This window comes from Streptomyces sp. NPDC090108 (genome assembly GCF_044747185.1).
Lineage (GTDB): Bacteria > Actinomycetota > Actinomycetes > Streptomycetales > Streptomycetaceae > Streptomyces.
Window position 1 is genome coordinate 169199 of the sequence record NZ_JBIVDQ010000008.1, and the last position, 57671, is coordinate 226869.

Annotated in this window: 46 protein-coding genes and 1 tRNA gene (2 of these 47 running past the window's edge); 24 read left to right on the plus strand and 23 right to left on the minus strand. The window is 72.3% G+C overall.

Annotated features, from left to right (window positions below):
* A protein-coding gene (locus ACIPRD_RS27130; RefSeq protein ID WP_401566738.1) for a LacI family DNA-binding transcriptional regulator crosses the window boundary here: on the plus strand, positions 1-12 show its 3' end. The gene continues 1035 nt to the left of window position 1, outside the view; the window shows 12 of its 1047 coding nt (coding positions 1036-1047); its start codon lies off the left edge, out of view; the stop codon is at positions 10-12.
* 123 nt (positions 13-135) lie between these two features.
* On the plus strand, positions 136-1362 hold the full coding sequence (locus tag ACIPRD_RS27135; protein ID WP_356397040.1) for an MFS transporter: 1227 nt from the start codon (positions 136-138) through the stop codon (positions 1360-1362).
* On the opposite strand, the gene ACIPRD_RS27140 is transcribed toward ACIPRD_RS27135, so the two are convergent.
* The 7 genes from ACIPRD_RS27140 to ACIPRD_RS27170 form a co-directional block, all read right to left on the minus strand.
* The gene (locus ACIPRD_RS27140; RefSeq protein WP_401566741.1) at positions 1359-2015 is read right to left on the minus strand and encodes a hypothetical protein; all 657 of its coding nucleotides are present in this window, start codon (positions 2013-2015) and stop codon (positions 1359-1361) included. The two genes, ACIPRD_RS27135 and ACIPRD_RS27140, sit on opposite strands and share 4 nt — an antisense overlap.
* Before the next feature lie 114 nt (positions 2016-2129).
* Positions 2130-3986: a glycoside hydrolase family 3 protein gene (locus ACIPRD_RS27145; RefSeq protein ID WP_401566743.1), complete on the minus strand. Its 1857-nt coding sequence runs from the start codon at positions 3984-3986 to the stop codon at positions 2130-2132.
* Positions 3987-4328: 342 nt separating this feature from the next.
* On the minus strand, positions 4329-5780 hold the full coding sequence (locus tag ACIPRD_RS27150) for a S28 family serine protease (RefSeq protein WP_401566746.1): 1452 nt from the start codon (positions 5778-5780) through the stop codon (positions 4329-4331).
* A gap of 102 nt (positions 5781-5882) precedes the next feature.
* Positions 5883-6314: a hypothetical protein gene (locus ACIPRD_RS27155; RefSeq protein ID WP_356397028.1), complete on the minus strand. Its 432-nt coding sequence runs from the start codon at positions 6312-6314 to the stop codon at positions 5883-5885.
* Between the two features lie 112 nt (positions 6315-6426).
* Positions 6427-10164: an ABC transporter ATP-binding protein gene (locus tag ACIPRD_RS27160; protein WP_356397025.1), complete on the minus strand. Its 3738-nt coding sequence runs from the start codon at positions 10162-10164 to the stop codon at positions 6427-6429.
* Between the two features lie 144 nt (positions 10165-10308).
* Positions 10309-11232 (minus strand): serine hydrolase, encoded by a 924-nt coding sequence (locus ACIPRD_RS27165; RefSeq protein ID WP_356397022.1) that lies wholly within the window; start codon positions 11230-11232, stop codon positions 10309-10311.
* A 150-nt stretch (positions 11233-11382) separates the two neighbouring features.
* Positions 11383-11784 (minus strand): hypothetical protein, encoded by a 402-nt coding sequence (locus ACIPRD_RS27170; protein ID WP_401566750.1) that lies wholly within the window; start codon positions 11782-11784, stop codon positions 11383-11385.
* Between the two features lie 102 nt (positions 11785-11886).
* Between ACIPRD_RS27170 and sigJ the strand changes: the two genes are divergently transcribed.
* On the plus strand, positions 11887-12804 hold the full coding sequence (gene sigJ / locus ACIPRD_RS27175) for an RNA polymerase sigma factor SigJ (RefSeq protein ID WP_401566753.1): 918 nt from the start codon (positions 11887-11889) through the stop codon (positions 12802-12804).
* A 131-nt stretch (positions 12805-12935) separates the two neighbouring features.
* Here the strand turns inward: sigJ and ACIPRD_RS27180 are convergent, their stop codons facing one another.
* From ACIPRD_RS27180 to ACIPRD_RS27190, 3 genes are all read right to left on the minus strand, one after another.
* Entirely contained in the window at positions 12936-14621 is a 1686-nt protein-coding gene (locus tag ACIPRD_RS27180; protein WP_356397013.1) for a thiamine pyrophosphate-binding protein, read from the minus strand.
* Between the two features lie 5 nt (positions 14622-14626).
* Positions 14627-15598, minus strand: coding sequence for an agmatinase (gene speB, locus ACIPRD_RS27185; protein WP_356397010.1), 972 nt, complete (start codon positions 15596-15598; stop codon positions 14627-14629).
* Positions 15599-15674: 76 nt separating this feature from the next.
* Positions 15675-17138, minus strand: coding sequence for a sodium:solute symporter (locus ACIPRD_RS27190; protein WP_356397007.1), 1464 nt, complete (start codon positions 17136-17138; stop codon positions 15675-15677).
* Positions 17139-17328: 190 nt separating this feature from the next.
* Here ACIPRD_RS27190 and ACIPRD_RS27195 point away from each other — a divergent pair, with 190 nt between their 5' ends.
* Positions 17329-18969: a helix-turn-helix domain-containing protein gene (locus tag ACIPRD_RS27195; RefSeq protein ID WP_401566757.1), complete on the plus strand. Its 1641-nt coding sequence runs from the start codon at positions 17329-17331 to the stop codon at positions 18967-18969.
* A 138-nt stretch (positions 18970-19107) separates the two neighbouring features.
* Positions 19108-19896, plus strand: a complete 789-nt coding sequence (locus ACIPRD_RS27200; protein ID WP_401566760.1) for a phosphatase — start codon at positions 19108-19110, stop codon at positions 19894-19896.
* Between the two features lie 76 nt (positions 19897-19972).
* Here the strand turns inward: ACIPRD_RS27200 and ACIPRD_RS27205 are convergent, their stop codons facing one another.
* From ACIPRD_RS27205 to ACIPRD_RS27220, 4 genes are all read right to left on the minus strand, one after another.
* On the minus strand, positions 19973-20353 hold the full coding sequence (locus tag ACIPRD_RS27205) for a hypothetical protein (protein ID WP_356396998.1): 381 nt from the start codon (positions 20351-20353) through the stop codon (positions 19973-19975).
* Between the two features lie 376 nt (positions 20354-20729).
* On the minus strand, positions 20730-21599 hold the full coding sequence (locus tag ACIPRD_RS27210; RefSeq protein WP_401566762.1) for an acyl-CoA thioesterase: 870 nt from the start codon (positions 21597-21599) through the stop codon (positions 20730-20732).
* Between the two features lie 35 nt (positions 21600-21634).
* Entirely contained in the window at positions 21635-22792 is a 1158-nt protein-coding gene (locus ACIPRD_RS27215; protein ID WP_356396992.1) for an acyl-CoA dehydrogenase family protein, read from the minus strand.
* A gap of 181 nt (positions 22793-22973) precedes the next feature.
* Positions 22974-23597: a TetR/AcrR family transcriptional regulator gene (locus tag ACIPRD_RS27220; protein ID WP_401566767.1), complete on the minus strand. Its 624-nt coding sequence runs from the start codon at positions 23595-23597 to the stop codon at positions 22974-22976.
* Positions 23598-23693: 96 nt separating this feature from the next.
* Here ACIPRD_RS27220 and ACIPRD_RS27225 point away from each other — a divergent pair, with 96 nt between their 5' ends.
* The 9 genes from ACIPRD_RS27225 to ACIPRD_RS27265 all read left to right on the plus strand — a co-directional run bounded on the left by ACIPRD_RS27225 (position 23694) and on the right by ACIPRD_RS27265 (position 35900).
* Entirely contained in the window at positions 23694-25310 is a 1617-nt protein-coding gene (locus tag ACIPRD_RS27225) for a carboxyl transferase domain-containing protein (protein WP_356396986.1), read from the plus strand.
* Between the two features lie 11 nt (positions 25311-25321).
* On the plus strand, positions 25322-27259 hold the full coding sequence (locus ACIPRD_RS27230) for a biotin carboxylase N-terminal domain-containing protein (protein ID WP_401566770.1): 1938 nt from the start codon (positions 25322-25324) through the stop codon (positions 27257-27259).
* 17 nt (positions 27260-27276) lie between these two features.
* The gene (locus tag ACIPRD_RS27235; protein WP_401567043.1) at positions 27277-28212 is read left to right on the plus strand and encodes a hydroxymethylglutaryl-CoA lyase; all 936 of its coding nucleotides are present in this window, start codon (positions 27277-27279) and stop codon (positions 28210-28212) included.
* A gap of 5 nt (positions 28213-28217) precedes the next feature.
* Positions 28218-29378: an acyl-CoA dehydrogenase family protein gene (locus tag ACIPRD_RS27240; protein WP_356396977.1), complete on the plus strand. Its 1161-nt coding sequence runs from the start codon at positions 28218-28220 to the stop codon at positions 29376-29378.
* A 144-nt stretch (positions 29379-29522) separates the two neighbouring features.
* A complete protein-coding gene (locus ACIPRD_RS27245; protein ID WP_401566773.1) occupies positions 29523-30578 on the plus strand; it encodes an ABC transporter substrate-binding protein in 1056 nt (351 codons plus the stop codon).
* Between the two features lie 310 nt (positions 30579-30888).
* Entirely contained in the window at positions 30889-32331 is a 1443-nt protein-coding gene (desA, locus tag ACIPRD_RS27250; RefSeq protein WP_356396971.1) for a lysine decarboxylase DesA, read from the plus strand.
* Complete coding sequence (locus ACIPRD_RS27255; protein ID WP_401566775.1) at positions 32315-33589, plus strand: lysine N(6)-hydroxylase/L-ornithine N(5)-oxygenase family protein; 1275 nt, start codon at positions 32315-32317, stop codon at positions 33587-33589. Before desA ends, ACIPRD_RS27255 begins: the two co-directional genes overlap by 17 nt.
* Positions 33586-34134: a GNAT family N-acetyltransferase gene (locus ACIPRD_RS27260; protein ID WP_401566777.1), complete on the plus strand. Its 549-nt coding sequence runs from the start codon at positions 33586-33588 to the stop codon at positions 34132-34134. The genes ACIPRD_RS27255 and ACIPRD_RS27260 overlap by 4 nt, the downstream gene beginning before the upstream one ends.
* Positions 34131-35900 (plus strand): IucA/IucC family protein, encoded by a 1770-nt coding sequence (locus tag ACIPRD_RS27265; protein ID WP_401566780.1) that lies wholly within the window; start codon positions 34131-34133, stop codon positions 35898-35900. The genes ACIPRD_RS27260 and ACIPRD_RS27265 overlap by 4 nt, the downstream gene beginning before the upstream one ends.
* 155 nt (positions 35901-36055) lie before the next feature.
* Here ACIPRD_RS27265 and ACIPRD_RS27270 read toward each other — a convergent pair whose 3' ends face one another.
* Together ACIPRD_RS27270 and ACIPRD_RS27275 are read right to left on the minus strand one after the other, a co-directional pair.
* Entirely contained in the window at positions 36056-37651 is a 1596-nt protein-coding gene (locus tag ACIPRD_RS27270) for a beta-N-acetylhexosaminidase (RefSeq protein ID WP_401566782.1), read from the minus strand.
* Between the two features lie 141 nt (positions 37652-37792).
* The gene (locus ACIPRD_RS27275) at positions 37793-39358 is read right to left on the minus strand and encodes a purple acid phosphatase family protein (protein WP_401566785.1); all 1566 of its coding nucleotides are present in this window, start codon (positions 39356-39358) and stop codon (positions 37793-37795) included.
* A gap of 165 nt (positions 39359-39523) precedes the next feature.
* On the opposite strand from ACIPRD_RS27275, the gene ACIPRD_RS27280 reads away from it, so the two are divergent.
* Together ACIPRD_RS27280 and glmS are read left to right on the plus strand one after the other, a co-directional pair.
* Positions 39524-39781: a hypothetical protein gene (locus ACIPRD_RS27280; protein WP_356396953.1), complete on the plus strand. Its 258-nt coding sequence runs from the start codon at positions 39524-39526 to the stop codon at positions 39779-39781.
* A 26-nt stretch (positions 39782-39807) separates the two neighbouring features.
* Positions 39808-41625: a glutamine--fructose-6-phosphate transaminase (isomerizing) gene (glmS, locus tag ACIPRD_RS27285; RefSeq protein WP_356396950.1), complete on the plus strand. Its 1818-nt coding sequence runs from the start codon at positions 39808-39810 to the stop codon at positions 41623-41625.
* Positions 41626-41757: 132 nt separating this feature from the next.
* On the opposite strand, the gene ACIPRD_RS27290 is transcribed toward glmS, so the two are convergent.
* Both ACIPRD_RS27290 and ACIPRD_RS27295 read right to left on the minus strand, forming a co-directional pair.
* Positions 41758-42318: a hypothetical protein gene (locus ACIPRD_RS27290; protein ID WP_356396947.1), complete on the minus strand. Its 561-nt coding sequence runs from the start codon at positions 42316-42318 to the stop codon at positions 41758-41760.
* Between the two features lie 182 nt (positions 42319-42500).
* Positions 42501-43028, minus strand: coding sequence for a universal stress protein (locus ACIPRD_RS27295; RefSeq protein ID WP_356396944.1), 528 nt, complete (start codon positions 43026-43028; stop codon positions 42501-42503).
* A 1052-nt stretch (positions 43029-44080) separates the two neighbouring features.
* Here ACIPRD_RS27295 and ACIPRD_RS27300 point away from each other — a divergent pair.
* The 3 genes from ACIPRD_RS27300 to ACIPRD_RS27310 all read left to right on the plus strand — a co-directional run bounded on the left by ACIPRD_RS27300 (position 44081) and on the right by ACIPRD_RS27310 (position 46259).
* The gene (locus ACIPRD_RS27300; protein ID WP_401566788.1) at positions 44081-45295 is read left to right on the plus strand and encodes a helix-turn-helix domain-containing protein; all 1215 of its coding nucleotides are present in this window, start codon (positions 44081-44083) and stop codon (positions 45293-45295) included.
* A 144-nt stretch (positions 45296-45439) separates the two neighbouring features.
* Positions 45440-46042, plus strand: coding sequence for an oligoribonuclease (orn, locus tag ACIPRD_RS27305; RefSeq protein WP_356396938.1), 603 nt, complete (start codon positions 45440-45442; stop codon positions 46040-46042).
* A 141-nt stretch (positions 46043-46183) separates the two neighbouring features.
* Positions 46184-46259: transfer RNA gene (locus ACIPRD_RS27310), tRNA-His, on the plus strand.
* A gap of 186 nt (positions 46260-46445) precedes the next feature.
* Here ACIPRD_RS27310 and ACIPRD_RS27315 read toward each other — a convergent pair.
* Positions 46446-47486, minus strand: a complete 1041-nt coding sequence (locus ACIPRD_RS27315) for a LacI family DNA-binding transcriptional regulator (protein ID WP_356396935.1) — start codon at positions 47484-47486, stop codon at positions 46446-46448.
* 318 nt (positions 47487-47804) lie between these two features.
* Here ACIPRD_RS27315 and ACIPRD_RS27320 point away from each other — a divergent pair, with 318 nt between their 5' ends.
* The 4 genes from ACIPRD_RS27320 to ACIPRD_RS27335 all read left to right on the plus strand — a co-directional run bounded on the left by ACIPRD_RS27320 (position 47805) and on the right by ACIPRD_RS27335 (position 52699).
* Positions 47805-49130, plus strand: a complete 1326-nt coding sequence (locus ACIPRD_RS27320; RefSeq protein ID WP_356396932.1) for an ABC transporter substrate-binding protein — start codon at positions 47805-47807, stop codon at positions 49128-49130.
* Positions 49127-50152 carry a sugar ABC transporter permease gene (locus ACIPRD_RS27325; RefSeq protein ID WP_356396929.1) on the plus strand — a complete coding sequence of 342 codons (1026 nt, stop codon included), beginning with the start codon at positions 49127-49129 and terminating at the stop codon, positions 50150-50152. The genes ACIPRD_RS27320 and ACIPRD_RS27325 overlap by 4 nt, the downstream gene beginning before the upstream one ends.
* Positions 50153-50163: 11 nt before the next feature.
* Complete coding sequence (locus ACIPRD_RS27330) at positions 50164-51042, plus strand: carbohydrate ABC transporter permease (RefSeq protein WP_401567046.1); 879 nt, start codon at positions 50164-50166, stop codon at positions 51040-51042.
* A gap of 157 nt (positions 51043-51199) precedes the next feature.
* Positions 51200-52699, plus strand: a complete 1500-nt coding sequence (locus ACIPRD_RS27335; RefSeq protein ID WP_401566792.1) for a GH1 family beta-glucosidase — start codon at positions 51200-51202, stop codon at positions 52697-52699.
* Positions 52700-52889: 190 nt separating this feature from the next.
* Here ACIPRD_RS27335 and ACIPRD_RS27340 read toward each other — a convergent pair whose 3' ends face one another.
* The 3 genes from ACIPRD_RS27340 to ACIPRD_RS27350 form a co-directional block, all read right to left on the minus strand.
* On the minus strand, positions 52890-54329 hold the full coding sequence (locus ACIPRD_RS27340; protein ID WP_401566794.1) for a cellulose binding domain-containing protein: 1440 nt from the start codon (positions 54327-54329) through the stop codon (positions 52890-52892).
* Between the two features lie 173 nt (positions 54330-54502).
* Positions 54503-56011, minus strand: a complete 1509-nt coding sequence (locus ACIPRD_RS27345) for a sensor histidine kinase (RefSeq protein ID WP_401566795.1) — start codon at positions 56009-56011, stop codon at positions 54503-54505.
* Entirely contained in the window at positions 56008-56715 is a 708-nt protein-coding gene (locus ACIPRD_RS27350; RefSeq protein ID WP_356396915.1) for a response regulator transcription factor, read from the minus strand. Before ACIPRD_RS27350 ends, ACIPRD_RS27345 begins: the two co-directional genes overlap by 4 nt.
* Before the next feature lie 112 nt (positions 56716-56827).
* Between ACIPRD_RS27350 and ACIPRD_RS27355 the strand changes: the two genes are divergently transcribed.
* Positions 56828-57382: a hypothetical protein gene (locus tag ACIPRD_RS27355; protein WP_401566798.1), complete on the plus strand. Its 555-nt coding sequence runs from the start codon at positions 56828-56830 to the stop codon at positions 57380-57382.
* Positions 57383-57412: 30 nt separating this feature from the next.
* Here ACIPRD_RS27355 and ACIPRD_RS27360 read toward each other — a convergent pair whose 3' ends face one another.
* A protein-coding gene (locus ACIPRD_RS27360; protein ID WP_401566801.1) for a SecDF P1 head subdomain-containing protein crosses the window boundary here: on the minus strand, positions 57413-57671 show its 3' end. The gene runs 449 nt beyond the window's last position; 259 of the gene's 708 nt are visible here — the last part of the coding sequence; its start codon lies beyond the right edge, outside the window; its stop codon occupies positions 57413-57415.

The following is a 57671-nucleotide window of genomic DNA, read 5'->3' on the forward strand; positions in this document are numbered from 1 at the left end:
CCCCGGGCGTGAGGGCGCGGGCGGCGGACCGGTGCCGTCCGTTATTCGGTGGCGGGGGTCCGCCTCGCCCGGCTAGCCTCCGCCGGTGATCGCGCAGCCCGCGCCGCAGTGCGCCGCCCTTCCCCGTTCCCTCTCATGAGCCTCACCGGCTCACTGATCGACGTCCGGCCGCTGCGCACCTCGCCCGTCTTCCGGCGTCTGCTGATCGGGCGGACCGTGTCCGTGCTCGGCGGGTTCATGACCATGGTGACGGTCATGTACCAGGTGTGGGACACCACCCGCAGTACCGCCTGGACCGGCGCGGTCGGCCTCGCGCAGGCACTGCCGCTGGTGCTGTTCGGCCTGTTCGCGGGCGCGTGGGTGGACCGGGCCGACCGGCGCCGGACGTATCTGACGGCCACCGTGGGCCAGGCGGCCTGCTCCCTGCTGCTCGCCGCGCAGGGCTTCGCCGGGCAGGTGCCGGTGACGGCCGTCCTGGCGCTGGTGTCCGCGCAGTCCGCGTTCGGCGCGCTCGGCGCCCCGGCCGCCGGGGTGTTCGTCCCGCGGCTGCTGCCCAAGGACCAGGTGGCGGCCGGGCTGGCCCTGAATCAGATCACCGGCCAGGCCATGATGCTTCTCGGTCCCGCGCTGGCCGGTGTGCTGCTGGGCCGGCTGGGCATCGGCACCTGCTATCTCCTGGACGCCCTCAGCTTCGGGCTCTCGTTCTACGGCGCCTTCGGTCTGCCCCCGCTGCCCCCGGAGGGCGAGCCGTCGCGGGCCGGGCTGCACGGGGTGCTGGACGGGCTGCGGTTCCTGGCCGGGCACCGGGTGGTGCGGGGCGCGCTCCTCACCGACCTCGCCGCCACCGTGCTGTCCTTCCCGGTCAGTCTGTTCCCGCTGGTCAACACGGAACGGTTCGGCGGCGACCCGCGCACCCTGGGCCTGTTCCTGTCGGCGCTGGCGGTGGGCGGGATCACGGCGGCGGCGCTGTCCGGGTCGCTGACCCGGCTCGGCCGGCCCGGTCCGGTGATGCTGTGCAGCTCCGCCGCCTGGGGCGTGGCGCTGCTGCTGTTCGGTCTGACCACGCAGGCCTGGACCGGTCTCGCGCTGCTGGTCGTGGCCGGGGCCGCGGACGCCGTCTCGGTCGTCTCCCGCTCGACGATCGTGCAGACCCGCACCCCGGACGCCCTGCTGGGCCGGGTCACCGCGGCCGAGCAGATCGTGGGCCAGGCGGGCCCCAGCCTCGGCAATGTGCGCGGGGGTCTGGTCGCCGGCTGGAGTTCCGGGGTGACGGCCCTGGTCACCGGGGGTCTGCTGTGCGCGCTGGCGGTGGCCGGGGTCGCCGCCGCCACCCCCGAACTGCGCTCCGACACCGCCCCTTAGGGGCGTCCGCCCGAGGGTCCGGCCGGTCGGATCCGGCGCGCGCAGCCCACCGGTTCGGCGCCGCCGAGAGCGACGTAGAGAGCCGTGGAGGCCGGGCATCCGGTCCGCTTCCGTACCGCCTTCAGCAGCCGGTACCGGGGCTCGTGCGGGCCGGAGCCGTCGCAGGGGGTCTCGCGGACACGGCCGGGCGCGAGGTCGTAGAGGCAGTCGCCGGGAATGGTGCGGGGGCCGCCTCCGGCGCCCGGGTCACCCGGGTGCGGGGGCTCCAGGCCGCGCATGCACGCGTACCCCTCGGGGATCGCGGCCGGGGACCCGGGCAGGCCGACGCGCAGGACGAAGTCGGTGGTCGGCGGGCACCGCGGGCCCCGGCCGGGGCTGCCGTCGTAGCGGGCGACGACACGGGCGGCGGCCCGTTCTCCCGCGCACGGCACCTCCGTGAAGCGGGTGGTGCCGAAGGAACTGCACTCACCGGCCGCGAGGAACACCGCGCCGTGGCCGGTGGCCGCGGCGGCGGGGCGGGCGCCGCGCGCCGGGGCGGCCGCGTGGTCCCGGCCGCCACCGAGCACGGTCAGGGCCACGACGGCCACCACCAGGAGCACGACGGACGACAGCACCGTCCGCCAGACCCGGCCCACGGCACCGCTTCCACGCATCGCACCCCCCAGGACACCCCGCGCCCGGCGTGGCCGGCCGTCGCGGGGCCACGCCGGACATGAGGGATGCTTTCCACCCCTCGGTGCGGATGTGCCCCGGGAGGGGGCGTACGTCTAGTACGTCAGCCCGTGACCGATGGGGTACAGCACCTGGGCCGGATCGTCCGCCCGCTGCACCGGCACGGGAAGCCTGCCGTGCGGGCGCACCCGGCCGGCGATCACCTTCGCGGCGGCACGCAGTTCGACGTCGGTCCAGGAGTAGGTCGCCAGGCAGGCCTTCACCCCGGCCAGCTGGGCGACGTCGTAGGGGTTGCGGACGGCGACGGCGACCACGGGCCGCCCCGTGGCGAGCAGTTGCCGCACCAGGGTGAGCTGGGAGCTCGTGGCCGTCAGGTTGTACGTCGCCACCACCACCGCGTCGGCGTCCTGGGCGGCGGTCACCGCCTTGGCGATCGTCGCCGCCGAGGGCGCGGTGCCGGTGGACAGGGCGGTGGCGGTGAAGCCGAGCCCGGTGAGGGCGGCGGCCAGGACGCCGGTCGGCGGACCCGTGGTGCCGGACGGGGAGGCCGGGTCGGCGCCGACGACCAGGATCCTGGGGGTGCGCCTGCGGTCGAGCGGCAGTGTGCGGCCCTCGTTGACCAGCAGGGTCGTGGTCCGCTCGGCGATCCGGTCGGCGGCGGCCAGATGGGCCGGGGTGCCCACCACCCGGTCGACCCGGTCCTGGTCGGCGTACACGTCCCGGCCGAGGAGGCCGAGCCGGTCCTTCATCCGCAGGATGCGCAGGATCGATTCGTCCAGCCGGGCCTCGGTCAGCTCGCCGCCGCGCACGGCACCCAGCACCGCGTTCCAGGCGACGTCCAGATTCGGCGGGTTGAGCAGCTGGTCCACGCCGGCCTTCAGCGCGAGCACCGGCACCCGGTCGTCGCCGTACTTGGTGCGGACGCCCTCCATGCCGAGGGAGTCGGTGATCACCACGCCGTCGTAGCCGAGTTCGCCGCGCAGGATGCCGGAGAGGATCGGGGCGGAGAGGGTGGCCGGGTCGCCGGAGTCGTCCAGGGCCGGGAACTGGATGTGCGCGGTCATGACCGAGTCGATGCCCGCCGCGATCGCGGCCCGGAAGGGCACCGCGTCCAGCTTCTCCCACAGCTCCCGGCTGTGGGTGATGACGGGGAAGCCGAAGTGGCTGTCGACGGCGGTGTCGCCGTGGCCCGGGAAGTGCTTGGCGGTCGCGGCGACCCGCGAGGCCTGATACCCCTTCACCTCGGCCGCCACCAGCGCCCCGACGGCCGCCGGGTCGGCCCCGAAGGACCGTACGCCGATGACGGGGTTGGCCGGGTTGACGTTGACGTCCGCGTCCGGCGAGTAGTCCTGGTTGATGCCCATCGCGCGCAGTTCGGCGCCGGAGAGGCGGCCGAGGGTGCGGGCGTCGGAGCGGCGGCCGCCCGCGCCCATCGCCATGGCACCGGGGAACAGCGTGGCCGGCCTGCCCACCCTGCACACTATGCCGTGCTCCTGGTCGGTGGCGATGAGCACCGGCAGCCCGCGCGGCTGCTCCAGGGAGGCCTTCTGGATGCCGTTGGACAGGTCGGCGATCTGGTGCGGATCGCGGGTGTTGTGCGCCCAGGTGAAGTAGATGATGCCGCCGACGCGGTACTTGGCGATCAGATCGGCGGCGGTGCGGACCCCGATCTCGCTCAGGTTGGCGTCGACGTCCGCCTGGTCCGGGGCGGTGGCGGAGTGGCCGTAGACCCGCATCACGAAGAGCTGGCCGACCTTCTCCTCCAGCGTCATCCGGGAGATGAGGGAGCGCAGGCGGCGGTCGGCGGCGGCGGTGGTGCCGCGGGCGGGGCCGGCGGCGTGGGCGGTGGTGGACGCGGTCAGCGCGGCGGCGACGCCGGCGGTCGCGGTGAGCACGGCCCGTCTGGACGGCCGTGCGGTGTTTCCCGTGCTTCCCGTGCTGCTGTCGTGCACGTGCGCCCCTTCCAGAGGAGAACCGCTGAAGGAAACTTCCGAGGAATCAGCAATATCCGGGAAGTTTCTTTCCGTCAAGGCAACGCACAGGAAGCGGGCATGGGGCCGCCACCGGCGCAAGGGAGGGGGGCGCACCGGTGGCGGCGGGCCGCGCGCACGGGGTGCGGCGGAGAGGGTGCGTCGGCGTTCGCGGCCTGCGGCGAGACCGACACCGCACCACGGGACTCGTCGGCGGCCTGCCCCTTGGACGGGCGAGGGCCTCGACAGGTTCCCGTCCCCGGACCGGACACGGCGGGGCGACGGCGGTGCCGGCCCGCGGGAGGGCGGGCCGGCACCGGGAGGTCACGGGCGCAGACCGGGTCCGCGCCGCACGCCCTCGGTGCCCTTCGCGTCCGTCACGTCGAGCTTGGCGTCGTGACGGGCCAGCGGCTTCGCCGCCGACGGGTCCGCCTGCACGGCGGGGGACGCCACCCCGGCCCACTGGAGGATCCGGGCGGTCGCCAGGGACTTCTGGTCCGGGACCAGGCCGGCCACGTTCGCGCCGTGGTTCATGCCGGGCGCGGTGAACACGTACGCGTCACGGGTGCCGGCGCCGACCCGGAAGCGCTCCGCGCCCCAGGGGTCGTTCTGGCCGTAGACGAACAGCGTGTGGCGGGCGTGGCGGCGCACCCAGGAGTCCACGTCCCGCATCACGTCCGGCTGGAAGCGCATCGGGATCGAGCGGGGCACGAAGTTGCGCGGCGGCTGGTAGCCGTAGCGGATCAGCCGGTCCTCGATGTACGGGAAGCGGATGGTCGGGGCGCCCAGCTGGGTGCCCGCCTGGTAGTAGTACGGCGTGTACTGCTCCAGGCCCTGGTCGGTGTAGGCGGAGAAGCCGGAGACGGTGTCGACCGAGTCCCAGATCGCGTCGTCGGTCGCGGTGGCCGCGCCCGCCGGGATGGTGTCGCAGTCGGGCAGCCCGCTGTACTGCCAGAAGCCCCAGGCGTAGTCGAGGACGACGGCCTCGTAGGCCCGGTCGAGGGAGCCGATGGTGGTGAAGGTGTAGCCGTTGTCGGCGGCGTACCGGGCGTACTTCTCCTCCAGCGGCGCGCGGCGCACCAGTGCCTCGCGCTGGACCGCGTTCACCCGGTCGCGGCACTCCTTGGTGCCGACGGCGGTGAAGAAGCGGTCGTAGGCCGAGTCCTCCTTGTTCACGACGTCGTTCGGGGCGACGTACGCGACGGTGCCGTCCATGTCGTGCGGGTAGAAGCGCTCGTAGTAGGTGGCGGTCATGCCGCCCTTGGAACCGCCGGTGGCCAGCCAGTTGGCGGAGTAGACCGGCTTCAGCGCCTCGTAGACGCGGTGCTGGTCACTGGCCGCCTGCCAGATGTCCAGCTTGGACCAGTCGGCCGGCGCGGGCCGGGACGGGGTGAAGAACCGGTACTCCAGCGAGACCTGGTTGCCGTCCGTGATCTGGGTGGGCTCGCGGCGGGACGGGGTGGTGGAGACGTTGTAGCCGCTGGTGTAGAAGACCGTCGGGCGGCTGGTGTCCTTGTGCAGCACGGTGATCCGCTGCTGGAAGGTGCCCCGGCCGGGGTGCCGGTGGTCGACCGGCTGGGTGTAGTTCAGGACGAAGAACCGGTAGCCGGTGTACGGCTTCTCCTCGACCAGGCTCATGCCGGGTATCGCGAGGAGCCGGTCCTTGATGTCGGCGGCCTGTGGCCGGGCGGACTGTGCGGCGGTGGCCGCGCCCGCTGTGCTCAGCGTGCCTATGAGCACCGCGAGCGCCAGCAGCCATCTGAGCGCCTTGCGCATGCGCACTCTCCCCTGTGAGACAGATGTCCGCCGGAAGCTATCCGAGCAACAGCTGTGACACCAGAGGGATTTGAGCGAGGCGTGTGGCCGGAGTCGGCCCGTTCAGCACAGGAACCAGCCGGAGGCGACGGCTCCGCGGCCGACCGTGCCCGTCACCCGCACACAGCGGTGTCCGGCGTGCACGGTCACCGGACCCGCGTGGTACCGGTAGGTCCCCCGGTCGACGACCGGCCGGCTGCCGCGCGCCTGGACCCCGACCGACATGACGCGGGCCGCGCCGGGGGCCTTGGTGACGGTGAGGGCGCAGACGTAGGCGCCGCGCTTGTAGACGTGGACGGCGCCGGTGCTGAAGGGCACGGTGCGCACCTCGCGCCCGGTGCAGGTGGGGTCCGTGGCGGCGTGGGCGGCCGGCGCCAGGAGGGTCAGCACCCCGGACACGGCGAGCAGGGCCACGCAGAGCGCGGGTCGCCGACGGATCGCACCTCTGGCCCCACCGACCACTGTCACCCTCCCCTGCCCCGCGTCCGGCCTCATCCGTACGTACTGATGTACGGACGCACGACGTATGTCGGATGGTTGCACGACCGTCACCACGACAGGTCGCGGGGCACCGCTCCCCCGCGTGCGCGGGCGGACCCGGCGGGCCTCAGCGGGAGACGCCCACCGGCTCCTCCGGCTCGGCCTCGTCCTCACCGGTGAAGGTCCGCCACAGCGCGGCGTACCTGCCGTCGAGGGCGAGGAGTTCGTCGTGCGTGCCGTCCTCGGCGACCCGGCCGTGCTCCATGACGACCACCCGGTCCGCGCGCGCGGCCGTGGTCAGCCGGTGGGCGACCACCAGCGTCGTACGGCGGCCCGCCAGCCGGTCGGTGGCGTGGTTGACCTGGGCCTCGGTGGCCAGGTCGAGGGCGGCCGTGGCCTCGTCGAGCAGCAGGACGTCGGGGTCGACGAGCTCGGCGCGGGCCAGCGCGATCAGCTGGCGCTGGCCGGCCGAGAGGTTGCGGCCGCGTTCGGCGACCTCGTGCAGGTAGCCGCCCTCCAGCGTGGCGATCATCTCGTGCGCGCCGACCGCCCGTGCCGCGGCCTCCACCTCGGCGTCACCGGCCTCGGGCCGGCCGTAGGCGATGGCGTCGCGCACGGTGCCGGGGAAGAGGTAGGACTCCTGCGGGACGACCCCGAGGCGGTGCCGGTAGGAGGTCAGGTCCAGGGCGCGCAGGTCCGTGCCGTCGGCCGTGACCCGGCCGCCTGTCGGGTCGTAGAAGCGGGCCACCAGCTTGACCAGCGTCGACTTGCCGGCGCCCGTCTCGCCGACGAAGGCGACGGTCTGCCCGGCCGGGATCCTCAAGGAGATGCCGGTCAGGGCGCTCTCGCCGTCACCGTCGGAGCCGTAGGCGAAGCTCACGTCCTCGAAGGCGATCTCGCCGCGCAGCGACAGGACGTCGAGGGGGGCGCCGGCGGACCCCGTCGAGGCCGGCTCGCGCAGCAGTTCCTGGATGCGGCCCAGCGAGACCGTGGCCTGCTGGTAGCCGTCGAACACCTGGGAGAGCTGCTGGACCGGGGCGAAGAACAGGTCGATGTACAGGAGGTAGGCGACCAGGGCGCCCGTGGTCAGCGTGGCGGCCTCCACCCGGCCGGAGCCCGCGACGAGGACGGCGGCCGCGGCGGCCGAGGACAGCAGCTGGACGAAGGGGAAGTAGACGGAGATCAGCCACTGGCCGCGCATGCGGGCGCGCCGGTAGCTGTCGCTGCGCTCGGCGAACCGCCGCCCGCCGTCCCGCTCGCGCCGGAACGCCTGCACGATCCGCAGCCCGGCCACCGACTCCTGGAGGTCGGCGTTGACCACCGACACCCGCTCACGGGCCAGCTCGTACGCCTTCACGCTCGCCCGGCGGAAGAAGAAGGTGGCGAGGACCAGCGGGGGCAGGGTGGCGAAGACGACCAGCGCCAGCTGCACGTCGATGACCAGCAGGACGACCATGATGCCGAAGAACGTGACGACCGAGACGAACGCGGTGACCAGGCCGGTCTGCAGGAACGTGGACAGCGCGTCGACGTCCGTCGTCATCCGGGTCATGATCCGGCCGGTCAGCTCGCGCTCGTAGTAGTCGAGACCGAGCCGCTGGAGCTGGGAGAAGATCTTCAGCCGCAGCGAGTACAGCACGCGCTCGCCGGTACGGCCGGTCTTGCGGGTCTCGCCGATCTGCGCGGCCCACTGCACGAGCACGGTGGCGAGGCCGAGCAGGGACGCGGCCCACACCGCGCCGAGGGCGGTCCGCGTGACGCCCTGGTCGATGCCGTGCCGGATCAGCACCGGCAGCAGCAGGCCCGCGCCCGCGTCCACGGCGACCAGCAGCAGGCTGACCAGCAGGGGCGCGCCGAAGCCCTGGAGGAGGCGGCGCAGGCCGTAGGACTCCTCGGGGCGGACCGCGCGGGCCTCGTCGATGCCGGGGGTGTCGGTCGCCGGCGGCAGCGCCTCGACCAGCGCGAGGAGCTCGGGGGTGGCCGGGGTGCCGGACAGCGCCGCGCTCCTCGGCACGCGGTCGCCGGTCCACAGCCGCGGGGTGATGCCCCGCTCGGCGTCGAACTCGGCGTCCAGCTCGTCGCGGACGGTGGTGTCCTCGCGGGGTCCGGCCGGCAGGGCGTGGCCCGGGGAGACCCCGCCCAGCTCGTCCGGGTCGGTGAGCAGGCGGCGGTAGAGGGCCGAGCGCTCCTGGAGCTCCTCGTCCGTGCCGATGTCGGCGAGCCGGCCGCCGTCCAGGACGGCGATGCGGTCGGCGAGGTTCAGGGTGGAGCGGCGGTGGGCGATGAGGAGGGTGGTGCGGCCCTCCATGACCTGCTTCAGCGCCTCGTGGATCTCGTGCTCCACCCGGGCGTCCACGGCGGAGGTGGCGTCGTCCAGGACGAGCAGGCGGGGGTCGGTGAGCAGGGCGCGGGCGAGCGCGATGCGCTGGCGCTGGCCGCCGGAGAGGGTCAGGCCGTGCTCGCCGACCTCGGTGTCGTAGCCGCGGGGCAGCTCCGAGACGAAGCGGTCCGCCTGGGCCGCGCGGGCGGCGGCCCGGATCTCCTCCAGGGAGGCGTCGGGGCGGCCGTAGGCGATGTTGGCGCGGATGGTGTCGGAGAAGAGGAACGAGTCCTCCGGGACCAGGCCGATCGCGGCCCTGAGCGAGTCCAGGGTCAGCTCGCGCACGTCGTGGCCGCCGATCAGCACGGCGCCGTGGGCGACGTCGTAGAAGCGCGGCAGGAGCAGGGAGAGGGTGGACTTGCCGGAGCCCGAGGAGCCGACGACGGCCAGGGTCTCGCCGGGCCGGATCTCGAAGCTGACGCCGTCCAGCACGCGGCCGGTGCCGCCCTCGTAGCCGAAGGACACGTCGTCGAACTCGACGCTCGCGGGCGCGTCGGCGGGGAGGGTCTTCGTGCCCTCCTTCAGCGTCGGCTCGGTGTCGATCAGCTCCAGGACGCGTTCGGTGCCGGCGCGGGCCTGCTGGCCGACGGTGAGGACCATGGCGAGCATCCGGACCGGGCCGACGAGCTGGGCGAGGTAGGTGGAGAAGGCGACGAAGGTGCCGAGCGTGATGTGCCCGCGCACCGCCAGCCAGCCGCCGAGCGCCAGCATGGCGACCTGCCCGAGGGCGGGCACGGCCTGGAGCGCGGGGGTGTACTTGCTGTTCAGGCGTATGGTGCGCAGCCGGCCCGCGAACAGGCGGCGGCCGACCTCCCGGAGCTTGCCGGTCTCCTGCTCCTCCTGCCCGAAGCCCTTGACCACGCGCACGCCGCTCACGGCGCCGTCGACCACGCCGGCCACGGCGGCGGCCTGGGCCTGGGCGTACCAGGTGGCGGGGTGCAGCTTGGTGCGGCTGCGCCGGGCTATCCAGCCGAGGGCCGGGGCGACCGCGAGGGCGACGAGGGTCAGCGGCAGCGACAGCCACGCCATGATCGCGAGCGACATCAGGAAGAGCAGGACGTTCCCGATGGTCATCGGGAGCATGAAGAGCAGGCCCTGGATCAGCTGGAGGTCGCTGGTGGCCCGGCCGACGACCTGGCCGGTGGACAGCTCGTCCTGGCGGCGGCCGTCCAGCCGGGTGAGGGTGCCGTACATCTCGGTGCGCAGGTCGTGCTGGACGTCGAGGGCGACCCGGCCGCCGTAGTAGCGGCGGCAGTACGTGAACGCGTAGACGAGGACCGCGGCGCCGATCAGTGCTCCGGCCCAGGGGCCCATGGAGCGGGTGCGGCCGCCGATGACGTCGTCGATGATCACCTTGGTGATCAGCGGGACGACCGCCATGACCGCCATGCCGGCCAGGGAGGAGCCGAGCGCGAGTACGACGTCCTTCGGATACCGCCAGGCGTAGCCCGCCAGCCGTCGTGCCCATCCCCGTTGCGGTGCCACTCGGGTGCCTTCCTGTCGACCTGGTCTGCCGGAAGACACAAACGCCGGGAGGGGCGGATTTCATCCCCCCGCAACAGAACGTCCCCCGCGCGGGCGGCGCGGGGGACGTGCGGCGACGGGTGGCGGGCGGGTGCCCGGCCGGGGTCAGCCCTGCGGGGGCACCGCGACGGCGGCCTCGCTGGGCCTGCTGGTCGGGGTGAAGACCGCGGTGCCGGCGGTGGTCGGCACCAGGTCCTTGTGGATGGCCTTGGCGACGTTCTGGATGGTGGTGACGCCGTAGTCCATGGTGCTGTTGTCCTGCGTCAGCACGGAGATCATGTAGTCGTGGCCGCGGCCGGTGAAGGTGCCGAGGCTGTGCACGCGCCAGCCGTGCGTGGAGCGCTGGAGCCAGCCGTTCTTCACGTGCACGGAGACGCCGGAGGGCGCACCGGCGGGGGTGCCCCAGCGCTGCGAGGAGACGACCTGGCCCATGAGCTTGGAGATGTAGGCCCGCGAGTTGTCGCTCAGCACGCTGTTCTTCGCGGTGACGAGCTTGAGCAGCTTCTGCTCGTCGCCCGCGTTCTCCTGGGTGAGGCCCCAGTAGCCGTCCGCGCCCGGCTTGGTCGCCGTCATCTTCGCGGCGGACAGGAAGCCCTTGATCTTCGTCATGCCCAGCTGCTTCCACAGCGTGGTCGTGGCGTTGTTGTCCGACTTGGTGATCATGGCCGTGGCGAGCGAGGTCTCACGGTCGGTGAGCAGCCGGTCGTGCTTCTTCGCGTCCCACAGCAGCGTGGCGAGCACGGTGACCTTGACGGTGCTGGCCGAGTCGTAGGCGCTGGTGGCCCGCAGGGTGCAGGTGGTGTTGGTGGAACGGTCGTACAGGCCGACGGCGACCGTGCTCCTGCGGGCGGCGACGGCGGCGGTGATGTCCTTCTGGAGCTTGCTCGCCAGGCCCGCCTGCGCGGAGGTGCAGCTGACGGTGGGCGTCGCCGCGCCGGCGGGCACGGCGGCGGTGACGGCCGGTATGAGCACGGCCGCGCCGACGGCGGCCGCGAGCACCGCGGCACGTCTCGGATTCCGCTGAGTCATGGACTCCCCCTCGAAAGTCGTTCAGGCGTTCGCTGAACGCCGGAAGTAGTGACTCGCAGAGGTGGGCGAAAGTTGTACGGCTGTTCGTACGCGGGGAGTCCGGAGGGATCCAGGAGGCCGGAGGGGCGCGGGGGCCGCGCGGCCGGCGGGTCAGCGGCGGGCCAGGGCCAGCACGCTCAGGCCGAACATCGCCACGCCCAGGGGGAGATGGACCGACGGGACGTGGGCGATGCCGAGCACGACCTGGACCGAGGCGAGCACCAGGAAGCCCGTCGCCTGCCAGACCGGCCGGACCGGTCCGCCGCCCGGCTTCCACGCCAGCACCGCCGCGAGGACGTACAGCATCGAGGCCGCGTACATCACGCGGGCGCCTATGCCGTGCAGCGTCTCCCCGTAGTGCGCGGTGAGCAGCAGTCCTGCGGAGACCGCCTGGAGAAAGATGGTCAGGGTCTGCAGGGCGATCGCGAACCGCAGGAACGAGGAGGTGCGCCGTGCGGTCGTCGTCGTGTCCGGCTTCTCGGTCGTCGTCGCCGTCGTCACCTGGGTGTCCATGTCACGGTCCTCTTTTCCCGCCCTCGCGGCGGCAGGTCGATTAGGGTCTCACCGGTCCGACGACACGGGCCCGCGAAAGGTAAGGCGAGGGGGGCCGACACCATGGGGACTGCCACGACCGGCACGGACGGCACAGCCGGCGAGCGACGCCGGCTGATCAACGTGGCCTACCGGCTGCTCGGTTCGGTGACCGAGGCCGAGGACGCCGTGCAGGACGCCTACGCGCGCTGGTACGCGCTGTCCCCCGGCCGGCGGGAGGAGATCGTCTCCCCCGGCGCCTGGCTCACGACGGTGACCGGACGCATCTGCCTGGACCTGCTCGGCTCGGCGCGGGCCCGCCGCGAGCGCTATGTCGGCGCGTGGCTGCCCGAGCCGCTGCCCGACCGCACCGAGTGGGGGCACCTCGGCGGCGACGGCTCCGCCGGACCCGCGGACCCGGCCGACCAGATCGTCCTGGACGAGTCGGTGTCCATGGCGTTCCTCGTCGTCCTGGACGCGATGACGCCCGCCGAGCGGGTGGCGTTCGTGCTGCACGACGTCTTCCGGTACCCGTTCGCCGACATCGCCGGGGTGCTCGGCCGGAGTTCCGCCGCCTGCAAGCAACTGGCGTCCTCGGCCCGGCGGCGGGCCGGCATCGCGCGCACGCCGGTGCCGGCGGCGGACCGGGGGGACGTGGTGCGGCACGTCAAGGAGGCCTGGGAGAGCAAGGACATCGCGGCCCTCGTCGGTCTCCTGGACCCGGCCGCGGTGATGACCGCCGACGGCGGCGGCATGGCCGGTGCCGCGCTGCGCCCGGTCGAGGGCGGTGCGAGCGTCGCCCGGTACATGGTCGCCATCGCCGACCGGGCCCCGGGGCTCGAACTCCTGGAGCGGTCGGTCAACGGGATGCCCGGCCTGGTGGCCCGGCGCGCCGGGGTCGTCGTGACCGTGGCCGCGTTCGGTGTCCGGGACGGCCGGGTCGACCGGATCTGGGTGATCCGCAACCCGGAGAAGCTGCGGCCCTGGAGCCTGGAGGCCTGACCGCGCCCGACAGGGCCGACGGGGCCGAACGGGCTGAACGGGCCGAACGGGCCGGCTGTACCCGGGGCGGCTGTACCCGGGGCGGCGCGCCGAACGGAGCGCGCGGTGGGCCGCGCGCTCCGCCGGGACGGTCAGCTCAGGTGGGTCGGGGCGAACATGCGCAGCAGGGCCGGGAGGACGACCACCGAGGGGCCCGGGGTGGCCAGGGCCTTGGCGAGGTCGGCCTCCAGGGTCTCCGGGGTCGTGCGGGTGCCGGGGACACCGAAGGACTCGGCGAGGGCCACGTAGTCGGGGCGGGTGAGTTCGGTGGCCGTGGCCTGGCCGAAGGCGTCCGTCATGTACTCGCGCAGGATGCCGTAGCCGCCGTCGTCGATGATCAGCCAGGTGACGTTCAGGTCGTACTGCCGCGCCGTCGCCAGCTCGGCGATCGAGTACAGCGCGCCGCCGTCGCCGGAGACCGCGAGGACCGGGCGGGTGGAGTCGGCGACCGCCGCGCCGAGGGCCGCCGGGAAGCCGTAGCCGAGGCCGCCCGCGCCCTGGGCGGAGTGCATGGTGTTCCTGCCCCGGGGGTCGAAGGCCGACCAGGCCCAGTAGGCGAGGATCGTCATGTCCCAGAAGGACGGCGAGGTGGGCGGGAGCGCGCGCCGGACCGAGGCCAGGACGTCCTGCTCCAGGGTGAGTTCCTGGGAGTCGATGCGCGCCGACACCTTCGCCAGGAGCTCGCGCACCCGCTCCGGGGCCGTGGCGTCCTCACGCTCCTCCACGGTCTCCAGGAGGGCCTGGAGGGCGAGGCGGGCGTCCGCGTGGATGCCCAGCGCCGGGTGGTTGGACTCCAGCTTGCCGGCGTCCGCCTCGATCTGGATCACCCGGCCGCGGGGCTTGAACGTGTGGTAGTTCGAGGAGAGTTCACCGAGACCGGAGCCGACCACCAGCAGGACGTCCGCGTCCTCCAGCAGGTCGGTGGTGTGACGGTCCTCCAGCCAGGACTGGAGCGACAGGGGGTGCTCCCAGGGGAACGCGCCCTTGCCGCCGAAGGTGGTGACCACGGGGGCGTCCAGCTTCTCGGCCAGCGCCAGCAGCTTGCCCGCGGCGTCCGCGCGGACGACGCCGCCGCCCGCGATGACGGCCGGGCGCTCGGCACGGGACAGCAGGTCGGCCGCCACCGCCGTGAGTTCGGGGCGCGGGACCAGGTCCTCCGGCGTCGCGTCCATCGCCGTCACCACCGGCAGCGTGGTCTCGGCCAGCAGCACGTCCTGCGGGATCTCCACCCACACCGGGCCGTGCGGAGCGGTCAGCGCCGACTTCCAGGCCTCGGCGATGGCGGAGGGGATCTGGGACGGGGTGCGGACCGTGTGGACCGACTTCACCACGCCCCGGAACGAGGCGGACTGGTCCGGGAGTTCGTGCAGATAGCCGTGGCGGCCGCCGCCCAGGCCGGCCGTCGGGATCTGGCTGCTGATCGCGAGGACGGGCGCGGAGGCGGAGGCCGCCTCCTGGAGCGCGGCCAGCGAGGTCAGCGCGCCGGGGCCGGTGGAGAGCAGCAGCGGGGCCGCCTCACCGGTGATCCGGCCGTACGCGTCCGCCGCGAAGCCCGCGTTGTTCTCCACCCGCAGGCCGACGTAGTGCAGCGAGGAGCGGCGCAGGGCGTCGAACATGCCGAGCGCGTGCTGGCCGGGCAGGCCGAAGACGGTCGTCGCGCCCAGACCGGCCAGCGTCTCCACGACCAGGTCTCCGCCGTTGCGGCCGGACGGAGGATTCAGGGCCGCCGTGATCTGCGCCTCGGTCGGGCGGAGTACCAGGTCGTGGTCGTGCGTCACGTCGCTTACGCGTCCTTCCGGGCCGCCGCGATCTGGCGGCTCATGATGGTGGTCAGTTCATAGGCCGTGTGGGAGGCGGCCACGGAGGTGATCTCCGCGTGGTCGTAGGCCGGGGCGACCTCCACCACGTCCGCCGACACCAGGTTGCAGGAGGCGAGACCGCGCAGGATCTCCAGCAGCTCGCGCGAGGTCATGCCGCCCGCCTCGGGGGTGCCGGTGCCGGGGGCGTGGGCCGGGTCGAGGCAGTCGATGTCGATGGAGATGTAGAGGGGGCGGTCGCCGATGCGCTGGCGCAGCTGGTCGGCGACCTCGTCGGCGCCGCGGCGGTAGACGTCGGCGGAGGTGACGATGCCGAAGCCCAGCTTCTCGTCGTCGGTGAGGTCCTGCTTGCCGTACAGCGGGCCGCGGGTGCCCACGTGGGACAGCGCGGAGGTGTCGAGGATGCCCTCCTCGACCGCGCGGCGGAACGGCGTGCCGTGGGTGTACTCGGCGCCGAAGTAGGTGTCCCAGGTGTCCAGGTGGGCGTCGAAGTGCAGCAGGGCGACGGGGCCGTGCTTCTTCGCGACCGAGCGCAGCAGCGGCAGGGCGATGGTGTGGTCGCCGCCCAGGGTCATCAGGCGGGCGCCGGTGCCGAGGAGGTCGTCGGCGGCGGCCTCGATGGTCTCGACGGCCTCGTTGATGTTGAACGGGTTCACCGCGATGTCGCCGCCGTCGGCGACCTGCGCGAGGGCGAACGGGGAGGCGTCCTGCGCGGGGTTGTAGGGGCGCAGCAGCCGGGACGCCTCGCGGATGGCGTTGCCGCCGAAGCGGGCGCCCGGCCGGTACGAGACGCCCGAGTCGAACGGCACGCCCACGACGGCGACGTCGGCGGTGCCGACCTCGTCGAGCCGGGGCAGCCGGGCGAAGGTCGCGGGGCCGGCGTACCGCGGGACGCGGGAGGAGTCGACGGGGCCGCGGGGCGTCTCGTTGCCGCTCATGCTGAAATGCCTTCTTTCCTGCGCTTCCTCGCGCATGCACTGCTTTTCATACGACTCTACTGGTGAGCCGGGGTCCCTACGGGTGCGCGGGGACCGGTTCGCCGGAGGCGGGTTCGGGGTCGCGTCCGGCCAGGCGTTCGCGCCAGGTGGCGAGGACGGCCTCGTCGGTGGGGCGGGTCGCCAGGGAGACGGCGACGTAGGCGGCGAGGGAGGCGAGCAGGCCGTAGTAGACCGGCTCGTTGGCGAGGATGCCGTAGCCCGCCATCAGGCCGATCACGGCGAGACCGCCGACGATCACCGAGGCCAGCGCGCCCTGCACGGTGCCGCGCTTCCACAGCAGGCCGCCGAGGATGGGCACGAGCAGGCCGGCGACGAGGAGGTTGTAGGCCACGGTCAGGGCCTCGACCACGTTGTTCAGGGCGATGGCGGTGCCGATCACGGCGAGCCCCATGACCAGGATGAACACGCGGTTGCCCTTGACCTCGTCGTGCTCCTCGGCGGAGGGCCGTACGACGCCGCGCAGCCGGGACCAGATGTCGTTGTTGGCGACCGTGGCGCAGGCGATCAGGGCGCCGGAGGAGGTCGACATCACGGCGGCGAGGGCGGCGGCCAGCACCAGGCCGCGGACGCCGACGGGCAGTTCGTCCTTGACGATGGTGGCGAACGCCTCGTCGGGGCTGCCGAGCTTGGGGTAGAGGACCTTGGCGGCGGTGCCGATGACGGCGCCGGCGAGGGCGTAGACCAGGCAGTAGGTGCCGGCGACGGTGCCGCCCAGCCGGGCGGTCCTGTCGCTGCGGGCGGTGAACACGCGCTGCCAGATGTCCTGGCCGATCAGCATGCCGAAGGTGTAGATCAGCACGTAGGTGAAGATCGTCTCGCCGCCGATGCCCAGCGGGTCGAGGTACGAGGTGGGCAGCTTGGCCTTCATCTCGGAGAAGCCGCCCGCCTTGACCACCGCGATGGGCAGCAGCAGGATCAGCACGCCGATCGTCTTGACCACGAACTGCACCATGTCGGTCAGCGTGATCGACCACATGCCGCCGAGCGTGGAGTACGCGACGACGATCGAGCCGCCGAGGATGATCGCGACCGTGCGGTTCATGTCGAACAGGACGTCGAAGATCGTGGCGTAGGCGATGGTCGAGGTGACCGCCAGCATGAGGGTGTACGCCCACATGACCACGCCCGAGATGACACCGGCCCGGCCGCCGTAGCGCAGGTCCAGCATCTCGGAGACGGTGTAGACCTTCAGGCGCGCGATGCGGGCCGAGAAGAAGACCGAGAGCAGCAGCAGGCCGAGGCCGATGGTGAAGACCATCCAGGCGCCGGAGAGGCCGTACTGGTAGCCGAGGCCCACGCCGCCGATGGTGGACGCGCCGCCGAGGACGATGGCGGCCATGGTGCCCGAGTACATGACGGGCCCGAGCCGCCGGCCGGCGACCAGGAACTCGCTCTTGGACTTGGCGCGGCGCATGCCCCACCAGCCCATGGCCAGCATCCCGGCCAGATAGAGGACGATCACTGTGTAGTCGACGGCCATGTGAGGCCCTCCTTCGGCGCAGGGTCGGTGGCGTGTCGTGCGGGGACCGAGAGGCGACGGCAGCGGATCGCGGGGACATCCGCCCGTACCCGCGGCTGCCGTGCTGACCTGAGATTAGGTGGCCGGAAAGCGACTGCGAAGTGTACGTTTCATCCATACGCACGGGGTGGAGTGGAGGAAACGCACACCCATGCCGGAGTCGCACGCCCCTGCCGTCCCGCCGACGCCGCCGGTCCCGCTGTCGGCGCTGCTGGCCCGGGAGGACCTCGCCCTGCGGCAGATCGCGGGCCCCGCGGAACCGGACACCGCGATCCACTGGGCGCACACCTCGGAGATGGCGGACCCGTACCCGTACCTGCTGGGCGGCGAGCTGCTGCTGACCGCCGGGGTGCACGTCCCGGCGCCCGCGGGGGCCGGGACGGGAGCCGGGGCGGCCCCCGCCGGCCCCGGAGCGGCGGGGAGCGGGGACGGCCTGGACGCCTACTTCGACGGTTATGTCGCCCGTATCGTCGCCGCCGGGGGTGCCGCCCTCGGCTTCGGGCTGGCCCCGGTGCACGACACCGTCCCGCCGGCCCTCGTCGCGGCCTGCGACGCCTACGGACTGCCGCTGCTGGAGGTCCCGCCGCAGACGACGTTCTCCGGGGTGGCCCGCGCGGTCTGGCAGCTGATGGCGCAGGCCCGGCTCGCCGAACTGCGCCGCGTCACCGACGCCCAGCAGAGCCTGGCCGCAGCCGCCTCCCGGCCCGACCCGGTCCCCTCGGTGCTGCGCCAGCTCGCCCAGCGGACCGGCGGCAACGCGGTGCTGTACGGCCCCGACGGCACGGAGCTCGCCTCGGCGGGACGGGAGCCGGCGCGGGAGGTCCGCGCGGCCCTGGCGGAGCTGGCGGACGTGGTCCGGCCCGCGCGCCGGGACGCGGCCCCGCCTGAGCAGGGGGTACGGACCCCGCCCCGCGCGGCGGCGGCCGAGCGGACCGGCGGCGAGACCCGCCCCGGCGACCGCGCGGGTGGCACCGCGCCCACCTCCGCCACCGACACCCTGGGCGGCAGCCACCTCGCCGCCTATGCCCTCGGGACCGCGGGCGGCTTCGTGCTCGGGGTGGCCGTGCCGCGGCGCGACCCCGGGGACCACACCATCGCGTCCGTCGCCGCCGTACTGCTCTCGCTGCTCACCGGCGAGCAGCAGAGCGGGGCCGGGGCGGCACGCTCGTCGGCGCTGGTCAGGCTGCTGCTGGGCGCGGCGCCCGAGGAGGTGGCCCCGCTGCTGGGGCGGGGAGCGGAGGCGCGGTGGCTGGTCGTGCACGCGCGGCCCGAGGGCCGGCTGCCCGACGCCATGGGCGCTTCCGCGCTCGGCGCGGCGCTGGGATCGCCGCTGGCCGACCTCGGCCGGGACGTCGTACGGGTGCTGGTGCCGGCCGAACGGGAACCCGTGCCGCAGCCGGGCTGGACGCTCGGGGTCAGCGAGGCCGCCGGGCCGCGCGACTGGCCGGCCGCCGACGCCCAGGCGGCCCGCGCCCTGGCCCGCGCGCGGGCCACCCGCGCGGCCCTGGTCCGGCACGGCGCGCGGCCCGGTCTCGAGGACCTGGTGCCGCGCGCGGACGCCGAGGCGCACGCCCGCGCGCTGCTCGCCCCGCTCGCGGCCGGTCCCGCCCTCGCCGAGACCCTGCGCACCTGGCTCTCGCTGCACGGCAGTTGGGACCGTACGGCGGTGGCGCTGGACGTGCACCGCAACACCGTGCGGCAGCGGATCGCCCGCTGCGCCGCGCTGCTGGAGGCGGACCTGGACGACCCGGACGTGCGGATGGAGCTGTGGTTCGCGCTGCGGCAGCGCTGAGCGCCACCGCGCCGGAGCGCACCGGCCCGCACACCCCACACACCGTCAGCGGCGCACGCGGGGCCGGGCCGGAGTGACCCGCGCCTCCGCATATGCCAATCCGACGACGGGCAAGGCGCGCTGCCCCACAATGGGGGCATGCCGATACCCGGGACACCCAGCCGCGCCCAGCTCGTCGACCACCTGGTGAGGACCCGTATCGCGGGCGACGTCGCCACACCCCGCGAGAACAACCTCTCCCACTACCGTCAGCTCGCCAACGGTGTCCGCAACTTCTGGCTCGGACTGGACCTGGGCGACCGCTGGACGGACGAGCAGGACGTGCTCGCGGTGATGGCGGAGCGCGTCGGTGTCAACGACGATCCGGAGTACCGGTACGGGCAGGACACCATCGACCCCGAGCTGACCGTGGACGCGCTGGAGCGGATGGCACGGCGGCTGCGCAAGGCGGCCGACGCCAGGCAGCGCGTGCTGTTCGCCACCGGTCATCCCGGCGGCCTGCTGGACGTGCACCGCGCGACGGCCGCCGCGCTGCGGGCCGCGGGCTGCGAGATCGTCGTCATTCCCGACGGGCTGCAGACCGACGAGGGGTACGTCATGCAGTTCGCGGACGTGGCCGTCCTGGAGCACGGGGCGACCCTGTGGCACACGCACTCGGGCGAGCCGATGCGCGCCATCCTGACGGCGCTCGGCCATGAGGGCCGTCCGCTGCCCGACCTGGTCGTGGCCGACCACGGCTGGGCGGGCTACGCCGCCCAGGCGGGGATCGACTCGGTCGGCTACGCCGACTGCAACGACCCGGCGCTGTTCCTCGCCGAGTCGGAGGGCACCCTCCAGGTGGCGGTGCCGCTCGACGACCACGTGGTCACGCCCCGCCACTACGACCCGATGACGGCGTATCTGCTGGCGGAGGCCGGCCTCGCGTGAGGCCCTGAGACGACGCGCGGGGGGCGGCCCCGGCTGCGGGACCGCCCCTCGTGTTCAGGTTGTTGCCGTGGCAGGGTCAGCGACCGCCGCCACCGCCACCGCCGTGGCCTCCGCCACCGCCGTGACCGCCACCGCCGCCGTGACCGCCGCCACCGCCGTGGCCGCCGCCGCCATGGCCGCCGCCACCGTGACCGCCGCCGTAGCCGCCGCCGTGGCCGCCGTAGCCACCGTCACCGTGGCCGTAGCCGCCGTGACCGCCGTGACCATAACCGCCGCCGTGGCCGTAGCCGTAGCCGTAATAGTCGTCGTCGTCGTTCCACCAGTTGTTGTGGTGCCTGCCGCCGCCGTCCCAGTTGTTGGACCAGCTGTGGGAGCTGTTGTGGGACGGGCTTGCCGAAGCGGTACCCGCCGCGCCGAGCGCAGCCCCTCCTGCCAGCAGGAATCCTGCAGCGGACATCGCGACAAGACGCCTTGTGCGCTGTGATCGCATGGGAAATACCTTCCATCTCCATCGTCGCTCGCGGCTCCCGTGGGGAGTCCGTGAGGTGATGGCCGTCGCCGCGATCAAGAAGGAAGTGTGCGGCGCGGTCTCTTCAGGTTTCACCGCAGTCTGCGAGTGGCACGCCCTATGCCACCGACGCCTGCTAGTCACCCGGCGCGCTTACGCCACCGGGTGCTGCGGCTGAGGTCCGAGGGGTCCGGAGCCTCGTCGGCCCTGCATACCGTGCGTTGCGGCTTTCACTCATAGAGCCTAGTACCCCATGCGTCACTCGGCACTTCGAGCAGGGGCATGCCTGCCCCGGGCGCCGCACGGGCGCCCGGGGCGGGCCGCGTCAGCCGCGCGGGACGCGGACCACGCCTTCCTGGATCACCGAGATGGCGAGCCGCCCGTCCTGGGTGTAGATGCGGGCCTGGCCGAGCCCGCGGCCGCCGTACGCGGAGGGTGACTCCTGGTCGTACAGGAGCCATTCGTCGGCGCGGAAGGGGCGGTGGAACCACATCGCGTGGTCCAGCGAGGCACCCACCACGTCGCCCACGGCCCAGCCCCCGCGGCCGTGCGCGAGCAGCACGGAGTCGAGGAGGGTCATGTCGGAGACGTAGGTGGCGAGGACGACGTGCAGCAGGGGGTCGTCGGCGAGCTTGCCGTTGGTGCGGAACCACACCTGCGAGTGCGGCTCGCGGGGCTCGCCGAACTTCCCGTACGGCGGCTCGTCCACGTACCGCAGGTCGATCGCCTCGCGGGCCTCCAGGAAGCGCTCGACCACGTCGGGGTCGAGGTGGCCGTAGCCGCGCAGCCGGTCCTGCGAGGTGGGCAGGGACGCCGGGTCGGGCGAGGCCGGCATGGGCGCCTGGTGGTCGAGGCCGTCCTCGTACGTCTGGAAGGACGCGGAGAGATGGAAGATCGGCTTGCCGTGCTGGACGGCGACCACGCGGCGGGTGGTGAAGGAGCGTCCGTCGCGGATGCGGTCGACGTTGTAGACGATCGGCGCGCCGGGGTCGCCGATGCGCAGGAAGTACGCGTGCAGGGAGTGGGCGGGGCGGTCCGCGGGGACCGTGCGCCCGGCGGCGACCAGCGCCTGCGCCGCGACCTGCCCGCCGAAGACCCGGGGGACGACGGCGGAGCGGGACCGGCCGCGGAAGATGTCCTCCTCGATCTGCTCGAGGTCGAGCAGATCGAGGAGGTCCTGAAGTGCGGGGATCATGGCGTCAGTTGTACCGGCCAACGATTGCCGGAACCTTACAGACCCATGTCCTTGGCGATGATCGACTTCATGATCTCGCTGGTGCCGCCGTAGATGCGGTTGACGCGGTTGTCCGCGTACAGGCGGGCGATCGGGTACTCGTTCATGAACCCGTAGCCGCCGTGCAGCTGGAGGCAGCGGTCGATGACGCGGTGGGCGACCTCGGTGCAGAACAGCTTGGCGCTGGCGGCCTCGGCGGGGGTCAGCTCGCCGGCGTCCAGGGCCTCCAGGGCGCGGTCGGCGACGGCCTCGGCCGCGTCCACCTCGGCCTGGCAGGCGGCCAGTTCGAACTTGGTGTTCTGGAAGGAGGCGACGGTCTTGCCGAAGACCGTGCGCTCCTGGACGTACTCCTTGGCGAACCGGACGGCCGCCTTGGCCTGCGCGTAGGCGCCGAAGGCGATGCCCCAGCGCTCGGAGGCGAGGTTGTGGCCGAGGTAGTAGAAGCCCTTGTTCTCCTCGCCGAGGAGGTCCTCGACCGGGACCTTGACGTCGACGAAGGCCAGCTCGGCGGTGTCAGAGGTCTTCAGGCCGAGCTTGTCGAGCTTGCGGCCGACGGAGTAGCCCTCGGACTTGGTGTCCACGGCGAACAGCGAGATGCCGAAGCGGCGGTCCTCGGCGGTGGGCGCGGAGGTGCGGGCGCAGACGATGACGCGGTCGGCGTGGACGCCGCCGGTGATGAAGGTCTTGGCGCCGTTGAGGACGTAGTGCGTGCCGTCCTCGGAGAGCTTGGCGGTGGTCTTCATGCCCGCGAGGTCGGAGCCGGTGCCGGGCTCGGTCATCGCGAGGGCCCACATCTCCTCGCCGGAGACGAACTTGGGCAGGAAGCGCTTCTTCTGCTCGTCGGTGGCGAGCATCTTGATGTACGGCAGACCGAGCAGCACGTGCACGCCGGAGCCGCCGAACTGGACGCCCGCGCGGGCCGTCTCCTCGTACATCACGGCCTCGAACTTGTACGAGTCGATGCCGGCGCCGCCGTACTCCTCGTCCACGCGGATGCCGAAGACGCCGAGCTCGGCGAGCTTGTAGTAGAAGTCGCGCGGAGCCTGGCCCGCGGCGAACCACTCGTCGTAGACGGGAACGACCTCGGCCTCGATGAAGGCCCGGAGGGTCTCCCGGAACGCCTCGTGGTCCTCGTTGAACACCGTACGACGCACCGCCGCCACCCTTCTTTGCGCCTGGACCGGCGCCGCTCTCGCGTACCTGGCTGCTCGCCGTCGGGGTTCCTCGACCGATGGTCGCGGTCCGACGACTAAGCGCTTGCTCAGGCAGCGTACCGGCGAGTAGGGAAAGCCGTCCAGGCAGTCGGGCCGTAACGCTCGTCACGCCGGGCGGGGGTCAGCCCGCGGGCCGTTCCCCGTCCCCGTCCGCGCCCGCCGCCGCGAAGGCCCCGCGGGCCATCCGGTGCAGCAGCGCCGCCGTGGTCCCGCGGCCCGGGAGGGTGCCGGCCCGGCCCAGGTGGGGGGTGGAGTTCAGCAGGCCGAACACCGAGTGGACGGCCGAGCGGGCCGCGGGCTCGGTCAGGGCCGGATAGACCTCGCGGACCACCTCCACCCACAGCTCGACGTACTGGCGCTGGAGCTGGCGGACCAGCTTGCGGTCGGAGTCGCGCAGCCGGTCCAGCTCGCGGTCGTGGAGGGTGATCAGCGGCCGGTCGTCGAGGGCGAAGTCGATGTGGCCCTCGATGAGGGAGTCCAGGACCGCCGGGGCGCCGCTGTCGCCGCCGGCCTCGGCCAGACGGCGCCTCGCGCCGGTCAGGAGCTGCCCGCTGATGCCGACCAGCAGCTCGGCGAGCATCGCGTCCTTGCCCGGGAAGTGCCGGTAGAGCCCGGGTCCGCTGATGCCGACCGCGGCTCCTATCTCGTCGACCCCCACCCCGTGGAAGCCCCGCTCGGCGAAGAGGCGAGCGGCCTCCTTGAGGATCTGCTCGCGCCGGGTGGAGGCATCGGTTCTGGTGACCATGCCTTCGATTCTAGACAGCGAGGTTAGCGGTCGTTAACCTGAAGGGGATGGTTAACGCTCATTAACAGGACGACCACTGGGTGAGGGGACCGCAGGATGCACGAGGCACCGGAGCTCCACAGCGCGGCGGATCCCGCGTCGGAGGCCTGGCGAGCCAATGAACGGGCCCATCTCGCGCTCGTCGAGGAGCTGCGCGGCAAGCTCGCCGCGGCCGCGCTCGGCGGTGGCGAGAAGGCGCGCGCCCGGCACACCGGCCGCGGCAAGCTGCTGCCGCGGGACCGGGTGGACACCCTCCTCGACCCGGGCTCGCCGTTCCTGGAGCTGGCCCCGCTCGCGGCCGACGGGATGTACGACGGGCAGGCACCGGCGGCCGGCGTGATCGCCGGGATCGGGCGGGTCAGCGGCCGCGAGTGCGTGATCGTCGCCAACGACGCGACCGTCAAGGGCGGCACCTACTACCCGATGACGGTGAAGAAGCACCTGCGCGCGCAGGAGGTGGCGCTGGAGAACCGGCTGCCCTGCGTCTACCTCGTGGACTCCGGCGGCGCCTTCCTGCCGATGCAGGACGAGGTGTTCCCCGACCGCGAGCACTTCGGCCGGATCTTCTACAACCAGGCGCGGATGTCCGGCGCCGGGATCCCGCAGATCGCCGCCGTCCTCGGCTCGTGCACGGCCGGCGGCGCGTACGTGCCCGCCATGAGCGACGAGGCCGTCATCGTCCGCAACCAGGGCACGATCTTCCTCGGCGGTCCCCCGCTGGTGAAGGCCGCCACCGGCGAGGTCGTCACGGCGGAGGAGCTGGGCGGCGGCGAGGTGCACTCCCGGGTCTCCGGCGTCACCGACCACCTCGCCGAGGACGACGCGCACGCCCTGAGGATCGTGCGGAACATCGTCGCCACGCTCCCGGCCCGGCGGTCCCTGCCCTGGGAGGTCACGCCGCCGGCCGAGCCGAAGGTGGACCCCTACGGGCTCTACGGCGCCGTCCCGGTCGACTCCCGCACCCCCTACGACGTCCGCGAGGTCATCGCGCGCGTGGTCGACGGCTCCCGGTTCGCCGAGTTCAAGAGCGAGTACGGGCAGACCCTGATCACCGGCTTCGCCCGGATCCACGGCCACCCGGTCGGGATCGTCGCCAACAACGGCATCCTGTTCGGCGAGTCCGCCCAGAAGGGCGCCCACTTCATCGAGCTGTGCGACCAGCGCGGCATCCCGCTGGTGTTCCTGCAGAACATCTCCGGCTTCATGGTCGGCAAGGACTACGAGGCGGGCGGCATCGCCAAGCACGGCGCCAAGATGGTCACCGCCGTCGCCTGCGCCCGCGTGCCCAAGCTGACCGTGGTGGTCGGCGGCTCGTACGGCGCAGGCAACTACTCGATGTGCGGCCGGGCCTACTCCCCCCGCTTCCTGTGGATGTGGCCCAACGCCAAGATCTCCGTCATGGGCGGCGAGCAGGCCGCCTCCGTGCTCGCCACCGTCAAGCGGGACCAGATGGAGGCGCGCGGCGAGGACTGGCCCCTCGACGACGAGGAGGCCTTCAAGGCGCCCGTCCGCGCGCAGTACGAGCGCCAGGGCAACGCCTACTACGCCACCGCCCGCCTGTGGGACGACGGCGTGATCGACCCGCTGGACACCCGCCAGGTGCTGGGCCTGGCGCTGACGGCCTGCGGCAACGCGCCTCTGGGAGACCCCCAGTTCGGCGTCTTCCGGATGTGAGGACGGGAACCGTGTTCGACACAGTGCTGGTGGCCAACCGGGGCGAGATCGCCGTACGGGTCATCCGTACGCTGCGCTCGCTGGGCGTCCGCTCGGTGGCGGTCTTCTCCGACGCCGACGCCGACGCGCGGCACGTCCGGGAGGCCGACACCGCGGTACGGATCGGCCCCGCGCCGGCCGCGGAGAGCTATCTGTCGGTGGAACGGCTGCTGGAGGCGGCCGCGCGCTCCGGCGCCCAGGCCGTCCACCCCGGCTACGGCTTCCTCGCCGAGAACGCGGGCTTCGCGCGCGCGTGCGAGGAGGCGGGGCTGGTGTTCATCGGCCCGCCGGCGGACGCCATCGCCCTGATGGGCGACAAGATCCGCGCCAAGGAGACGGTCCAGGCCGCCGGGGTGCCGGTGGTGCCGGGGTCGAGCGGCAGCGGGCTCACCGACGCCGAACTCGCCGGGGCGGCGCGGGAGATCGGCGCGCCGGTCCTGCTCAAGCCCTCCGCGGGCGGCGGCGGCAAGGGCATGCGGCTGGTGCGCGACCTGGGCGTGCTGGAGGAGGAGATCGCGGCCGCCCGCCGCGAGGCCCGCGCCTCCTTCGGCGACGACACGCTGCTGGTGGAGCGGTGGATCGACCGGCCCCGGCACATCGAGATCCAGGTGCTCGCCGACGGGCGGGGCGGCGTCGTCCACCTCGGCGAGCGCGAGTGCTCGCTGCAGCGGCGCCACCAGAAGATCATCGAGGAGGCGCCGAGCGTGCTCCTCGACGAGGAGACCCGGGCCGCGATGGGCGAGGCGGCCGTACAGGCGGCGCGCAGCTGCGGCTACCGGGGCGCGGGCACGGTGGAGTTCATCGTGCCGGGCGGCGACCCGTCGTCGTACTACTTCATGGAGATGAACACCCGTCTCCAGGTGGAGCACCCGGTCACCGAGCTCGTCACCGGCCTGGACCTGGTGGAGTGGCAGCTGCGGGTGGCGGCGGGCGAGCGGCTGCCGTTCGCGCAGGACGACATCACGCTCACCGGCCACGCGGTGGAGGCCCGTGTCTGCGCGGAGGACCCCGCGCGCGGGTTCCTGCCGTCGGGCGGCACGGTCCTGCTGCTGAACGAACCGCAGGGCGACGGGGTGCGCACCGACTCCGGGCTCAGCGAGGGCACCGAGGTCGGCAGCCTCTACGACCCGATGCTGTCCAAGGTGATCGCCTACGGCCCCGACCGGGAGACCGCGCTGCGCAGGCTCCGCTCGGCCCTCGCGGAGACGGTCACGCTGGGCGTGCCGACCAACGCGGGCTTCCTGCGGCGGCTGCTGGCGCATCCCGCGGTGGTCTCCGGCGAGCTGGACACCGGTCTGGTGGAGCGGGTGGTGGACGAGCTGGTCACCACGGACGTGCCCGAGGAGGTGTACGAGGCGGCCGCGGCCGTACGGCTGGAGGAGCTGCGGCCTCGCTCCGGGGGCTGGACCGACCCGTTCTCGGTGCCGAGCGGCTGGCGTCTCGGCGGTACGCCGAAGCCGGTGGCCTTCCCGCTGCGGGTGCCGGGCCTCGAAGCCGTCGCCCGGGCGGCCCGTGGCGACAGCACCGTCACCGGCGACCGGGTGACCGTCACCCTGGACGGTGTCCGGCACACCTTCCACCGGGCCGGTGACTGGATCGGCCGGGACGGCGACGCCTGGCAGGTGCGCGACCACGACCCGGTGGCCGCCTCCCTGACCGGCGCGCGGCACGCGGGCGCCGACTCGCTCACCGCGCCGATGCCGGGCACGGTGACGGTGGTGAAGGTGGCCGTCGGCGACGACGTGGTCGCCGGACAGAGCCTGCTGGTGGTCGAGGCGATGAAGATGGAGCACGTCATCTCCGCCCCGCACGCGGGCACGGTCGCCGAACTGGACGTCGCCCCGGGCGCGACGGTCGCCATGGACCAGGTGCTGGCCGTGATCGCCCCGCACGAGGGGGTGGCAGAGTGAGCGCCGGACCGCTGCCCATGGTCGTACCGGCCCAGGACCTGCCCGCGCGGGTGCGGATCCACGAGGTCGGCGCACGCGACGGCCTGCAGAACGAGAAGACCTCGGTGCCGACCTCCGTGAAGGCGGAGTTCGTCCGCCGCCTGGCCGGCGCGGGCCTGACCACGATCGAGGCGACCAGCTTCGTGCACCCCAAGTGGGTGCCCCAGCTGGCCGACGCCGAGGAGCTGTTCCCGCTCGTCTCCGGGCTGGACGCCGAACTGCCGGTGCTGGTGCCCAACCAGCGGGGCCTGGACCGGGCGCTGGCGCTCGGCGCGCGCCGGATCGCGGTGTTCGCCAGCGCCACCGAGTCCTTCGCCAAGGCCAACCTCAACCGCACGGTGGACGAGTCGCTGGCCGTGTTCGAGCCGGTGGTGCGGCAGGCGAAGGACGCGGGCGCGCATGTGCGCGGTTACGTCTCCATGTGCTTCGGCGACCCCTGGGAGGGGGCGGTCCCCCTGCACCAGGTGGTCCGCGTCTGCCGGGCGCTGCGCGACATGGGCTGCGACGAGCTGAGCCTCGGCGACACCATCGGGGTGGCGACCCCGGGCCATGTCCTGGAACTGCTCGCCCTGCTGAACGAGGAGGGCGTGCCGACGAACGAGATCGGCGTGCACTTCCACGACACCTACGGCCAGGCGCTCGCGAACACCTACGCGGCCCTGGAGCACGGGGTGACCACGGTCGACGCGTCCGCCGGCGGCCTCGGCGGCTGCCCGTACGCGAAGTCCGCCACCGGCAACCTCGCCACCGAAGACCTCGTATGGATGCTGCACGGCCTCGGCATCGAGACCGGGGTCGACCTCGGCCTCCTGACCGCCACCAGCGTGTGGATGGCCGAACAGCTGGGGCGCCCCAGTCCCTCCCGTACCGTCCGCGCGCTCGGCACGACGACACAGACCGACAAGGACCAGTGATCAGCATGGACCACCGCCTCAGCCCCGAGCTGGAGGAACTCCGCCGCACGGTGGAGGAGTTCGCGCACGACGTCGTCGCCCCGAAGATCGGTGACTTCTACGAGCGGCACGAGTTCCCGTACGAGATCGTCGCCGAGATGGGCCGCATGGGCCTGTTCGGGCTGCCGTTCCCGGAGGAGTACGGCGGCATGGGCGGCGACTACCTCGCCCTCGGCCTCGTCCTGGAGGAGCTGGCCCGGGTCGACTCGTCCGTGGCCATCACCCTGGAGGCGGGTGTCTCCCTGGGCGCCATGCCGATCCATCTGTTCGGCACCGAGGAGCAGAAGCGCGAGTGGCTGCCCCGGCTGTGCGCGGGCGAGATGCTGGGCGCGTTCGGCCTCACCGAGCCGGACGGCGGCTCGGACGCGGGCGCGACCCGCACGACGGCCCGTCTGGACCCGGACACGGACGAGTGGGTCATCAACGGCAGCAAGTGCTTCATCACCAACTCCGGCACGGACATCACGGGTCTGGTGACGGTCACCGCGGTCACCGGCCGCAAGCCCGACGGCAAGCCGCTGATCTCCTCGATCATCGTGCCCTCCGGCACCCCCGGCTTCACGGTCGCCGCGCCCTACTCCAAGGTCGGCTGGAACGCCTCCGACACCCGTGAGCTGTCCTTCCAGGACGTGCGTGTGCCGGCCGCCAACCTGCTGGGCGAGGAGGGCCGCGGGTACGCCCAGTTCCTGCGCATCCTCGACGAGGGCCGCGTCGCGATCGCGGCGCTCGCCACGGGTCTGGCGCAGGGCTGTGTGGACGAGTCGGTGAAGTACGCCGGGGAGCGCCGCGCCTTCGGCCGCCCGATCGGCGCCAACCAGGCCATCCAGTTCAAGCTCGCGGACATGGAGATGAAGGCCCACACCTCCCGCCTCGCCTGGCGTGACGCGGCCGCCCGGCTGGTCGCGGGCGAGCCCTTCAAGAAGGAGGCGGCGATCGCCAAGCTCTACTCGTCCACGATCGCCGTGGACAACGCCCGCGACGCCACGCAGATCCACGGCGGCTACGGCTTCATGAACGAGTATCCGGTGGCCCGCATGTGGCGCGACTCCAAGATCCTGGAGATCGGCGAGGGCACCAGCGAGGTCCAGCGGATGCTGATCGCACGGGAGTTGGGCCTGGCGGGCTGATCCGGCGCCGGCCACCGGGAGGGCGGGGTGCCGTGCGGCGCCCCGCCTCCGCGGCCCCACCCCTGGACATCTCCTGAGGTTAGGCTAACCTATCTTCGACCTTGTCCAGTGGGCGATCCGCCCCGGTCGAAAGCAGTCACAGCCATGCCCGACGTCCGTTCCACCTCCTTCACTCGCCGCGGCCTGCTCGCCGTCGGCGGCGCCATCGGACTCGGTGTCGCGCTCACCGCGTGCGGGGACGACAAGGGCAAAAGCACCGGCTCCGCCCCGCAGGGCACGACGGGTGCGTCCGGCAAGTCCGGCCCCTGGTCCTTCAAGGACGACCGCGGCACGACCGTGAAGCTGGACGCGCTCCCCACCAGGATCGCCGCCTTCACCGGCGTCGCCGCCGCGCTGTACGACTACGGCATCAAGGTCGACGGTGTCTTCGGCCCGACGACGGCCAAGGACGGCAAGGCCGACGTCCAGGCCGGCGACATGGACGTCAGCAAGCTCACGGTCTTCGGTAACAAGTGGGGCCAGTTCAACGTCGAGAAGTACGCGGCCTTCCAGCCGCAGGTGCTCATCTCCACGACGTACGACAGCACCGGCACCCTCTGGTACGTCCCGGAGGAGTCCAAGGACCAGATCACCAAGCTGGCCCCGAGCGTCGCCGTCTCCGCCTACGACCGCCAGCTCCCGCAGTCCCTGCAGCGCATGTGGGCCCTCGCCGAGTCGCTCGGCGGCGACATGAAGGCCGCCAAGGTGACGGCCGCCAAGAAGCGGTTCGAGGACGCGTCCGCCCGGCTGCGCGCCGCCGCCAAGGCCAACCCCGGCATCAGGGTCATGGCCGGCTCCGCCAGCGACGCGCTCTTCTACGTCTCCGGCACCAACCTCTCCATCGACCTGGAGTACTTCAAGGCCCTCGGCGTGAACTTCGTCGAGCCCCCGGAGTCCGCCAAGAAGGCGACCGGCGGCTGGTTCGAGTCGCTCAGCTGGGAGAACGTCGACAAGTACAAGGCCGACGTCATCATCATGGACGACCGCACCGCGACCATCCAGCCGGCCGACATCACCAAGGCCACCTGGAAGAAGCTGCCCGCCGTCAAGGCCGGCCAGGTCATCTCGCGCTCCCCCGAGCCGATCCTGTCCTACGACAAGTGCGTCGCCATGGTTGAGAACCTCGCGAAGGCCATCGAGAGCGCGAAGAAGGTCGCCTGACACCGCCAGGAGCCTCCGATGACGAAGACGGCCCCCGCCGCCCCGTTCCGCCGCCCCGTCCCGGGGACCGCACGGACCGGGCGGCGGGGGCCGTCTTCCGTCCGCCCCGCACAGGAAGTCCCGTGGAGGACAAGGGAGTAGGAGAGCGGGAGGACCGGCCGGCCTGCGGGTGAAGCCCGTCGGGAGGGGTGTGGTTTCGCGGGTGACTTAGGTTAGGCTAACCTAAGTTGAAGCCGCGGAACTTCACCCCTCTCTGCGTTTTTCCCTGCTCAGAGTTCCCGCACGGACAGTCCCCTCGGAGGACCCCCACATGCGCTCGCACCTGCTCAATGGACTCACGGCGGAGCACTACCGCCGCTCCGTGACCGAAGGAGTAGAGCGGGTGGCGGCCAAACTCGCCACCACCGAACGTCCGTTCACCGGAATCACCGCCGACGACCTCGCTCCCCGCATCGACGCGATCGACCTCGACCGGCCGCTGGGCGACACCGCCGCGGTGCTGGACGAGCTGGAGGACGTCTACCTCCGGGACGCGGTCTACTTCCACCACCCCCGCTACCTCGCGCACCTCAACTGCCCTGTCGTCATCCCGGCGGTGCTCGGCGAGGCCGTGCTCTCGGCGGTCAACTCCTCCCTCGACACCTGGGACCAGTCGGCCGGCGGCACGCTCATCGAACGCCGCCTCGTCGACTGGACGACCGAGCGCATCGGCCTCGGCCCGGCCGCCGACGGCGTGTTCACCTCCGGCGGCAGCCAGTCCAACCTCCAGGCCCTGCTGCTGGCCCGGGAGGAGGCGAAGGGGGAGGACCTCACCCGACTGCGCGTCTTCGCCTCCGAGGTCAGCCACTTCAGCGTGAAGAAGTCGGCGAAACTGCTGGGCCTCGGCCCCGACGCCGTGGTGAGCATCCCCGTCGACCACGACAAGCGCATGCAGACCCTCGCGCTCGCCCGCGAGCTGGAGCGCTGCGCCGAGGACGGCCTGATCCCCATGGCCGTCGTCGCCACCGCCGGCACCACCGACTTCGGCTCCATCGACCCGCTCCCGGAGATCGCCCGGCTGTGCGCGCGGTACGGCGTGTGGATGCACGTCGACGCGGCCTACGGCTGCGGGCTGCTCACCTCCCTGAAGCACCGCGACCGCATCGACGGCATCGAGCACGCCGACTCGGTCACCGTCGACTACCACAAGTCCTTCTTCCAGCCGGTGAGTTCGTCCGCCCTGCTGGTCCGGGACACGGCGACCCTGCGGCACGCGACCTACCACGCCGACTACCTCAACCCGCGCCGCATGGTGCAGGAGCGCATCCCCAACCAGGTCGACAAGTCCCTGCAGACCACCCGCCGCTTCGACGCCCTCAAACTGTGGCTGACGCTGCGCGTCATGGGCGCCGACGGCATCGGCGGACTCTTCGACGAGGTCTGCGAACTGGCCCAGGAGGGCTGGCGGCTGCTGGCCGCCGACCCGCGCTACGACGTGGTCGTCGAACCCTCGCTGTCCACCCTGGTGTTCCGCTGGATCCCGGCCGCCGTCACCGACCCGGCCGAGATCGACCGCGCCAACCTGTACGCCCGCAAGGCCCTGTTCGCCTCCGGCGACGCCGTGGTCGCGGGCACCAAGGTCGGCGCCCGCCACTACCTGAAGTTCACCCTGCTCAACCCCGAGACGACACCGGCCGACATCGCCGCCGTCCTCGACCTGATCGCCGGCCACGCCGAGCAGTACCTGGGAGACTCCCTTGACCGCGCTTCCTGAAGCCAGCCGCATTCATGACTTCGTGGGGATCGGGCTCGGCCCCTTCAACCTCGGCCTGGCCTGCCTCACCGAGCCCATCGAAGAACTCGACGGCGTCTTCCTCGACTCCAAGCCCGACTTCGAGTGGCACGCCGGGATGTTCCTGGAGGGCGCCCACCTCCAGACGCCGTTCATGTCGGACCTCGTCACCCTCGCGGACCCGACCTCGCCGTACTCCTTCCTCAACTACCTGAAGGAGAAGGGGCGGCTGTACTCGTTCTACATCCGCGAGAACTTCTATCCGCTGCGCGTCGAGTACGACGACTACTGCCGCTGGGCCGCGAACAAGCTCGGCTGCGTCCGCTTCGGCACCACGGTCACCGAGGTGACGTACGAGGACGGCGTGTACGCCGTGCACACGCGGGGCGGTGAGACCTACCGCGGCCGCCGGCTCGTCCTCGGCACCGGCACCCCGCCGCACATCCCGGACGCCTGCCAGGACCTCGGCGGCGACTTCCTGCACAACTCCCGCTATCTGGACGGCAAGGCGGAGCTCCAGCGCAAGAAGTCGATCACCCTGGTCGGCAGCGGCCAGTCCGCGGCCGAGATCTACCTCGACCTGCTCAGCGAGATCGACGTCCACGGCTACCGGCTGAACTGGGTCACCCGCTCCCCGCGGTTCTTCCCGCTGGAGTACACCAAGCTCACGCTGGAGATGACCTCCCCGGAGTACATCGACTACTTCCACGCGCTGCCCGAGGCCACCCGCTACCGGCTCACCTCGCAGCAGAAGGGCCTGTTCAAGGGCATCGACGGCGATCTGATCGACGAGATCTTCGACCTGCTCTACCAGAAGAACCTCGGCGGCCCGGTCCCCACCCGCCTGCTCACCAACGCGGCCCTGACCGGCGCCCGGCACGAGAGGGGCACGTACACCCTGTCCTTCCGCCAGGAGGAGCAGGGCAAGGACTTCGAGCTGGACAGCGAGGGCCTGATCCTGGCCACCGGCTACCGGTACCAGGAACCGGAGTTCCTCGCGCCGGTCCGCGACCGGCTGCGCCGCGACTCCCAGGGCAACTTCGACCTGGCCCGCAACTACGCCATCGACGTCACCGGCCGCGAGGTCTTCCTCCAGAACGCCGGCGTGCACACCCACAGCATCACCAGCCCCGACCTGGGCATGGGCGCGTACCGGAACGCGTACATCATCCGGGAGCTGCTCGGCCGGGAGTACTACCCCGTCGAGAAGACCATCGCCTTCCAGGAGTTCGCGGTATGACCAGCAGGGACCTGACCTTCACGATCCGCCCGCTCGACCCCCTGAAGGACGCCGGGCTGCTGCACGGCTGGGTGACGCATTCCAAGGCGGCGTTCTGGATGATGCAGGACGCGCGGCTGGAGGACGTCGAGCGCGCCTACATGGAGATCGCGGCCGACGAGCACCACCACGCCTTCCTCGGGCTGGACGAGGCCGGCACGCCCGTCTTCCTGATGGAGAGGTACGACCCGGCCCACCGCGAACTGACCGGGCTGTACGAACCGCTGCCGGGCGACGTCGGCATGCACTTCCTGGTGGCCCCCGCCGACACCCCGGTGCACGGGTTCACGCGGGCCGTCATCACCGCCGTCATGGCCCACCTCTTCGAGGACCCGCGGACCCTGCGGGTGGTCGTGGAGCCCGATGTGGCCAACAAGGCCGTGCACGCCCTGAACGAGGCCGTCGGGTTCGTGCCCGAACGGGAGATCCAGAAGCCGGAGAAGAAGGCGTTGCTGAGTTTCTGCACGCGCGATCGGTTCACCGACGCCACGGGGGTGCGCGCATGAGCCTCGCCGACGCCGTCGCCCACCTCTCCCCCGAACGCTGGGACACCGCGGGCCGCCTGCTGCTGCGCAAGGCCCTCGCCGAGTTCGCGCACGAGCGGCTGATCACCCCCGAGGAGGACGGGGACGGCTATGTCGTACACAGCGACGACAAGCTGACCGCCTACCGCTTCTCGGCCGTCCGGCGCGGCCTCGACCACTGGGAGATCGACGCGGACTCGATCACCCGGCACCGCGACGGATCCGAACTCCCGCTCGCCGCGCTCGACTTCTTCATCGAGCTGCGCGGGGCCCTCGGCCTGAGCGACGAGATCCTGCCGGTGTACCTGGAGGAGATCTCCTCCACCCTGTCCGGCACCTGCTACAAGCTCACCAAGCCGCAGATCCCGGCCGCCGAGCTGGCGCGCTCGGACTTCCAGGCCATCGAGACCGGGATGACCGAGGGCCACCCCTGCTTCGTGGCGAACAACGGCCGGCTCGGCTTCGGCGTCCACGAGTACCTGTCGTACGCCCCGGAGGCCGCCAGCCCGGTCCGGCTGGTGTGGCTGGCCGCGCACCGCTCACGGGCCGCGTTCACCGCGGGCACCGGGATCGCGTACGAGTCCTTCCTGCGGGAGGAACTGGGCGAGGAGACGCTGGAGCGGTTCCGCGCCGTCCTCGCCGGGCAGGGCCTCGACTGGGACGACTACGTGCTGATCCCGGTCCACCCCTGGCAGTGGTGGAACAAGCTCAGCGTCACCTTCGCCGCCGAGGTGGCCCGCCGGCACCTCGTCTGCCTCGGCGAGGGCGACGACGAGTACCTGGCCCAGCAGTCCATACGGACCTTCTTCAACACCTCCGCCCCGCACAAGCACTACGTCAAGACGGCCCTGTCCGTCCTCAACATGGGCTTCATGCGCGGGCTCTCGGCCGCCTACATGGAGGCCACGCCCGCCATCAACGACTGGCTGGTCCAGCTCATCGAGAACGACGACGTGCTGAAGGCCACCGGACTGTCGGTCATCCGCGAGCGGGCGGCCGTCGGCTACCGGCACCTGGAGTACGAGCGGGCCACCGACCGCTACTCGCCGTACCGCAAGATGCTGGCCGCGCTGTGGCGGGAGAGCCCGGTGCCCTCGCTCGGCGAGGGCGAGTCGCCGGCGACCATGGCGTCCCTGCTCCATGTGGACCACGAGGGCGCGTCCGTCGCGGGCGCCCTGATCGAGCGCTCCGGGCTCACCCCCACCGAGTGGCTGCGCCGCTACCTGCGGGCGTACTACGTGCCGCTGCTGCACAGCTTCTACGCCTACGATCTGGTGTACATGCCGCACGGCGAGAACGTGATCCTCGTCCTCGCGGACGGGGCCGTGCGGCGGGCGGTGTACAAGGACATCGCCGAGGAGATCGCCGTCATGGACCCGGACGCGGTGCTGCCGCCGGAGGTGCGGCGGATCCGGGTCGACGTGCCTGAGGACCAGAAGCTGCTGTCCGTCTTCACCGATGTCTTCGACTGCTTCTTCCGCTTCCTCGCCGCGAACCTCGCCGCCGAGGGCGTCCTCACCGAGGACGGCTTCTGGGGCACGGTCGCGGAGGTCACCCGCGCCTACCAGGAGGAGAACCCCGAGCTGGCGGACAGGTTCCGGCAGTACGACCTGTTCGCCCCGGAGTTCGCGCTGTCCTGCCTCAACCGGCTCCAGCTGCGCAACAACCGGCAGATGGTGGACCTCTCCGACCCCTCCGGCGCGCTCCAGCTGGTGGGAACCCTGAAGAACCCCCTGGCCGCCTTCTGACGGCCCGTGAGAGGCCCTGAGGGGCCCTGACAGGCCCGCACGGGCCCACGAGGCGGGCGGGCACCCCGGAGTACGGTCCTCCGGGGTGCCCGCCGGCCGTTCACCGGCCGCTCACCGGCCGGGGCGGCGGGGCACCGCCGGTCCCCGGCCCGCGCTCAGCGCGCCGGCCAGGGCACCTGGGGCGAGCGGTACCAGGACATCCCGAGGGCGTCCCAGCGCGGCCCCTGCGCCGCGAGGCGCACCTTGTAGCCGTCCCAGTCGTGCGTGGCCGCCGGGGACCAGCCGAGCTCGGCCACCCCGGGCAGCCGGGGGAACGCCATGTACTCGATGTCCGCGGACGTGCGCAGGGTCTCCGACCACAGGGGCGCCTCGACACCCCGGACCGCCGAGGCGGGCGCCCCGGCGAGATAGGTGCCCGGGTCCCAGTCGTAGGACCGTTTCACCTCCACCAGCCCGGCCCAGGACTGGCCGAGGGGCGTGTCCGCGGTGTACTTCATGTCGAGGTAGGTCCGGTCCGCCGGGGACAGGACCAGCCCGGTGCCGCCCCGGGCCGCCGCGGCCACCTGTTCCTTCTCGGCGGCGCCGGTGCCGTCCAGGCCCCAGTACTGGGCGAGGGCGCCCTTCGCCGGGGTCGCGCCGGTCAGCTGGTGCCAGCCGATGACCGTCTTGCCGTACTTCGCGACGAGCGGCTGGACCCGGTTCATGAAGGTGACGTAGTCGGCGTGGCTGGTGGAGTGCGCCTCGTCGCCGCCGATGTGCAGATAGCGGCCGGGGGTGAGCGCGGCCAGCTCGCGGATCACGTCGTCCACGAAGTCGTACGTCACCGGCTTGCCGACGCACAGGGAGCTGAAGCCGACGTTCGTGCCGGTGTACAGCGGGGGCGCGGTGCCGTCGCAGTTGAGCCGGGCGTAGGAGGCGAGGGCGGCGTTGGTGTGGCCCGGCATGTCGATCTCGGGGACGAGCTCGATGTAGCGGGAGGCCGCGTAGCGGACGATCTCGCGGTAGTCGGCCTTGGAGTAGTGGCCGCCCGCGCCGCCGCCGACCTCGGTGGAGCCGCCGTAGGAGGCGAGCCGGGGCCAGGAGTCGACGGCGATGCGCCAGCCCTGGTCGTCGCTGAGGTGCAGATGCAGCTCGTTGATCTTGTACAGGGCCAGCTGGTCGATGTAGCGCTTCACCTGGGCGACGGTGAAGAAGTGCCGGGAGACGTCGAGCATGGCGCCGCGGTAGGCGTAGCGGGGCCGGTCCTCGACGGTGCCGCCGGCGATCGTCCAGGGCCCGGGCTGGACGGTCCGCCGCTCGACGGCCGGGGGCAGCAGCTGACGCAGCGTCTGCACACCGTGGAAGAGGCCTGCGGGGGTGCCCGCGGTGAGGGTGACCCCGTCGGGCGAACTGTGCAGCCGGTAACCCTCGGCGCCGAACGGGCCCTTGGCCACGCGCAGCCGGATGCCGCCGGAGCCGTGCGTGGTCAGCGGCAGCCGGTGGCCGGTCGACGGCCGCAGGAGACCGGCCAGATAGGCACCGGCCCGGCGCGCGGCGCCGTCCGCGCGGACCCGGGTCGCCGCGGTGATGCGGTACGGGGCGCCGCCCGGCTCCACCGAGGCGGGTGCGGGGACCACGCGGTCCAGGGGCGTCGCCGCGGCGGCCCCGGGTGCGGGGCCGGCGCCGACGGTGAACGCGCCCGCCGCCACGGCGAGAAGGAGGGATCCGAGAATGCGGGTCAGCCGGGGAGTCGTGCTGTGGTGCCGTCTCACATGCGCTCCCTTCGGGACTTCAGGATTGGTCGAGACCACTCTCCCTCAGTTCCGGCGGAACAGTCCCCGTGCGGCCGGAATCCATCCGGAAGGGCGGCCGGACGGCGGTGTGCCCCGCCGCGCCGGCGGGGCACACCCGGGTCACTTCGCCCGGCGGGCCACGGTGAAGTGGTCGATGCGCTCACCGGTCTCGGCGATGCCCGAGACGGTCAGCGTGGCGTGCCGCCCCTTCGGCGCGGGGGTGACGTCCACGCGCAGGAAGGAGTAGTCGAGGTAGCGCACCCGGGACCAGGCGACCGTCTCGTTCTTCTTGCCGTCCTTGAGATTGACGAACGAGGCGACCGAGTCGACCTCGTGCTCGTGGCCCTCGTAGGAGTCGGGGGCGGTGAAGGCGTAGAGGCTCCGCCCGGCCGCGCCGGCGGTGACGTACACCACGCCCTCGGTCTCGGGGTAGGCGGTGCCGCCGACCGGGAGCTTCTTGGCGACCTTGTCGCCCTTGATGACGTCGGTGCGCTCGTACTGGTGGTTGTGGCCGTTGATGACCAGGTCCACGGTGTACTTCTCGAACAGCGGCACCCACTCCTGGCGCACACCCCCCTCCGAGGCGTGCGCGGTGGAGGTGCAGTAGGCGCAGTGGTGGAAGAAGACCACGACGAAGTCGACGTCCTTGGCGGCGCGGTACTTCTTCAGCTGGGTTTCCAGCCACTTGGTCTGGGTTCCGCCGGAGATGCCCAGGTTCGCCGGGATCTCGTAGGAGATGTCGTTGGCGTCGAGGGAGATGACCGCGGTGTTGCCGTAGACGAAGGAGTAGACGCCCGGCAGGTTGCGGCGGTCGGGGCCGTTGTCCGGGAGGCTCCAGCGGGCCTCCTCGCCGCCGTAGCCGTTGGGCGAGTACCAGGCCTCCATGTCGTGGTTGCCGTAGGCCGGCATCCAGGGGACCTGCTTGGCGACCGACTCGGTCTGGGCGAGGAACTGGTCCCAGACGCGCGAGTCGAAGCCGGTGTCGGAGGTCTTGCCGGCGCCGGAGGGGTCGCCGTAGGCGATGTCGCCGGCGTGCAGGTGGAAGGCGGGGTTCTGGCCGAGGAGCAGGGCGTTGTTGGCCAGGCCGTGGTAGCCGACGCCCTCGTCGCCGAAGGCGGTGAAGGTGAACGGCGCCCGGTGGTCGGGGGCGGTGGTGAAGGTGCCGAGGGTGCCCAGCAGGTGCGGCTCGGCCGGGTCGAAGCCGTGGTGCCCGACGCCGTAGTAGTAGGTGCGGCCGGGGCGCAGGTGGGTGAGCCGGGCGTGCACGTAGTACTGGGTGTGGTCGCCGCTCGCGCCGACTCCGGCCGGGGTGTACAGGGTGCGGACCTCGGCGTCGATCTTCCGGGAGAGGTCCCAGGGGTGGGCGCCGACGCGGATGAACGGCTTCCGCACGGCGACCGGGACCTGCCAGGAGACGGTGATCTCGGTGCGCGGGTCGTTGCCGAAGGCGAGGTGGCGGCCGAAGGGGGCGGCGAGGGCGCCGTCCGCCTTGCCGGCCGAGGAGGCGGGGCGCGGGGCCGGGACGGCGGCCCGCGCGGTCGCGCCCGGCACGAACGCGCCGCCCGCGACGGCGCCGAGGGTCACGGCGCCGCCCCTGACGAGGGTGCGGCGGGAGAATCTCGCGCGCAGGTACTCATGCTGTTCGGCCATGCTCATGCGCTCGGCGAGCTTCTCGGGTACGCCCATACGAGGAATGTCCATGGCGCCTGAAACTCGCCCATTCAGTCGACCGGACACAAGACGCGGGATGGACATCCGGCGAACAGCGCCCCACGGGAGTTCCAACGGGCCGCTGCCCGGAATCGGGCACGATTCTTGCGAATCTCGCGCCGGTGGCCGAGGATCTACCGGGTGCACGAGGAACTTGTCGATCACCTGACGCGGTCCACGCCCCTGAGCAGGGGCGAGGCGCTGCGGGTGGTCCAGGACGTGCTCGCCTATTTCGACGAGACGACGCAGGACTACGTCCGTCGCCGCCACCGTGAACTGCAGGCCCAGGGTCTGCAGAACATGGAGATCTTCGATCGGATCGAGGCGGACCTGCACTACCGAACGGTGGCGCCGCCGGAGCTCACGCTCAGGCAGCTGCGCCGCATGGTCTACGGCTGAGACGCCAGGCTGAGAGATACGTATACATGTGCGGAATTGTCGGATACATCGGGAAGCGTGACGTGGCCCCGCTGCTGCTGGAGGGCCTGCAGCGGCTGGAGTACCGCGGCTACGACTCGGCGGGCATCGTCGTCTCCTCCCCGAAGTCGGCCGGCCTGAAGATGGTCAAGGCCAAGGGCCGGGTGCGCGACCTGGAGGCCAAGGTCCCGGCGCGCTTCAAGGGGACCACCGGTATCGCCCACACCCGCTGGGCCACCCACGGAGCCCCCTCCGACGTCAACGCCCACCCGCACATGTCGGCCGACAACAAGGTCGCCGTCGTGCACAACGGCATCATCGACAACGCCTCCGACCTGCGGCGCAAGCTGGAGGCGGACGGTGTCGAGTTCCTCTCCGAGACCGACACCGAGGTCCTCGTCCACCTGATCGCCCGCTCGACGGCCGAGAAGCTGGAGGACAAGGTCCGCGAGACCGTGCGCCTGGTCGAGGGCACCTACGGCATCGCCGTCATGCACGCCGACTTCCCCGACCGCATCGTGGTGGCCCGCAACGGCTCCCCGGTCGTCCTCGGCATCGGCGAGAAGGAGATGTTCGTCGCCTCGGACATCGCCGCGCTGGTCGCCCACACCCGGCAGATCGTCACGCTGGACGACGGCGAGATGGCCACGCTGAAGGCCGACGACTTCCGCACGTACACCACCGAGGGCACCCGTACGACGTCCGAGCCGACCACCGTGGAGTGGGAGGCGGCCTCCTACGACATGGGCGGCCACGACACGTACATGCACAAGGAGATCCACGAGCAGGCCGACGCCGTGGACCGCGTGCTGCGCGGCCGCATCGACGACCGGTTCTCCACCGTGCACCTGGGCGGCCTGAACCTGGACGCCCGCGAGGCGCGCAAGATCCGCCGCGTGAAGATCCTCGGCTGCGGCACCTCGTACCACGCGGGCATGATCGGCGCCCAGATGATCGAGGAGCTGGCCCGCATCCCCGCGGACGCCGAGCCCGCCTCCGAGTTCCGCTACCGCAACGCGGTCGTCGACCCCGACACCCTGTACATCGCGGTCTCCCAGTCCGGTGAGACGTACGACGTCCTCGCCGCGGTGCAGGAGCTGAAGCGCAAGGGCGCCCGCGTCCTCGGCGTGGTCAACGTGGTCGGCTCGGCCATCGCCCGCGAGGCCGACGGCGGCATCTACGTGCACGCCGGCCCCGAGGTCTGCGTGGTCTCCACGAAGTGCTTCACCAACACCACGGTCGCCTTCGCCCTGCTCGCCCTGCACCTGGGCCGCACCCGCGACCTCTCGGTCCGCGACGGCAAGCGGATCATCGAGGGCCTGCGCCGCCTGCCGGAGCAGATCGCCGAGATCCTCAAGCAGGAGGACGAGGTCAGGGAGCTGGCCGAGGAGTACGCCGAGAGCCGCTCGATGCTCTTCATCGGCCGTGTCCGGGGCTACCCGGTGGCGCGTGAGGCCTCCCTGAAGCTCAAGGAGATCACCTACATACACGCCGAGGCCTACCCGGCCTCGGAGCTGAAGCACGGCCCGCTGGCCCTCATCGAGCCGGCCCTGCCGACGGTCGCGATCGTCCCCGACGACGAGCTGCTGGAGAAGAACCGCGCCGCCCTGGAGGAGATCAAGGCCCGCAGCGGCAAGATCCTCGCGGTGGCCCACCAGAAGCAGGAGAAGGCCGACCGGACGATCGTCGTCCCCAAGAACGAGGACGAGCTGGACCCGATCCTCATGGGCATCCCGCTCCAGCTCCTCGCCTACCACGCGGCGAAGGTCCTGGGCCGCGACATCGACAAGCCGCGCAACCTGGCAAAGTCGGTCACGGTCGAGTAGCAGGCCGCCGGGGGCACCGGGGAGCGCGCGGACGACGCGCGGCCCCCGGTACGGCCCCGTCCCCGGTACGACACGGAAGGACCCCCACGTGTGCCACCCGGCACGTGGGGGTCCTTCCGGTGCCGCTCTCGATCAGCCGGTGGCCGTCACCCCCCGGCCGGCGGCACGCCTCGGGAACGCCGTCGGCCAGTGGGCCGGCGCGGCCGTCGCCGCGTACCAGGCCACCGCGCCGGACGCCACGGCCGCCCAGCCGCCCGCCTTCACCAGCGGGGAGCTGCCCGCGAAGGCCGCGACGGCGAGCAGCGTCATGGACACGAACAGCAGGCCGTGGGTGACCCGCCCCGGCAGATCCCCGCCCGCGAGGGTCAGGGTGAGCGCCACGAGGGCGAACAGGAGCAGGAACAGCCCGGCCGCATGCTCCGAGGTGCGGGCGGTGACGGCCCAGGTGAACCAGAGCGCGCCGAGGACCGTGAAGCCCGTGCCCGTCGCGCCGTCACGGTCGCGGAAGGCCAGCAGGCCGAGGAGGAACAGGGCGACTCCGCCCACGTATCGGGCCACTGACACGGCGTCGGCCGCGGCCACGCCGTCGATCACCCCGGTCGTGCCGATCCCGAACGCCAGCAGGGTGACACCCAGGGCGAGTCGGCCGGCCACGACAGTGCTTCCGCTTCCCGCGGAGACGTCTTTGTCCACGGCGGGCTCCCTTCGTGCAGGTACGGCTGTGCGGTGCCCGGTATATGCCCTTCACAAAGGCACAAACACCTCTACGCGCAAGTAGTTTCCCGCTGGACGAAGAGAGTTGACGGAGTGTCGTGAACCCCGGTGCGGACGGGGAGAGGGAGGCCCGCGAGCCCGGCGTCACCGGGGGGACGGCGTCAGGGGATGACGATCACGGGCCGCTGCGCCCGCTTGGCGAGCCGTCCGGCCACGGAGCCGAACAGCCGGCCGACGAGTCCATGGGTCGAGCCGACCACGATCGCGTCCGCCTCGTACTCCCGGCCGACCTCCTCGAGTTCGTGGCAGATGTCACCGCCGCGCTCGACCAGGATCCACGGCACCTCGGCCAGGTGCTCCGCGCAGGCGAGTTCGAGACCGAGCACCTCGGTGCGGTGGTCCGGGACATCCACGAACACGGGCGGTTCGCAGCCCGCCCACACGGTGGTGGGCAGCCGGTTGGCCACATGGACGATGATCAGGCCCGAACCGGAGCGGCGGGCCATGCCGATGGCGTAGGCGAGGGCGCGCTCGCTGGAGGTGGAGCCGTCGAAACCGACGACCACCCCGTGCCGGAAGGCGGGATCGCAGGAGTGGCGTGACTCTTCCGCCGCCAGGGGATCGGCCGCCGTGGGTTCGGCGACCGGCCGCTTGCGGTCCGCTGGTTCGAAGAATTCGTGACCGGCCATGGCTGTCTCGGCGTTGGGATCCTTTAGGGAACGGGGGGTGACATCGTGCGGCGGAGCTGTGTCCGGGAAACGTCTTCCCAACCCCATACCCCCAAGGGTACGGCGGCACGCCTTCTCAGGGCCAGATCCCGCACACGCTCCGTAAGCGGCCCGCCGGGTGTCTTCCGGGGGTTCCCCGGAGCATGCACGAGCGGCGCCCGTAGCGCAATGGTCGCTGCCCCGTACAGGCGGTTTGCACAGTCTTCGCGGGGAAACGGACGGTGACCGGACGACCCGGCGGACGCCGGGAGGAGCGGGCCCCCGCCCCGGGAACCGCGGGGCGTCCGGACCCGGGCCGCCGCCGGGGCGCGTCCCGCGCCGGACACGGCGAGTGACATGATCCGCCGCGCCGCCCGCGGCCGCGGCCCGCTCCCCCGCGCACCTGCTCCGCCACGACGCCTCGCTCGCCGGCACCGCGGGAAGCGTCCTCGGGCGGGGCCGCCGTCGCGCCGGCCGCCGGCCCGCGCCCGGCCGCCCGGTACCGTTCCGTGCCACTCGGCGGTGTTCGGGACCGTTCCGTGCGGTTCGGCGCCGTCCGGTGCCGCACGGCGCGGCTCAGGGCCGTCCGGGGCCGTTCGAAATGTTGCGACGAGCAAAGAGGCGGTCGTCACACCCTGGAGCGGACACCGGTTGACTGACCGGTTTCCGCGCCCCTGAACGCTTCTTTTCAGCCAACTTCTGGTTATCGACCGGGAGGGGTCCGAACCACCCCTCTCTCCCCGTTCCACCTGCACAAACAGGGGTTGCGCGACCCTCCGCACCCTATGCGGTTTGGCCACCGCCACAAGGCGCACTTCCCTGCGCGGCCCACGAGTGCAACCCTTCGTGATCGAATGCTTCACGCCAAGTTGTCTTGTCGACAATGCGTCGCGTGTGGAACTGGCCATCGACAGACCGTGGAAGCCAGTAGATTCGATCTTGACTTTCTTACGGCGGGGGACTCGTGCAGGACCGAGGGGAAACGTGCAGCGACACAACCGAGGAGCCGCGACCACCGAGGGGGGCTTAAGCGGATGAGCCACGACTCCACTGCCGCGCCGGAAGCCGGTGCCCGGAAGCTGTCCGGGCGACGCCGCAAGGAGATCGTCGCGGTGCTGCTGTTCAGCGGCGGCCCCATCTTCGAGAGTTCCATACCGCTCTCGGTGTTCGGTATCGACCGCCAGGACGCCGGAGTACCGCGCTACCGACTGCTGGTGTCGGCCGGCGAGGACGGCCCCCTGCGGACCACAGGGGGCCTGGAACTCACCGCGCCGCACGGACTGGAGGCGATCTCCCGGGCGGGCACGGTCGTCGTGCCGGCCTGGCGTTCGATCACCTCACCGCCACCGGAGGAGGCGCTCGACGCCCTGCGCAGAGCGCACGAGGAGGGCGCCCGCATCGTCGGGCTGTGCACCGGGGCCTTCGTCCTGGCCGCGGCCGGCCTGCTGGACGGCCGCCCGGCGACCACCCACTGGATGTACGCGCCGACGCTGGCCAAGCGCTATCCGTCGGTGCACGTCGACCCGCGCGAGCTGTTCGTCGACGACGGTGACGTGCTGACCTCGGCCGGTACGGCCGCGGGGATCGACCTGTGTCTGCACATCGTGCGCACGGACCACGGCAACGAGGCGGCCGGTGCGCTGGCCCGCCGCCTGGTGGTACCGCCGCGCCGCAGCGGCGGCCAGGAGCGCTACCTCGACAGGTCTTTACCCGAGGAGATCGGCGCCGACCCGCTCGCCGAGGTCGTCGCCTGGGCGCTGGAGCACCTCCACGAGCAGTTCGACGTGGAGACGCTCGCGGCACGCGCCTACATGAGCCGCCGTACGTTCGACCGCCGGTTCCGTTCGCTCACCGGCAGCGCGCCGCTGCAGTGGCTGATCACCCAGCGGGTGCTCCAGGCACAGCGGCTGCTGGAGACCTCGGACTACTCGGTGGACGAGGTGGCGGGCCGGTGCGGATTCCGCTCGCCGGTCGCGCTGCGCGGGCACTTCCGGCGCCAGCTCGGCTCCTCCCCCGCCGCCTACCGGGCCGCGTACCGGGCCCGCCGGCCGCAGGGTGAACGGCAGGACGAGCAGGAGATGGCGGTCGCCGCGCACGGCCCCCTGGGCGCGCCGCCCGCCGGTGTGCCCGGCCATGGACCGGTGGGCCACCTGCCCGCCGCGCTCCACCCGGACCGCGACGGCGGGGTCCCGATGCAGATGAGCCGCCGCCAGACGGTGGGTCTGCTGCCGGGGCCGCGCGGCGGCTGAGGGTCGCCGCGCAGGACAGAGGAGGGAGGGGGACCGGAGCCGCGCTCCGGTCCCCCTCCCTCCTCGCGGCTTTCCTGACCGTTCACCGACAAGGTCGCCGCACGTGCGGTCCCCGCCGGGGCCGCTCGCCGTAAGGTGAGACACATGAACGATCGCATGGTCTGGATCGACTGCGAGATGACCGGCCTCTCGCTGTCCCACGACGCTCTCATCGAGGTCGCCGCCCTCGTCACCGACTCCGAGCTGAACGTACTCGGCGAGGGGGTGGACATCGTCATCCGTCCGCCGGACCCGGCCCTGGAGACGATGCCGGAGGTGGTGCGCGAGATGCACACCGCGTCCGGACTGCTGGAGGAGCTGGCCGGCGGCACCACGCTCGCCGACGCCGAGGAGCAGGTCCTCGCCTACATCCGGGAGCACGTCAAGGAGCCCGGCAAGGCCCCGCTGTGCGGCAACTCCGTCGGCACCGACCGCGGATTCCTGCTGCGGGACATGCCGGACCTGGAGAACTGGCTGCACTACCGGATCGTGGACGTCTCCTCGGTCAAGGAGCTGGCGCGGCGCTGGTACCCGCGGGCCTACTTCAACAGCCCGGAGAAGAACGGCAACCACCGCGCCCTCGCCGACATCCGCGAGTCGATCGCCGAGCTGCGCTACTACCGCGAGGCCGTCTTCGTCCCGCAGCCCGGACCCGACTCCGACACCGCCAGGACGATCGCCGCCAAGTACGTCCTGCCCGCGCAGTAGCCACCGCTCGGGACCGTCCCGGAGGGTCCGTCCGGGGGTCGCTCGTGACCCGTGCGAAAACGCGTGCGCGAGCACCCCTCCGGACCCTGTAGACTTCTTCTCGGCCGGTCGGGGAAACGACAAGTTCCACAGCCGGTCATGGTGGGTGTAGCTCAGCTGGCAGAGCACCTGGTTGTGGTCCAGGATGTCGCGGGTTCAAGTCCCGTCACTCACCCCAGAGGGAAGCCCCTCGTCCGTGGAGACACGGACGAGGGGCTTCTTCGTTTCCCGGCCGGGACGCGGCCGACACGGCTGGCGCGGCCGACACGGCTGGCGCGGCTGGCGCAGGAAGAAGCTCCCGCAACTTCGATCGCCGAGAGCCCCGGGTGCCCCCGGCGCCCCCGGCGGGCGGGACCCGCGTCCCTCAGGAGGACTCCCGCACCACCAGCTCCGTCGCCAGCACCTCGTGCCGGCGGGCGGGCAGGAGGGGCGGGGCCGGGGTGCGGGCGGCGATGTCGGCGAGGAGGAGGCGCAGCATCTCGCGGCCCATCTCCTGGATGGGCTGGCGGACGCTGGTCAGGGGCGGGTCCATGTGCCGGGCGACGACCGAGTCGTCGTACCCGATGAGGGCCACGTCCTGCGGGACGCGGCGGCCCGCCTCGCGCAGGGCCTTGCGGGCGCCCGCCGCCATGACGTCGGAGCCGGCGAAGACCGCGTCCAGGTCGGGGCGGCGCGCCAGCAGGACGGTCATCGCGCGGTGGCCGCCCTCCTCGGTGAAGTCACCCGGTTCGAGGAGGAGTTCGTCGGCCGGCAGGCCGGCCTCGCGCAGGGCGTCGCGGTAGCCGTCCACGCGGCGTCCCGCGCCGTAGACGTCCAGGCGGCCGGTGATGTGGGCGATGCGGCGCCGGCCGCGCCCCACCAGGTGCCGCACCGCCGAGCGGCCGCCGCCGTAGTTGTCCGAGTCGACCGAGGTGAGCGTCTCCCCGGCCGAGCGGGGGCCGCTGATCACGGCCGGTATCTCCAGCTGGGCGAGCAGATCGGGGAGCGGGTCGTCGGCATGGACCGAGACCAGCAGGACACCGTCGACGCGATGGGCCGCCAGATACTGGGCCAGCCGGTCCCGCTCCCGGTCGCTGCCCGCGAAGATCAGCAGCAACTGCATCTCCGTGTCGGCCAGTTCCGCCCCGACACCGCGCAGCATGTCCGAGAAGTACGGCTCGGCGAAGAAGCGGGTCTCCGGCTCGGGGACCACCAGCGCGATGGAGTCGGTGCGGTTGGCCGCGAGAGCGCGGGCCGCGGTGTTGGGGACGTAGCCGAGTTCCTCGACGGCCGCCTCGACCGCGGCGCGGGTCGCGTCGCTGACCCGCGGCGAGCCGTTGATCACCCGGGAGACCGTGCCCCGGCCCACCCCGGCCCGGGCGGCGACCTCCTCGAGCGTGGGCCGCCCGCCACTACGGCTGCGCATGGGGCTCCGCCTTTCTCACCGCACATCAAGCCGACCTGGAATGTAACAGTGCCGATCACCGCACTGCCGGGGGCGTCTCACGCGCCGCCAACTGCCCCCGGTTAACAGGCCGATAACTGAACGCGGTGCTCCCCGTCCGTTCCCTTGACACCCCGCCCCGGAGCGACGACCCTTCAACTCATCACAAGTGGGAGCGCTCCCACGGTACCTGACACATACACATCCCGCACGTTCCCCGCCCGAGCCGCAGCGAGTACGAACGGGCCCGATTCCATGAACCGGCCGGGGGGTCGGCACGTCAGGCAACAGGAGGACGCAATGCGCACGAGCATCCGCCGGTCCCGCAAGGTGGGGGCCTTCGTGGCCGTCGCCGCGCTGGCCACGGGACTGCTGGCCGGCTGCGCCAAGGACTCGGACGACAGCTCGTCGGACTCGGGTGGCAACGGCAGTGGCAAAGGCAAGATCACGCTGACCATCGGCACCTTCGGCGTCTTCGGCTACAAGCAGTCCGGCCTGTACGACGAGTACATGAAGCTTCATCCGGACATCAGCATCAAGGAGAACGTCACCACTCGTACCGACGTGTACTGGCCAAAGGTGCTCACCCGCCTCCAGGCCGGCGCCGGCACCGACGACATCCAGGCCATCGAGGTCGGCAACATCACCGAGGCCGTCGAGACGCAGGGAGCCAAGTTCGTCGACCTCGGCAAGGACGTCGACAAGTCGCAGTGGCTGGACTGGAAGAACGCGCAGGCCACCACCAAGGACGGCAAGCTCATCGGGCTCGGCACCGACATCGGCCCGATGGCCATCTGCTACCGCAAGGACCTGCTGCAGAAGGCCGGTCTGCCCACCGACCGCACCAAGCTCGCCGAGGCCTGGAAGGGCGACTGGGCGAAGTACGTGGACCTCGGCAAGCAGTACATGAAGAAGGCGCCCAAGGGCACCAAGTTCGTGGACTCGGCCGCCTCGGTCTACAACGCGGTCCTCGGCGGCGCGACGACGCGCAACTACGACAAGGACGGCAACGTCGTCTGGGACAAGTCCCCCGGTGTGAAGCAGGCGTGGGACGTCGCCATGACCGCGGCGACGAGCAACATGTCGGCGAAGCTGAAGCAGTTCGACCCCACCTGGGACCAGGGCTTCGCCAACGGCACCTTCGCCACCGTCGCCTGCCCGGCGTGGATGATCGGCTACATCGAGCAGAAGTCGGGCGACTCGGGCAAGGGCAAGTGGGACGTGGCGGCGGCCCCGGCCGCCTCCAACTGGGGCGGTTCGTTCATCGGCGTGCCGACCGCGACCAAGCACCAGAAGGAGGCCGTCGCCCTGGCGAAGTGGCTGACCGCCCCCGAGCAGCAGGCGAAGGTCTTCGCCAAGCAGGCCAGCTTCCCGTCGACCCCGTCGGCGTACGCGGGCCTGAAGCCGCAGGGCGACACCACGGCCTACTTCTCCGGCGCGCCGCTGACGCAGATCTTCTCCGACTCGGCGAAGACCATCCCGGCGCAGCCGCTCGGTCCGAAGGACAAGCCGATCGACAGCGCGATCAGTGACATCGGCATCCTCCAGGTCGAGCAGAAGGGCAAGTCCCCGGCCCAGGGCTGGGACGCGGCGTCCAAGGAGATCAAGGACGTGCTCGGCCAGTGACCGGCTCCGAAGAGGCTCTCGCGCATCCCGCGTCGAGCGCCGAGGCCGCGCCCGGCATCCCGCCGGGCGCGGCCCGGGGCGCTCACGGCCGTGGTGCGCCGGCGAGCGCCGGCTCCTGGCGCAGCCGGCTGTACCGCTGGGACATGAAGGCGTCGCCGTACGCGTTCGTGGCCCCCTTCTTCGTGCTGTTCGGGGCGTTCACGCTGGTCCCGCTGATCTACACCGCGTGGTACTCGCTGCACGACGTCCAGCTCTCCGCGCTGGACCACCAGACCTGGGCGGGCCTGGACAACTACCGGAACCTGCTGTCCTCGGACTTCTTCTGGAACGCCCTCGGCAACACCTTCACCATCGGCCTGATCTCGACGGTGCCGCAGCTGCTCGCGGCGATCGGGCTGGCCCACCTGCTCAACTACCGGCTGCGCGGCTCCACCGTGTGGCGGGTGGTGATGCTGACGCCGTACGCCACCTCGGTGGCCGCCGCGACCCTGGTGTTCACGCTGCTGTACTCGTGGGACGGCGGCATGGTCAACTGGATCCTGCACTTCTTCGGCGTCGATGCCGTCAACTGGCGTGAATCCGACTGGGGTTCGCAGTTCGCGGTGTCGTCGATCGTGATCTGGCGGTGGACCGGCTACAACGCACTGATCTACCTGGCCGCGATGCAGGCCATCCCCGTGGACCTGTACGAGTCGGCGGCTCTCGACGGCGCGAACCGCTGGCAGCAGTTCCGGCACGTGACGATCCCGCAGCTGCGGCCGACGATCCTCTTCACGATCGTCGTCTCGACCATCGGCGCCACCCAGCTCTTCGGTGAACCCCTGCTGTTCGGCGGGGTCAGCGGCTCCAAGGGCGGTTCCGAGCACCAGTACCAGACCCTCGGTCTGTACATGTACGACCAGGGCTGGATCATCGGCAACCTCGGCAAGGCGTCCGCGATCGCCTGGTCGATGTTCCTGATCATGCTGCTCGTCGCCGCGGTCAACCTGCTGCTCACCCGACGGCTGAGGAAGTCCCAATGACCACCACTGACATGCCGATGCCCCGGGCGGGCAAGTCCGGGGCCGGCCGGCGCCGGGTGATGGGAGCGGGCAAGCAGCTGCACGCGGGCCCGGTGACGTACGTCGTGCTGACCGTCTTCGCGCTGGTCTCGCTGGCCCCGCTGGTGTGGACGGCGATCGCGGCCTCGCGGACCGCGGGACGCCTCGCCCAGACCCCGCCGCCGCTGTGGTTCGGCGGCAACCTGTTCACCAATCTGCAGACCGCCTGGGACGAGGCCGGGCTCGGCACCGCGATGTTCAACTCGGTGCTGGTGGCCGGCACGATCACGGCGAGCACGGTGGTGTTCTCCACGCTGGCCGGTTTCGCCTTCGCCAAGCTGCGTTTCCGCTTCTCCGGGCTGCTGTTGCTGCTCACCATCGGCACGATGATGATCCCGCCGCAGCTGGCCGTCGTCCCGCTGTACCTGTGGATGTCGGACTTCGGCTGGTCGAACCAGCTCCAGACGGTGATCCTGCCGAGCCTGGTGACCGCGTTCGGCACGTTCTTCATGCGGCAGTACCTGGTGCAGGCGCTGCCGTCGGAGCTGATCGAGGCGGCCCGGGTGGACGGGGCGAGCAGCCTGCGGATCGTGTGGCACGTGGTCTTCCCGGCCGCGCGGCCCGCGATGGCGGTGCTCGGCCTGCTGACGTTCGTCTTCGCCTGGAACGACTTCCTGTGGCCGATCATCGCCCTGAACCAGCAGAACCCGACCGTGCAGGTGGCACTGAACTCGCTCGGCACGGGTTACGTCCCCGACCAGGCCGTCATCATGGCGGGCGCGCTGCTCGGCACGCTGCCGCTGCTGCTCGCCTTCCTGCTGTTCGGCAAGCAGATCGTGGGCGGCATCATGCAGGGCGCGGTCAAGGGCTGACGCCGGGTGCCGCGGGGTCCGGGCAGCGCCGCCCGGGCCCCGCCGCCCGCACGGGAGGGCCCGGCCGGCGTCGCCCCGGCCCTCCCGGCCTCTCCTGGCCGCCCCTTCTCCCCCAACTCACCCGTAGGTCTCCTCGACCCTCCATGGGAGCGCTTCCATGCCCGAGTCCGTTTCCCCTTCCGTCGTTTCCCCCTCCTCCGCCTCCCCCGCCTCCGTCTCCGTCTCCTCCGCTGCCACGGCTTCCCCGGTGACCTTCCCCACCGGCTTCCTGTGGGGTGCCGCGACCTCCGCGTACCAGATCGAGGGGGCGGTGCGCGAGGGCGGCCGCACCCCCTCGATCTGGGACACCTTCAGCCATACGCCGGGCCGGACGGCGGGCGGGGAGAGCGGTGACATCGCCGTCGACCACTACCACCGCTACCGCGACGACGTGCGGATGATGGCCGACCTGGGCCTGACCGCCTACCGCTTCTCCGTCTCCTGGTCCCGGGTGCAGCCGACGGGCCGGGGCCCGGCGGTCCAGGTGGGCCTGGACTTCTACCGCCGGCTGGTGGACGAGCTGCTCGCGCACGGCATCAAGCCCGCGCTCACGCTCTACCACTGGGACCTGCCGCAGGAGCTGGAGGACGCGGGCGGCTGGCCCGAGCGGGACACCGCCCAGCGGTTCGCCGAGTACGCCCAGATCGTCGGCGAGGCCCTCGGCGACCGCGTGGAGAACTGGATCACCCTCAACGAGCCGTGGTGCAGCGCCTTCCTGGGGTACGGCTCCGGCGTGCACGCCCCCGGCCGCACCGACCCGGTGGCCTCCCTGCGGGCGGCCCACCACCTCAACCTCGCCCACGGCCTGGCCGCCTCGGCCCTGCGCTCGGTCATGCCGGCCCGCAACCAGATCGCGGTCAGCCTCAACTCCGCCGTCGTACGGCCCCTCTCCCCGGACCCGGCCGACCTGGCCGCGGCCCGCCGGATCGACGACCTGGCCAACGGCGTCTTCGACGGGCCGATGCTGCACGGCGCGTACCCCGCCTCGCTGCTGTCCGCGACGTCCTCGCTGACCGACTGGTCGTACGTCCTCGACGGCGACCTCCGCGCGATCAAGGCGCCGCTGGACGCGCTGGGCCTCAACTACTACACCCCGGCGCTGGTCTCCGCCGCCTCCGGCGACCTGGAGGGGCCGCGCGCGGACGGCCACGGCGCCAGCGCGCACTCGCCCTGGCCCGGCGCCGACGACGTACTGTTCCACCAGACCCCGGGCGAGCGCACGGAGATGGGCTGGACGGTCGACCCGACCGGCCTGTACGACCTGATCACCCGCTATGCCCGCCAGGCCCCGGGGCTGCCGCTGTACATCACGGAGAACGGCGCCGCCTACGACGACAAGCCCGGCCCCGACGGACGGGTGCACGACCCCGAGCGCGTCGCCTACCTGCACGCCCATCTCGCCGCGGTCCACCGCGCTCTCGCCGACGGCGCCGACGTGCGCGGCTACTACCTGTGGTCCCTGATGGACAACTTCGAGTGGGCGTACGGCTACGAGAAGCGGTTCGGGGCGGTGTACGTGGACTACGCGACGCTGGAGCGCACCCCGAAGTCGAGCGCGCACTGGTACGCGGAGGCGGCGCGCACGGGGACGCTGCCGGGGACGGACTTCCGGGACTGACCCGGGACCGATCCGGGACCGATCCGGGACCGATCCGGGACCGATCCGGGCCGGGCACCGAAAACCGGCAGCGGTACCGGCACCGGCACCGGCACCGGCACCGGGCATGCGCGAGGTCCTGGTGCCGGGGGGTGGTCGGCGCCAGGACCTCGGGTCGGGCGGCGGGCGGCCGCCGGCCGCCCGCCGTGGACTACTTGAAGGCGGCGAACGCCTTGGAGAACGCGAACGCGCCCTGGGCGATCGAGCTGCACGTCGGGTCGGCGCTCGGCTTGGTGCCGCCCGGGCACTGCTTGTCGCGGGCCGCGGACCACATGGACAGGGCGCCGAGCCCCTTGGACCTGGCGAAGTCCACCAGCTGCGTGGCGTCGTCGGTCCTGAACACCTCGGTGGAGACGTCGTTGACGCCGATCATCGGGGTGACGGCGACGGTCTTCCAGGCGTCCGCGTCGGACAGCCCGAGCACGCCCTTGACCTGGGCCTGGGTGCCGGTCGCGGCCTGGACGGCGTAGTCGCCCATGTCGCCGCTGAACGCCGGGCCGTAGTCCATCGCCATGATGTTGACGGCGCCGACCTTCACGCCGTTGGCCTTGGCGTCGGCCAGCAGGTTCACGCCGTCCTGGGTGAGGCCCTCCGGCATCACCGGGAGGGTGTAGGAGACGTCCAGGCCGGGGTGCTGGGCCTGGAGCTTGGCGATGGCCTGGGCACGGCGGGTGTTGGCCGCGGTGTTGGGCAGCGCGCCGCCCTCGACGTCGAAGTCGACCTTGGTCAGCTTGAAGGCGTCGACGGCCTTGCCGTAGGCCGCGGCGAGCGCGTCCGCCGAGGAGCAGCCGGTGGCCAGCTCGGAACCGGAGGCGCCGCCGAAGGAGACCCGGACGTCACCGCCCTTGGCGCGCAGGGCGCCGATCTGCGCGGCCACACCGTCGGCGGTCAGGTCCGTCACGCCGCCCCACTTGGGGGTGCAGCCGCCGCCGTCGGTGACGAAGGCGAGGTTGAAGTTCTTCACGCCGGTGGCGTCGGCGGCGCCGAGGAGGTCGAAGGCCGGGTAGAGCGAGGTGTCGACGTAGGGGGCGAAGCCGGCGGAGGCGGTGGTGCCGCTCCCGGCGCCGCCCGTGCCGGTGCTCGAGGTGGGGGCGGGGGCCGTGCTCTGCGTGGGGGCCGGTGACGGGGCGGTGGTCGGGCGGCCGCTCGGCTCGGGGGTGGATCCGCCCTCCGCCGAACACTGCTGGCCGTCGACGCGGCAGCCGGTGGGGTCGCCGCTGCCGTCGACCACGAAGCCGAGGGTGACCGACCGGCCCGGGGCCAGACCGTCCGTGTCCCACTTGGCGGGGCGCACGGTGACGTGGCGACCGCTGACGTCGGCCTCGCCGTTCCACAGCGAGCCGAGCCTGGCGCCCTGGGGCAGGTCGAACTCCAGCGACCAGGCCTTCTCCGTCCCGGTGCTGTTGTTGGTGACGACGTACTGCGCGGTGTAGCCCGTCTGCCAGTCGCTGGTCTTCGTGTACGCGGCGTTCACCCCGGCCGCGTTCGCGGTGCCGGCCAGCAGGACCGCTCCGCCGCCGACCACGGCCGCGGCGACCGCGCCACCGATCGCCTTGTTCCGTCCACTGATCCTGCGCCGGTGCGTGCTCATGCGCGTCCTGCCTTCGCTGTCCACGGGGGGTGGGGTGTGGCAGCACGCTAGCGAGCCGGATTCGGACAAATGACCTACGGAACGGGATCGTCCGGGTTCTTAGGGTGCGCTTAAGGATGGGATCGGGGACGGTTAAACCCCGGGACCGGAATCTCCCGGCTCGCCCGGCCCGTCTAGCTCTCGGGCGGCTCGGACTTCCCCGGCCGCACGCGCTCCGCGGCCTCCCCCGTGTGCCCCCGCTTCCCCGCGCGCACCGGCGTCCCCGCCCGCACCGGCTTCCACGGTCTCCCGGGCCGGCGCCGCCGGGCGGTGCCCCGCGGTCCGCGTCCCGCCGGTCCGGCCCCGTCGAGCTGGAACCAGATCCGCACCTCGGTGCCGCCCAGCACCGAGGAGCCGATCCGGACGTCCCCGCCGGTGGACTCGGCGAGGCGGCGCACGATGTCGAGCCCGAGGCCCGTCGAGCCCGCGCTGCCCGAACCCCGGCCGCGGGCCATCGCCGCCCCGGGGTCGGATATGCCGGGGCCCGCGTCCGAGACCAGGACGATCACGGCCTCCTCGCTGTCGTGCACGTCGACCGCGAAGGCGGTGCCCTCGGCGGTGTGCCGGAAGACGTTGCCGAGCAGTGCGTCGAGGGCGGCGGCCAGTTCGGCGCGGGCCACGGGGATCCGCACCGGGCGCTCCACCCCGGCCACCCGCCACTTGCGGCCCTCGTCCTCGGCGAGCGCCGACCAGAACTCCATGCGCTCGCGGATCACCTCGGCCGCGTCGCAGCCGGCCGCCGGCCCGGACGCGCCGGTCTGCGGTTTGGCCTCGCGGGCCGTGCGGATGATGGTGTCGACCTCCCGCTCCAGCTGGGCGACGGCGGCCCGGGTCTGTTCGGCGGCCGGTCCCGCGCCCAGGGAGGCGGTGTTCAGCCGGAGCACGGTGAGCGGGGTGCGCAGCCGGTGCGAGAGGTCGGCGGCCAGTTCCCGCTCGTTGGCGAGGAGCTGGACGACCTGGTCGGCCATGGAGTTGAAGGCGACGGCGGCGAGCCTGAGTTCGGTCGGGCCGTCCTCGGGCACACGGGCGCCGAGCTTGCCCTCGCCCAGTTCGTGCGCCCCCGCCACCAGCCGGCGGGCGGGCCGCACCATGCGCACCCCGAGCCGGTCGGCGACGGCGACCGAGCCGGCGATCAGCGCGAGGCCGACGGCCCCGAGCACCGCCCAGGCCGTACCGACGCCGTTGCTCATCTCCGACTCGGGCACGTACACCTCGACGACCGCGATCGCTCCGGAGCCCAGGGCGACCGGCTGGAGCAGCGCGGAGCCGCCGGCGACGGACGCGGTGGAGGCCCGGCCCATGTTCCGTACGGCCTGGATGTCCCGGGCCGTGGCGCGCTGCCGTCCGAGGTCGAGCGCGGCGCGGCCGCCGTCGGCGGGCAGGTGCACCGCCATCCCCGTCGCGGCGCCGCCGCTTCCGGCACCGGTCGCGGGGCCGGCGCCCGCGGAGGCCACCACCCTCTCTAGCTCGTCCCGGTCGGTGGTGATGGACAGCGCCGGGGCGACGGCCGCGGCCTCGCGCTCGGCGTTGGAGAACGCGCGGTCGCGGGCCATCTCCTGGACGACGAGTCCGAGCGGGACGGCGAAGGCGACCACGACCATCGTGGTGACCGCCAGGCACACCTTGACCAGGGCCCATCTCATCGCGCCGGCTCCCCTGCCGCCGGCGGCTCCAGCTTCACCCCGACCCCGCGCAGGGTGTGCACATAGCGCGGCCGGGCCGCGGTCTCGCCCAGTTTCCGGCGCAGCCAGGAGAGATGGACGTCGATCGTCTGGTCGTCGCCGTAGGACTGCTGCCAGACCTCGGCGAGCAGTTCCCTGCGCGGGACGACGACACCGGGGCGGCAGGCGAGATAGGCGAGGAGGTCGAACTCCCGGCGGGTCAGATCCAGCCGTCTGCCGTCGAGTTCGGCCTGCCGGCGCGTCGGGTCGACGCTGAGCCCGCCGACGCGGAGCACCGGCGAGGAGGCGGTCTCCCCGCCGCCGGGGCGGGCCCTGCGCAGCACGGCGGCGATGCGCGCGGACAGGTGCTCGACCGAGAACGGTTTCGTGAGGTAGTCGTCCGCGCCGGCGTTGAGCAGCCGCACGATCTCGCTCTCGTCGTCCCGGGCGGTGGCGATGATGACCGGCACGTCGGTCACACCGCGCAGCATCTTCAGGGCCTCGGAGCCGTCCAGGTCCGGCAGTCCGAGGTCCAGGATGACCACGTCGAAGCGCAGATGGGCGACCTCGCGCAGCGCCTCCAGCGCCGTACCGACGCTGCGCACGGCGTGCGAGGCCTCGGTCAGATGCCGGATGAGGGCCGAGCGTACGAACTGGTCGTCCTCGACCACGAGAACACGTGCCATGCGCCGCAACCTACGCCATCCGCACCGCCCCGGTGTGGGCCTGTGGACAACTCTCTGTGGATAACTCCGGTCCCCTGCACCGGTTGTGACGGCTGAGGCAGGATGGTCGGCGATGCGCAGAGGACTCGTACACGTAATGGCGTGGCTGCTCTCCACGGGGGTGGCGGTCACGCTGTCCTGGTGGGGTGTGCACTCGGTGATGGCGGGCACGGCGTACGACCCGCCGCGCGCCCTGCCGATCACGGCGGCCGACGCGGCCCGGCGGCCCGCGACCCCGCCGCCGCCTCCCCCGGCCGCCGCTCGCCCCTCCTCGTCCCCGTCGCCGGGGAAGCCGCGGACGAGCCCGCCGGCCGGGGCCACGGCCCCCGCGCCCTCCCGCACCCCGGCGGCGCGCTCCGGCACGCCCTCCCCGCCGACCGCTCCCGCCGCGTCCTCCGCCGCCGGCGGTCAGGTCAAGGCGTACGACACCGGTGGCGGGCGGGCGGTCTTCGACCTGGGCACCGCCGACGCGACGCTCGTCTCGGCGACGCCGGGCACCGGCTGGTCGATGCAGGTGTGGAAGACGTCGACGTGGATCCGGGTGGAGTTCAGCAGGAGCACGGACCGGGTGACGGTCTTCTGCACCTGGAACGACGGGCCGCCGAGCGTCCAGGTGATCAATTACTGACGCCGCGCGGGCCCCCGGGCCGCGCGGGGACTAGCGGCTGGGCGCCAGCCGGTGGGCGAGGGCGTGGGCGGAGGCGCTCGTGAGGCCCGCGGCGGAGGCCCCGGAGATCTCGATACGGCCGCCGGGGATCGAGGTGCTCACGTACGGCAGGCCCCAGAGCTCGCCGTCCACGACGATGGCGAACTCGTTGCGGGGGGCGGGCGCCCGCGCGATCGAGCCGGTGAGAGCGGCGAAGCGGGTCCGGTCGGCGGAACTGAGGGTGACCTGCACCGTCCAGTGCTGTTCGGAG

Excerpts from the sequence above, each read along its gene's own strand:
- ACIPRD_RS27135 (WP_356397040.1), top strand. The coding sequence starts at position 136 with ATGAGCCTCACCGGCTCACTGATCGACGTCCGGCCGCTGCGCACCTCG.
- ACIPRD_RS27140 (WP_401566741.1), bottom strand. The coding sequence starts at position 2,015 with ATGCGTGGAAGCGGTGCCGTGGGCCGGGTCTGGCGGACGGTGCTGTCG.
- ACIPRD_RS27150 (WP_401566746.1), bottom strand. The coding sequence starts at position 5,780 with ATGCGCAAGGCGCTCAGATGGCTGCTGGCGCTCGCGGTGCTCATAGGC.
- ACIPRD_RS27155 (WP_356397028.1), bottom strand. The coding sequence starts at position 6,314 with ATGAGGCCGGACGCGGGGCAGGGGAGGGTGACAGTGGTCGGTGGGGCC.
- ACIPRD_RS27165 (WP_356397022.1), bottom strand. The coding sequence starts at position 11,232 with ATGACTCAGCGGAATCCGAGACGTGCCGCGGTGCTCGCGGCCGCCGTC.
- ACIPRD_RS27170 (WP_401566750.1), bottom strand. The coding sequence starts at position 11,784 with ATGGACACCCAGGTGACGACGGCGACGACGACCGAGAAGCCGGACACG.
- sigJ (WP_401566753.1), top strand. The coding sequence starts at position 11,887 with ATGGGGACTGCCACGACCGGCACGGACGGCACAGCCGGCGAGCGACGC.
- speB (WP_356397010.1), bottom strand. The coding sequence starts at position 15,598 with ATGAGCGGCAACGAGACGCCCCGCGGCCCCGTCGACTCCTCCCGCGTC.
- ACIPRD_RS27190 (WP_356397007.1), bottom strand. The coding sequence starts at position 17,138 with ATGGCCGTCGACTACACAGTGATCGTCCTCTATCTGGCCGGGATGCTG.
- ACIPRD_RS27195 (WP_401566757.1), top strand. The coding sequence starts at position 17,329 with ATGCCGGAGTCGCACGCCCCTGCCGTCCCGCCGACGCCGCCGGTCCCG.
- ACIPRD_RS27200 (WP_401566760.1), top strand. The coding sequence starts at position 19,108 with ATGCCGATACCCGGGACACCCAGCCGCGCCCAGCTCGTCGACCACCTG.
- ACIPRD_RS27205 (WP_356396998.1), bottom strand. The coding sequence starts at position 20,353 with ATGTCCGCTGCAGGATTCCTGCTGGCAGGAGGGGCTGCGCTCGGCGCG.
- ACIPRD_RS27210 (WP_401566762.1), bottom strand. The coding sequence starts at position 21,599 with ATGATCCCCGCACTTCAGGACCTCCTCGATCTGCTCGACCTCGAGCAG.
- ACIPRD_RS27220 (WP_401566767.1), bottom strand. The coding sequence starts at position 23,597 with ATGGTCACCAGAACCGATGCCTCCACCCGGCGCGAGCAGATCCTCAAG.
- ACIPRD_RS27225 (WP_356396986.1), top strand. The coding sequence starts at position 23,694 with ATGCACGAGGCACCGGAGCTCCACAGCGCGGCGGATCCCGCGTCGGAG.
- ACIPRD_RS27235 (WP_401567043.1), top strand. The coding sequence starts at position 27,277 with ATGGTCGTACCGGCCCAGGACCTGCCCGCGCGGGTGCGGATCCACGAG.
- ACIPRD_RS27240 (WP_356396977.1), top strand. The coding sequence starts at position 28,218 with ATGGACCACCGCCTCAGCCCCGAGCTGGAGGAACTCCGCCGCACGGTG.
- ACIPRD_RS27245 (WP_401566773.1), top strand. The coding sequence starts at position 29,523 with ATGCCCGACGTCCGTTCCACCTCCTTCACTCGCCGCGGCCTGCTCGCC.
- desA (WP_356396971.1), top strand. The coding sequence starts at position 30,889 with ATGCGCTCGCACCTGCTCAATGGACTCACGGCGGAGCACTACCGCCGC.
- ACIPRD_RS27260 (WP_401566777.1), top strand. The coding sequence starts at position 33,586 with ATGACCAGCAGGGACCTGACCTTCACGATCCGCCCGCTCGACCCCCTG.
- ACIPRD_RS27265 (WP_401566780.1), top strand. The coding sequence starts at position 34,131 with ATGAGCCTCGCCGACGCCGTCGCCCACCTCTCCCCCGAACGCTGGGAC.
- ACIPRD_RS27275 (WP_401566785.1), bottom strand. The coding sequence starts at position 39,358 with ATGGGCGTACCCGAGAAGCTCGCCGAGCGCATGAGCATGGCCGAACAG.
- glmS (WP_356396950.1), top strand. The coding sequence starts at position 39,808 with ATGTGCGGAATTGTCGGATACATCGGGAAGCGTGACGTGGCCCCGCTG.
- ACIPRD_RS27295 (WP_356396944.1), bottom strand. The coding sequence starts at position 43,028 with ATGGCCGGTCACGAATTCTTCGAACCAGCGGACCGCAAGCGGCCGGTC.
- ACIPRD_RS27300 (WP_401566788.1), top strand. The coding sequence starts at position 44,081 with ATGAGCCACGACTCCACTGCCGCGCCGGAAGCCGGTGCCCGGAAGCTG.
- orn (WP_356396938.1), top strand. The coding sequence starts at position 45,440 with ATGAACGATCGCATGGTCTGGATCGACTGCGAGATGACCGGCCTCTCG.
- ACIPRD_RS27315 (WP_356396935.1), bottom strand. The coding sequence starts at position 47,486 with ATGCGCAGCCGTAGTGGCGGGCGGCCCACGCTCGAGGAGGTCGCCGCC.
- ACIPRD_RS27320 (WP_356396932.1), top strand. The coding sequence starts at position 47,805 with ATGCGCACGAGCATCCGCCGGTCCCGCAAGGTGGGGGCCTTCGTGGCC.
- ACIPRD_RS27330 (WP_401567046.1), top strand. The coding sequence starts at position 50,164 with ATGCCGATGCCCCGGGCGGGCAAGTCCGGGGCCGGCCGGCGCCGGGTG.
- ACIPRD_RS27335 (WP_401566792.1), top strand. The coding sequence starts at position 51,200 with ATGCCCGAGTCCGTTTCCCCTTCCGTCGTTTCCCCCTCCTCCGCCTCC.
- ACIPRD_RS27340 (WP_401566794.1), bottom strand. The coding sequence starts at position 54,329 with ATGAGCACGCACCGGCGCAGGATCAGTGGACGGAACAAGGCGATCGGT.
- ACIPRD_RS27345 (WP_401566795.1), bottom strand. The coding sequence starts at position 56,011 with ATGAGATGGGCCCTGGTCAAGGTGTGCCTGGCGGTCACCACGATGGTC.
- ACIPRD_RS27350 (WP_356396915.1), bottom strand. The coding sequence starts at position 56,715 with ATGGCACGTGTTCTCGTGGTCGAGGACGACCAGTTCGTACGCTCGGCC.
- ACIPRD_RS27355 (WP_401566798.1), top strand. The coding sequence starts at position 56,828 with ATGCGCAGAGGACTCGTACACGTAATGGCGTGGCTGCTCTCCACGGGG.